A 47,893-nucleotide genomic window follows, 5' to 3' on the forward strand; every position below is an offset into this window, starting at 1 on the left:
TCAGTTTTCAAAGAGCATTTTCACGAGCACTTCAAAAGTGCCGGACTCACAATATACCATGTATGTTTATTTTAAGTCAACAGGTAATTTTGGAGTGTTTCGTTTCGTTTTGTGCCGCCCTTTTTGAAAGGCGGAATACCAATATAGCACGATCTGTTTGCTTTATCAAATGAAATAATTGGAAATAAGATTTGAGTCCTCATCTTCTATCTCTTTCATTACGCTTCAATACCTTTAAATCAGATTAAACTGCCCGCTATCTCAACAATTTACGTTCATTCAAAGCTACTCTTCTACATCTTTTGTCGAGTTTTCCATGCGATCTCTTGAATCTCTCCACCGGTTGTACCTAATTCTCCTCCTGTAACTGCCTTCGCAAACAAGCTGCCCCCCTTTTGGAGTGGATTTTAAAGCTTTATATACATTAACACGTATATACATAATGATTTATATTCAGTCCATGAACACGACACCGATGCAAGTCACATTACTCACGATCGCCGAGCCGAACCGTTTTAACATTATCGAACTTTTAAAACAGGGGCCACACTCTGTCAGTGAAATCGTTCAAGCCCTCAACATCGGCCAACCTCAGGTATCTCGCCATCTGCGCATTTTGAGCGAGGCTGGGCTGGTACGCTCCCGCACCAAGGCGCAGCAGCGAATATATAGCCTCGAAGCCAAACCCTTTCAGGAACTCGACGAATGGTTCGATTCGTTCAGCATTCTTTGGGAAGAACGGCTCGACAATTTCGAGGACTATATGCTCGACTACAAACGAAAGGAGAAGCCATGACAGGTATCAACAGCTTTCGACCGTACCACTTGCGGAACTATCACACCAAGACAATCTGTCTCATCCTACTCCCCCTCTGATCGATAGGTCTTCGATCTACAGTCCCTCATCACTCTTGCTCATCCGCCCAATCCAAAAATCCGGACAACAGGCTCTCTTCTTCCGCTTCATTCCCGCGTAGTTTTGCTTCTAACCGATCCATCCGCTTGTAATACGCCTCTGCGTCGGCCTTGGACCTGTTTCGCAACAGACTCCCGCGCTTTTTCCACTGCTCATACGCTTGCTTCGTATAATACAAAGCCTTCTCCCAATCCTTCAGCTGGTGCTCGTACAGCTTGGCAGCCTCAATATACACCTCTTCCGGGACATATCCGGTGGACTGGATGCACGACTCCCAAACGGTTAGGGCTTGCTGCCAATCCTTTTGCTTTTTGTATAGATGACCGATGGCGAGCTTGGCCCGGTTACTCCACGCATGCTCACTGTCTGCGACGAGACGATAGCCTGCCATAGCGGCTTCCTGATCTCCAAGCGCGTCGTACCATCTGGCAATTTCGTAGCTTTCCTCGAGAGATACCGTTGCACTCCCTTGCCCTACCAATAGCCGCGTCATGTGAATGTACATCGTGATCAGAGACAGGACGTCCGTCTCGTTATGACGCAGCACGCCTTCGATGACATCAGGGTCCTGAGCATGCAAAAAGTCGAAATACCGCACCGGTGCCAAATAGCCGGGCAAATCATCCTCGCGAAAAACATCCAGCTTTTCCTGCTCAATGATACCCAATCGGCACGATTCCAGCTCCGCCTTCCACAGTCTCCTCGCTCCGTGCAAAAGGTCAAAATGACCAAAGGTAGGCAAAGCAGGCACTTGATCACGCACCAGTGTATGCCGCGTCCGAACTTGCGGCCAGTCAAAGGATTTTCCGTTAAAGGTCACCAGATGTGAGGACTTCTGTGCTTGCTCCAAAAACGATTGGTACAAGGTCACCTCTGCATGCGGGCCCGGGAGGAAATGCTGGCGCACCACGACATGCTCTCCCTCTATGCGACTGTATCCCAAAAGAAAAATCGCATTGCCTGCCCCGCCTGACAGCCCTGTCGTCTCCGTATCGAAGAACAGCAAGTCTTCTGGCCTCCTGCCCGCAGCGGATAGAGGATGCTCTCGACCAGCCGCTTCCCACATACGGATCGCCTCACGCAACTCGGAAAAGGCGTAAGCGCCATGCTGCTGATCGATCGGATAGCGAACCTCTCGAATCATGACGTACTCGTCATCCCAGATGTAGGGCGATGCCTGCATTTCCTTCCACTTGTCAGCAAAAGGTATCTGTAACTCGGCGCTGCTATCCGTTGGTACAGCCGCCCTCGGCTCTTCCCCCGGCTCTTTCTGGCGAATGGCCGTTTCCGATTCGACTGCTGGCGCTACCGATTTGTCTGTTTCCAGCGAGAGATGTCCCTTCATCCGTTGCAGCTTGGATTTAAGAGACATAAGTGCTTCCCCCTTGCGCGATACGCAGCAAGGTCATGGCTAGCCCCTTGCTGCCGTCATCTGTCGCTCCCACACAAGACGGACAGCCTGACTCACACGGGCAAGAGACAATCATCCGCTCTGCCTGGGTCAAAATCGTCTCCATTTCCTTATATACTTGCTCACTCAAGCCGATGCCTCCCGGATAACGGTCATACAGAAAAATCGTCGGCTCCTGCGAATGAACGGCCTTACGTTGCGGTATCACGTGCAGGTCCATCGGGTCGCACATGACAAACAGCGGGGCTACGTGCTGCAACACATGCGCCAAACCAACCAAGCCGCGTTCCACATCCTCTGTCCCAATCTCGCCGAGTAGCGCTTCGGAAAAACCGATCCACGCCGCATTTGTATGCAGTTCCTCTTCTGGTAAATGAATCGGTCCCGAACCGATATTTTCATGCGTTTCGAACTTGATTTTCTTAAAGATCGTCGCCATCGCATTCACAGCTACTTCGCCATAAGCCAACGTGCTCTGCGCATGACGACGGGACTGATCCTGCTCCAATACCTTCAGCGAGACTGCCAAGTTTGCATCTGTGTAATAATCGACCTGCACTTCCCGGACATACGCCTTCTTTTCCTCATAGTCCAGCTTTTCCACCTGGAATTGCGTCCCTTGATGCAGGTAGATAGCCTCGTCATGCAAGAGCGTCATGGAGCTGAAGCGGTCCATTTCCCCGATGACACGCTCATTTCCCCGTTCACTGATGTCGATGATCACGACATTTTCCTGCGAGGCTGACCGCAAACTGATGTTGTGGGCCGGGAATGAATCGTTCATCCAGAACCACTTGCCCCGCGAGTAATGAAGCACCTGCTCCTCGGTCAAGAACTCCAGAATTTCCACGATTTCCGCGCGACCGAATGTATCACCCTCACGAAACGGAAGCTCGTATGCCGCACATTTGAGATGATCCACCAAAATGATCAGGTTATCGGGATTGATCCGCGCTGTCTCAGGACTGCGGTCGAAAAAATACTCTGGATTGGCGATCACATACTGATCCAACGGTGTGGAGCTGCCGACCATCACGACGACGGATTCCCCCTGCCTTCTTCCTGCCCGTCCTGCCTGCTGCCATGTACTTGCGACCGAGCCCGGATAGCCAGTAATGACACACGCCTGAAGCTGCCCGATATCTACCCCAAGCTCCAGCGCATTGGTGCTGACCACGCCCATAATGTCACCATTGCGCAAGCCGCGTTCGATCTCTCTGCGCTGGCTCGGCAAATAGCCGCCACGATACCCTTGGATCGTTTTTGGCCCTAGCTTGCGACGAATCAACTCCTGCAAATACGTCAGCAAAATCTCTACACGTACACGGCTTCTCGCAAACAAAATCGTCTGTATGCCATTGATCAAAAATTGCTCGGTAATGTCTCGTGCCTCCAATGTGGCACTACGTCTAATATTGAGCTGCTTATTGACCACAGGCGGATTGTAGAAAAGGAAATGCTTGATGCCAGACGGAGCACCATTGTTGTTGACCAGCACTACCTCTTCTTCTGTCAGAGCTTCTGCCAATTGCTTCGGGTTGGCGATGGTAGCCGACGTACAAATAAATTGCGGGTGACTCCCATAAAAGGCACAAATGCGCTTCAACCGCCGAATGACATTGGCGACATGGCTGCCAAAAACGCCGCGATATGTATGCAGCTCGTCAATCACGATGTATTTGAGATGCTCGAAAAAGGACACCCACTTGGTGTGATGGGGCAAAATAGCCGAATGCAGCATGTCTGGGTTGGTGATAACGATATTTCCTGCCTTCCGTACCATCTGCCGGATATTTGCAGGTGTATCACCATCATATGTTTCGGATTTGATCGAAAGGCCCATTTCCGTAATCAGTTCGTGCAACTCCGACTTTTGATCCTGCGCCAAAGCCTTGGTTGGGAACAAGTAAAGAGCCCGAGCCTGTGTGTCTTCCGATAACGTCTGGAGGATCGGCAAATGATAGCACATGCTTTTGCCAGAAGCCGTGGGCGTAACCGCGACGATGTGTTTACCTTCGCGCACATGGCGAAAAGACGTTTCTTGATGCGTATATAAGGAGGGAATGCCTCTATTCGTCAGGGCATCTCGAATTCGTCCGTCCAGTTCATCTGGAAATGGAACAGACTTTGCTTCCCGAGCAGGAATGACCCTCCAATGCGCAATGTTATCGCGAAATCGTTCCTCTGTTTTTATGTGATCCAATATGGCTGCGATATCTTTTTTCACATTCATTTTCGTCACCTTCTTGCTTCCATTTTACGAATGGACGTTCGGCATGTAAACATGGAATAAAGATCCACTTTGAACAGATACTACTATCAACTCAAGTATGTAGAGGTATGTGCATGAAACAAGGTTCTTTGACTTTTTTTCAAGTTGTCTGTATGTTGATGCTCACCATTGGCCTAATGAACCATGTGATTGTCATCCCCATTTTATTAGATGCCGCAAAACGGGATTCATGGATATCGGTTATTTTGGCAGGTGTCATCTTTCTTGTGTGGACCTGCCTTCTGTATTCGGCAATTGCCAAAACTCGGCAGCAGCATCTTTTTCTTTTGCTGAAAAAAGCATACCATCCTGTAGTTTCCTATATATTGGCAGGCATTGCCTGTGTCTATTTATTCATGATGTGTGCAATTACGATGAGAGATACCGTTACCTGGATACACGTCGCTTTTTCTCCCAAGATGCCCACTTTTTTCATTGCCCTTTTGCTAGCTGGCATTTGCTTGTGCAATGCATACTTGGGCATACGCTCTATCGCAAACACAGCGGTCCTTTTCCTGCCGCTTGTCATCTTTCTCGGTTTCTTCGTCATGTCTTCCAACTACGCGCATAAAAGCTATATCTTGTTGAAACCATTCCTGGAGTTCGGGATGCTTCCAGTGTGGAAAGGCATGGTCTTTGTCGGAGCTGGTTATATTGAACTGATCATCCTTCTGTTTATGCAACAGCATATTCGCTCCAAGTATTCGCTGTTGCCCCTCTTAATTCTTGCCATCGTGTTAATAGGACTGACCTTTGGACCTGTTACGGGGGCAATTGCCGAATTCGGCACTGGCGAGTCGGAGAAGCTGAGATATCCTGCTTACGAAGAATGGCGCTTGGTTAATATTGGCCGCTACATTGAGCATATGGATTTCTTAAGTATTTACCAGTGGTTTTCAGGTGCTTTTATTCGCATGTCTTTGACGATCTTTCTCATCGTAGATATCTTTCGAATGGAAAACAAAGCGAAAAAACTGGTTGTCCTCGTCCTGCTTTATTCCCTATTAATTGCCATTGCCGTTCTACCTTTCAGCGATAACGCGTTTCTGGACATGCTAACCGCCTATATCGTTCCAATTATGTTTTATACGATGTTGTTCTACTCGTTCATTATCATCGTGCTCGTACATTGGTCCAGCCGAAGGAGGGGTATGATCTATGAGGAGAGTCCGAGGGAATGATGTCTTCGTCCCTAACGAACATCCACCGTCCATCCCAAACGATCAGCCTTTAACCGAACAATATATTCGGCAATTATTTGCCTCTTGTGCAGATGTCATCATAGATTCGGTTCGTTTCCCCTCCACAGAAGATCAGCAGAATTCGTCTGACGTTACCATCATTTATTCGGAGGGTCTATGCGATATCAAACAGATCAACCAATATGTGATTCCGAAGCTATCCCACATGTATCAAACGACTTCCCCGCTGAGTGCTCCAGACCTTGAGCAATACAGTGAGTTATTTTTGAAAGTGATTCTCGACGATCGCAATCCGGACCTCCTTGTCAAAAAAGTATTCGGAGGGGAACTCCTCCTCTTCTTTCCTTCATTTAACAAGCTCTATTGGATGGAGCTCTCCAACCCGCCGCAGCGCACTCCGGAAGAGCCGACTACAGAGGTCTCTGTGAAAGGACCGCGAGATGGCTTTACCGAGGAGCCGCACATCAGTATCGGCTTGATCCGGAAAAGATTAAAAACCAATAGGTTAGCGGTAGAAGAGTACAGACTAGGTGAAGAGACACAAACAAGAGTCAATTTGCTGTTCCTCAAAAATAAAATAAACCCGGAAACATTGGATGAAATCAGAACCAAGCTTGAACAACTGCAAGTAACAGCGATTATCAGCAATACGCAGCTCGAAGATATGCTAACAGGCGCCCGCATACCGTTGTTTCCTCTGTTTGAGTATACAGGCAGGCCTGATTTTGCAGTTAACGCGCTGTTGCATGGGAAATTTCTTATTTTTGTGGAAGGCTCCCCGATCGCCACGATCGCTCCTGTGACCTTGACTTTTTTATTTAATACACCGGAAGATATCTACTCGTATTTTTGGTATAGCGCCTTTACTCGTCTAATGAGATTGTTCGGATTTTTAATGGCCTTGTTTCTACCTGGCTTCTGGATTGCCTTGATCACCTATCATCAGGATCAGCTTCCCTACACACTGGTGGCAACACTTGTCCTATCCAGACAGGGCGTCCCTATCCCTGCCCCACTAGAAGCAATCGTGATGCTGCTGTTGTTTGAATTATTTCGTGAAGCCGGCATGCGTCTTCCCATGTCTTTTGGTCAAACTTTATCGGTGGTTGGCGGTCTGATCATCGGTCAAGCCGCCATCAGTGCAGGGTTAACAGCTCCCGGGATTCTCGTAATTGTGGCGATGTCCGTTCTCTCCACCTTTTCGCTGGTCAATCAAGACCTCGTCGGTACGGTTAGCTTGCTCAGACTCATCATCTTGGTCATTTCTGGTATGGCCGGGCTGTTTGGCTTTTTCATCTCAGTTGGGATGATCGTGCTGTACCTAACCAATCTGCGATCATTTGGGGTTTATTATTTGGAGCCGCTCTCTCCCCCTATTTTTCAGGATTTGTGGAAGGTAATCTTTCGGATCCCATGGGGAAAATGGTACAAGGTCCCTCACATGCTACAGAAAAACAGATCAAGCGAGGAGAATCAACAATAGCAATGCAAAAACTTCGCTGCTTTTTCACGACGATTTTGATCTGTGCCATGTTAAGCGGTTGTTGGGGTGCCAGGGAAATTGAGCATTTGATTTACGTCAATTCTATTGGAGTTGACTATGTGAAGGGGAAATTTGTGTTTTATACGCAAATCATTAGCTTCGGTAATATTGCCAAGCAAGAAGCAGGTGGACAACGCCTTCCTCAATCCATTTCCATCGGTAAGGGAGAAGGGAAAACGCTGGATGAAGCGATATTCAATCTGTACCCGACCTCACAACAGCGACTTTCCTGGAGCCATATCAAAGCTATTGTCTTTTCCGAAGCTGCCCTGAAGCAGGATGTCGTCAATCAATTATTGGATGTCGTCGACCGTTACTACGAATTCCGCTATACAATCTGGACATTTGCTACAAAAGAACCCATCGAAGATATTTTTAACGCCAAGCCTATTTTGAATATCTCTGTCCTGTATTCCCAATTGAACGACCCGGAGGATGTATATAGACAAAGCTCGGTCGTTGCTCCTATGTATCTATACAAGTTTATCTGGAAGTGGAAAGAAAGTGGGCAGACCATGCAGTTGCCCGAAATAGGGATCAACAAAGTTCAGTGGACCGAAGATAAAAAAAAGCACCCCAAACTGATCATGAGTGGCGTCTGCTTTTTGCATAACAAGAAATTGAAACAATGCATGCCACGTACTGACATCATGGGTCTGCGCTGGTTGGATAAAGATACGAAACGACCAGGGATTACGGTATATCATGATGGCCACCCCATCGCAACGCTTGTCATGGAAAAGATCAAACCGTCCATCACCCCCAAAGTGGAAAATGACAAAGTAACGTTTCAGCTCAAGGTGAAAACGAAGGCAAACATGCCCCAATTGGTAAAAGCCATTCCTGAAAAGAAACTACGCGAATATGCGGAGAAGAGCATTTCTGAGGAGATCATGCACACGTACCTTTTGGGACAAAAATCACAAATCGATGTTCTTCAATTGTCAGATGCTTTATATCGAGAGAATCCCAAGGCATGGCACAAGCTTACGAAAAATGGGGAGCTGCCTCTTCGTCCCGATACGATTTCCCGTCTGGACGTAGAGCTGGAGCTATTCGGAGGAAACCTCTCGAAGATACGGGAGCATTAAAACGAACCGGGACCAGTCTCTGATGACTGATCCCGGCCTTTTTTGTTTAGGAAAGTTGATTTAAATGATTGTGCGGTGTTTCATTGCGTTGGATTCGCTCTATGTTTTCCACAAAAAATTGGTACCTTTTCTCGTGAAACTTGGTTCCGTCAGGCATGCCTGCTGTATGTGGGGTCAACACGACATTTTTCAAAGCACGCAGCTCACTGTCCACGCTGAGAGGCTCCCGTGTGAACACATCGAGGCACGCTCCGCCAATCACATTGTTTTTCAATGCTTCGATCAAGTCCTCTTCACAAATGATCGGCCCTCTCGCTGTATTGACGAGCAGTGCATCACTTTTCATTTTGGCTAAAAACTGCTTGTCCACTAAATGTCTCGTGGATTCATTCAGAAAAATGTTCAGGGTGATGACGTCAGATTGGGCAATCAACGTGTCCAGATCAACCATTTCGGCATCATCGCTCTGCCTGTTCGGGTTGGTGTCGTACGCCAGCACCTTCATTCGGAAGGCTTTTGCCAGCTCAGCTACACGAGAGCCGATGGCACCAAAGCCGATGGTTCCGATGGTTTTTCCTGCGAGCTCGCCACCGACGTAGACGAGCTTGGTCTCATCCTCCCGATTTTTCATCGCTTGATCGAGATAAGAGATGTTTTTGTAATACCCAAGAATGAGCGCCATAATATGCTCGGCTACTGCGTTTGCATTCACGCCAGCCGCGTTGCTCACCCAAATGTTTTTCTTCGTGCACGCCTCAATATCCACGTTGTCAAAGCCCGCACCTGTCTGGACAAACTTCAAGTTGTGCGCTTTGTTCAGCAACTCTCCGTTTACTTGGATATGCTCGGGAATCAACACATTTGCTTCGCTGATAAATAACTCGATCTGCTCAGGCTCCACAATTTGGATGCGCCAATCCTGCGGAAACGCTTGTGTCACACGTTGCTTGGAATAGTCGGTAAAGTATCCCGTAATCAATACATTCACTTCTGCCACAGCCCCAGTCTTTTCGTTTATGCATTGGCCCATGCTTCGTAAAAAGCACGTTTTACATTGGCGATTACCAGCATAGGCGATTCATCCTCAAAGCGCCCCACCTCAAAGGTCATGACTGGCTTCCTAGTCGGTTTTGGGCTCTTGAAAAAATCAATGTCATGGAGCGTCGTGATGAAAGCCGTCAGCTCATTCACACCAACCTCTGAATCCTTGACGTGAAACGGGAGGTGCTTATCCCCGAAATAGCTGGCTTGCCTGTCTTTCAAGTAACAGTTTCCGAGATGAATGTGCGTTAAATAATCTTTAGCCAACCACAAGGATTTGTGCGGGTCCTCGCCCATAATCGGCAAATGGCTTTGATCCAGCAAGAGACCAAAATTGTCGTACTCACTGCGGATCACGTTTGCTACATGCACCGCCTCATGAGTAGGTCCGAGCAAATAGTTGCGGTCGACATATCGATCCCCGATCTCCAAAGAAATGCACAGCTCGTACGTATCGGCTTTTTCTTTTGCGTACTTGCACAGCTCCATCGCCGAAGCAATAAACGCCTGGATGTTTTTCGACTTGTTTTCCTCGCCTTGAAATTTACCCGTTACGATATGCATGATTTTTGCGTTCATTTCATAGCAGTGATCGATCAGCATCTTGCCTGATTGAATAGACTTGTTGCGAACGACCGGGTCCAAGGAACTGAGATCAATCTGCAATTCTCTGGCTGCATCTCCACCGTTGAAAATAACCTCGACTCCGCTGTACGTCATATACTTTGCCGCTTGTTCCCTCGTCTCTTTGTCCGCGATATAGGACACTTCTACCGCTGTAAAGAATGGATCTTCCAGGATCGTAAGAAGACTCGGAAGCATCTGTTCAGGCCTGCTTTGTGAAAAAGGAAACAGCTTCGGCAAAACGATTCCGATACTCGCCATCTTCTCCACAGGGTAGATCATACGATTTTACCGGACAAAATCAGCTCTGGCAGTTCTTTTACCGTGTCGAGCACATGTGTATGATAGTACTTGCCCCATACCTCGATGGGGGTCGAGCCTTGCATCACGCCGATGACCGCTTTGCAACCTGCGTTGTAGCCTTCAAGCATATCCGCTGGCGTATCGCCGAGCTTGATGACTTGTCTGACGTTTTGTACGTTCAAATATTCCATGGCTTTGAAAATCATGAACGGAGCCGGGCGTCCCTTGCCTTCTGGTACCATATCCAGGTCTACTGCATAATCGATCAAGCCATCCTTTACCCAACCGAGCGACTCCATAATGACGCTGTTGATGTCTTTATGGAAGCCTGTCCCAGTCGCTACTTTAATGCCATTTTCTTGGCACCACTTCAGCGTTTCGGTTGCACCTTCGATTTCGCGGCAATTTTCCTGATAAAACGCAATCATGTATTCGGTATAGCGTTCGTACAGTTTGACAGCGTCCTCGAACGACGAATTGTCGATATCGATTTCAAAGTTTTTGAAGTCGATCCTATTTCCTTTTGTTCTCGCAATCAAATACTGATAGAGATGAATCTTGTTCGTTCCCATATGCGTGCTGATTTCATCGGTTGTCACGTTTAATCCGTATTCCACAGCCGCTTTATGCAGACAATCTCTCACGGCGTTATCATCCTCTACCAACGTTCCTGCCAGATCAAATACAGCCAATGCGATGTCGTTTTTCATTTTTCCATCTCTCCTGTTCGCTATGTTTTATTGATTCAGTGCCTTGTCGAGTTCTTTCTGTGCTTTTTCTTTCGCTACTTTGAGCGCTTCTGCGGCAGGAACGTTTTCGATCAGCACTTTGTCCTTCGCCAACTCAATTTCCGCATAAATTTTGCCGCCTGTCGGGTCTACAAAAGGAGCTATTCCATTCGTTTTCGCCTGTTCCAAAGGTACCGAGAAGTACGGATTTTCTTTCAATTTGTTCTTGTAAATCTCTGTATTCACGGCGCTGTCGCGAATAGGAATATAGCCTGTGTTTACGGCCCAGTACGCTGTTTTTTCTGCTTCCGAGAAGTACTTCACGAATTCCCATGCGCCCTCTTGCTGTTCTTTTGAGGATGCTTTGAACAGGTTGAACATGACGGAAATGGCGACTGGTCTAGGTGGTTGTCCATGGAAGCCTTTTTGCATGCCAGTTGCTACCTTGGTGAAATCCAAATCGCCCCCGTCACCGGAAGAGCCTGTGTAACCTGCAGATTTTCCGTTCATCACGTTGTCGATGGTTTTGTACCACCATTCCCAGCCATTGCCGCCATAGACGGTATCCATGATTTTGTCCTCATGAATGTATTTGCGAATGCTGTCCCACGCATACACCCATTCTTCCGAGTCGATCGTGACAGTCTTGCCGTCTTCGCTCACGATATCGCCGCCAGCTGAACGAGCGTAGTCGATCATATGCTCCGTGTACCACATGATGGACCAGCCGTTGATTCCTTCTTTTTCTTTGATGAGCTTGGCTGCGTCCGCCAATTGCTCGAAGCTCGTGAGTGCATTGTAGTCAATCTTGTATTTGTCAAAAATGTCTTTGCGGTAGTACATCATTTGCGTACTGACATAAGCAGGAACACCCAGCATCGCATCGTTGTACTTCCCTTGTTCTAGCAGCAGAACATCGTCCTTTTTATACTCCGGCTGATTGATCCTTTCATCTAATGGCAGCAATGCATCGCTTTTCGCCAGCTTCATAAATTCCGGATACGCATTGATCGCCAAGGCTGGGGGCTTGCCTGCTGCCAGCGAGGCCTGGAGTGCCTGCAACGTCTCGCTGTAGTCACCTTGGACAATCGGAACGACCTCATATTTTTCATTGCTGCTGTTAAAGTCCTGCACGATTTTTTGCATCGTCTCCCCGAGCTTGCCGCCGAGACCGTAGTAGAACTCCAGCTTGATTTTCTCGTTAGGGCCAGCCGCTGCATTTGTGTTGCTGTCAGACGCGGCATTGTTCGAACAACCGACGGCTCCGGTAAAAATAAGCGCAGAACTCAGGATGGAAAGAATGACGCTCTTGGTGTTTCGCTTCTGATTTTTCACAATGACTCCTCCCAATAAATAGCGGTTTTGGTCTATTTGTTGACATACAGATTAGCCATGGAATGAATGATTCTTTTGCTTGCGATTGCGAGCAGGATCAGCATAGGTGCCAGTGAAATCGCACACGCTGCCATCGCCAGTGGGAAGTCCATCCCGTAGCCCGCCTGACTCATGAACAGCCTCCGCAAACCAATCGTGACAAACATGTTTTCCTCCGACTTGATCAAGAACGAAGGCCACATATAATTGTTGTAGCTGTAAATAAAGGTGATCAACACCAGCGAAGCAATCGCGTTTTTGCAATACGGGATATACACCGTGAAAATGAGTCGTAGATGCCCCGCCCCATCCAGCTTGGCTGCATGCACCACATCCTTTGGCACCTGGGCGAACGATTGCCTCAGAAAAAAAATAGCGAAGATACTAATGAGCTCGCTGATAACATAACCAATGTGCGTATCCAGCAAATTCGCTTTGGACAGCAAAATAAAGGATGGAATGTACGTTACCGCAGATGGAAGCATGTACGTCGCTAAAATAAGCACGAAGCAGTAACGAACCCATCTTTTCTGCGCCGTCGCGAAAACATAAGCCGCAAAAATCGCGGTGAAAATTTGAAAAACGATGATGATCAGGCTGACAGAAATGCTGTTCCACAAATAAAGCAGCATCTTCGTTTCCGTGAATACGCGGATGTAATTCTCAAAATGAAAGGTGGAAGGCAGCAGGCTCCCACTGTACACCTCGCTTTTAGGCTTGATCGAAATCAAGAACATCCAGAGAAACGGAAACACCATCAGTACGCTTAACAAAATTAACATTGCATAATTTATGCCTGTTTTTAATTTTGCCAAGGACACAGCTCCCACCTCATTTGATAAACAGTAGTTTGGACAAGAAGAAATTCAATGCGCTAATCAAGAGACACATGACCAAGAAAATCAACGCCAACGCTGAAGCTGGTCCGGTTTCAAAATATTCAAAAGCGAGTACGTAGAAGTAGTACAAGATGGTCGAAGTCGCTCCTGAAGGTCCACCCTGCGTCAAAATATAAATCTGATCATAGGCTTTGAGAGAATTCAGCGTAAAAAAGACGAACAGAAAAACAAGAATTGGTGAGATCGCAGGCAAGGTGATTCTGAATAATTTTCGTAATCCTCTCCCTCCATCCAAATCATTCGCTTTCTCTACTTCCGGGTCCAATTTCGCGAGAGCAGAGGAAAGTAGCAAGATCCCCAGCCCCATGTACTGCCAGATGGTGACGATAATGACGACAATCATCGCTGTCGTTTGTCCACCCAGCCACTTTACTGGCTCCATACCGAAACCTTTCAGGACATAATTGACAATCCCCGAATCGGTATCGAATATGCTGACCCATACCATGGACACGACCACAGTCGGCGTGATCCACGATGAAAAGGCACTCGCCACAAAGAAATGGCGAAGCTTCTGTATTTTGTTTAACCGGATTGCCACGAACAGCCCGAAAAGAATCGGCGGAACGACTGTAAAAAAGGTAAACACCAAGGTGTTCAGCAGCACCTTCCCGAAGAAAGCATCGCTCATCAAGTTTTGGTAGTTTTCCAGCCCTACGTAGTTGTAGTCAGGTGAAATATAGTTCCAGTCGGTAAAACTGATTTGGAACGTTTTGATCATGGGGTAGATCCAAAAAATAACTAACGGAATCAGTGTCGGCAAAAGTAACCCAAGCGACCATGCGTTATCCTTGATCGTTTTGCTGATTGGTCTGCCCATTTACTCGTACTCCTTGAAGATGTCTTTGATCGGTTGCCCGTCACATGGATGAGCGATTCGGAACAACTGCGCCAGTGTGGGTGCAATGTTTTCGATGTTTGTTTCTTCAATCATTTTGCTTTTCGTAAACGCATCCCCTAAGCACAAGAGAAAACCATTCATTTCATCGACATTGGCGGGATGATACCCGTGCAGGCTTTTCATCTCCTGGTATTTCGGCTGTTCGGGAAACGCGATATCTTCGCCGCATACCGTATGCTTCAAATCGAGGATGCCGAATGGACTGCATGCTGAGGGAGTGTCCCCTGTCAGCTCATAAAAGTGATGCACTTCTGGCATCTGTTCAAAAAACGCCATGATTTCTTTGTTTTGCTGATAATCTAACGAGCTATAAAACAACAACGCCCCGCTGCCGTCCCCGACGAATTTGATTTGTTTGTTTCGAAAATGCTGCTTCCACTGGCTTTTGGCCAAAATCTCATTCGGGTAAAAAAACGAGTGAATATCACTTTGACCATGATCCGAGAAAATGATCAGGTTGAATGGTTTTTGTGTCTTTTTCAACGTTTGCTCGATTTGATCGAGATACGTAAGCAGCTCCTTTAGGCACCGCATTGCCTCAGGCGAGTCTTTCCCATACTGGTGCGACAGCGCATCATAACCGACAAACCTTGCCGAGATAAAATCATAGGCTTCCGTTTTGATCGCCCGCATCGTTTCACGCAGTGCAACATGATCGATTTCCTCTACGGAAACCTTTGACTTCAGCTTTTTTTTGCTGCCCGATTCCGTAATCAAATGGTGAATATACGGATTTCCGGACGTCATGGGCCAATGAATGCAGCAGCTCGTCCCTGCCTGTCTCGCCAACGAATGAAAAATCGTCTGCTTATGAAGTGCTTCATTGCAAAGAATCTCGTGGTCGCCATACAACGCCACTCTTTCCATCGTTTCCGGGCGAGCTACGATATTATCAAAGACACCATGCTTACCCGGGTGGCTCCCAGTCATCGCTGCCGCATGCGCGGTAAATGTGACCGAAGGAAAGGTCGTGATCAGTTTTTGGCAGAAGGAGTAACCATTTTCTATCCACTGCTGCGCGTAAGGTTCAAAGCTTTGATAGCTGATGCCGTCTAACGAGATGAGTACATTCATGGGCGGCACCTCAGATTCTTTTGCGTACGCTTGTCAAATACATGGACATGGTTAGCGCTAATCCCTACGTTTACCTTTTGCCCTTTTGCATACGTCTGGGTAAAGCTTTTTTTCACGATGAAGTTGCTCCCTTTATACGTCAGATGGACCAACACATCCGTTCCGATAATTTCCGTGAGCAGTACCTCCATAGCGAGTGCATCGTCACTTTTTTCGGTGAGAAAGCAATGCTCTGGTCTGACTCCCGCGACAATCTCAGGAGCTTCTTCCATCACGTCGAGCGGAAGATTGGTTTCCAGCAGCACCCCGTCTACCTCCACATAGACCCGGCCATCTCGCTGAATCAAACTCGCTTCCATATAATTGATGGGGGGTGAGCTGATGAAATTGGCAACGAACATATCCACTGGGCAATCGATGATTTCCATCGGCGTTCCGATTTGTCGGAATTTGCCTTCCGCCATAATCGCGATTCGATCCCCTAAGGTAACTGCCTCCACCTGATCATGCGTCACGTAAATGAACGTCGAATCCAAACGCTCATGCAGCTTTTTGATCTCCATTCTCATTTCATTTCGCAGCTTGGCATCCAGATTGGACAACGGCTCGTCCATCAAAAATACTTTTGGCTCCTTCACGATGGCCCGCCCAATTGCGACCCTCTGTTTTTGCCCACCAGACAATTGGCTGGGGAACCGTTTCAACAAATGATCAATTTGCAAAATATCCGCTGCTGCCTTGATGCGCTTCTCTCGCTCTGCTTTTTTGATCTTTTTTATTTTCAGTCCGTATGCCATGTTTTCGTATACGGTCATATGAGGATAAAGGGCATAGTTTTGAAACACCATCGCAACTCCCCGATCCTTTGGCTCCACTTCATTGACACAAACATCGCCAATGTACACATCGCCTTGGGTGATCTCTTCAATCCCGGCAATCATTCTGAGTAGCGTAGATTTTCCACATCCGGACGGTCCCAATAACACCAGGAACTCTTTGTCTTTGATTTCCAGACTGATATCGTCCAGGGTGTTTTTATCGTTGGTATATTGCTTGGACAATGACTTCAGCATAATACTCGACATGTTGAAAACCCCTTCATCATTCAATCTTTATTGGACAATTGTTATTTTTTTCATATTCACACCAACAATCAAATTTTTGTTCAAAAATATTTGTACATTCATCGTAATCCAGCATTGTTAACTGCGTATCAAAGCCCATTGTGTTCTTTGTAAACCAACACACACGACGAAAAAAAGCAATCAGATCAACCTTTCCTTGATCCGATTGCTTTTCTTTATGGGCGTATTTGTATGTGTTTCTTATCTTGTATGAAGAATGGACCATCTTTTTCGTAAAAGAAGTGTAAAAGTCAGTTAATGAAACAAGGATGCAAGATGATGCTCTAGCACTTTCGTAATCCATTCCCCATTGACACGCTGCGGTTCAAGATAGGCATGCAGCGCCAGACCATCGATGACGGCATAGAGCTTTTCTGCTTCCATCTCTTTGTCCAGCTCTTTGCGTAATAGATTTAGTTGATCAGCAGAGTCCAACAGCTTGCGGACGGCGGCATAGATCCCGTCGTGCTGTGCATCAAAGCCATCTTTCTTGTGTCGGAAGTACACGGTAAAAGCAAACCACACTTCCATTTCGACCATCTTTTCTTGATTCGTAGGGAGTAGCTCCAGAAAGATTTTGGTGATTCTCTCTTTTGGCGCCCATTTTTCATTGGCGGAGATTTCAGCAATTCGAGCTGTCGCCCTCTCTTTTACGAGCTGCATGGCATACATCAACAGTTCATCCTGTGTTGCAAAGTAATGTCGCAGAGCACCTAATGAAAGTCCTGCTTCTTTTGCTATGCCCCTTACCGTCGCTCCCTCCATTCCTTGCTCAACTATGACACGCCACGTTGCTTCTGCTATTTGTTCTCTTCTTTTCTCATGATCGATTATTTTTGGCATAGTTGTATTTTAACAAGATTTGCAAGGGACAAGCAACTTTGATAATACGATTGTATTATTTAAAGTTTGATGTTAAAATCCCTTTTATTAGCACAGTTGTATTATAAAAATTTCCGAAAAGGGGACCTATTCTAGTGAACTTTGTTGCATGGATGATTGTCGCATGCGAAATCGCATTTTGGGTGGTCATTGTACTTGGCCTTTTCACAAGGTACGTGCTCAAACAAAAAAAGGCCGGGCTCTTTCTTCTCGCCCTGACGCCTGTTGTTGATGTAGTTTTGCTCGTCGTTACGAGCGTGGATTTGTATCGTGGGGCTACCGCTACGATTCCTCATGCGCTGGCTGCCGTTTATATCGGGGTTTCGCTTGCGTTTGGGAAAAGTATGATTCAATGGGCGGATGAAAAATTTCAGCAGTACGTCACAAAGCAAGGTACGGCGAAGCCCAAGTTATACGGCATGGAGTATGCCAAGAATTACGCCAAAAGCTGGTTTAGACATCTCTTCTCCTATGTAATTGGGGCGGCTCTCTTAGCGGGGACCATCTACTTTATCGATGATGCGGAACGAACTGCTTCTTTATGGCATATTCTCCAGCTTTGGACTGTTGTTCTGGGGATTGATCTATTGATTACAGCCAGCTATTTTCTCTTTCCAAAGAAAGATAAGCGAGACACCGTTTCCAAAAATGATTGGTGAGAGGCTTCCTATTAGCTTTCGTCTTCGCTGTCATCCTCACCAAATGCGAGTTCGATGTAAATAAATTGAATCACTAGCTGACATACTTGATCGTTTTCATCCAACCCAAAATAGACAGGATAGGCACCATCCCCAAATCCCGTCTGAATCATCGGAACGGATAAATCGGTGCCTGGTATCGTCCAGTTTATATAATCTCCAGCGCTTCTTTGGTATTTTGGATGGTCTTTGTAACTTTGTGCAAAAACACCAGCGAAATAATCGTCATAAATATTGCCGTCTGGATTGTCTTTTTTCCAGCTATCATAAAAATCCAGATAAGCATCTCTTGTTTTGACATCTACCACAGTAGCAAGGCCTGCGTCCACATTAAACCCAAAATATTCGCCTTCTGCTAGATTTTCGAAATCCTCGTCTCCAATGAGGGCTTCCGTAAATTTTTGGGGAGCTTTATCTGTGAACTCCACCTTAGCAGCTGCATACCTGTAGTGATCTTCTTCAACAGTTACCACACAAACAGTTAATGGAAAGGTTCCTGTAGGGACTTTTCGAAAATACGGGGCACTATTTCTCTCCAGATACACAAGCGGATCACGAACGATGATGTCTCCAGTAGGAATCGTGATTTCCCCCAAAGAAAGCAAGTTAATTGGTTTCCCACTGATCTGTGTTGATGTGAAATAGGTGTGTAAATCAACTTGGGGCTCTAACATCTGTTTTTTTTGTTCATATCGTGCTAGCCATTGATCGTTTGGAATCTTATTCATCTTTATACACATCCTAAAATTGTCAATTTGTCAATCACTCCTAAAATTATACAAAATCACCCATAGAAAAGGTAGAACGGCTTCGTTGTTTGCATAACGGGCAATCCGATGCATAGGCATGGTTAGTGGATGAAGTAAACAAAACCTATGCCTGTCCAAGGATGAAGGAGGTTGCCCGAATGAATCCGCCAGCCAAGGGGGATCAAATTCCCCAGCCGATGAGAAGTGACGGGACTGGATGGGTCGATCTCGGTCCACGGAATGTCATGCGTGATCGGCAAAATCCGAATATGCTAGTTCCTCCCGTCACAGATGCGGGCTTGCTGCCCAATCTGAAATTTTCCTTCTCAGATGCCTCTATGACATTAAATCATGGCGGCTGGTCCCGTGAAGTCACCATACGCGAGTTGCCAATCGCCACTACACTTGCGGGTGTAAACATGAGCCTGACGCCAGGCGGTGTGCGCGAGCTGCACTGGCATCAGCAGGCGGAGTGGGCCTACATGTTGCTCGGCCGTGCACGAATTACATCTGTTGACCAGCGTGGACGGAATTTTATCGCAGATATCGGCAAAGGCGATCTGTGGTATTTCCCTCCCGGCATCCCCCACTCGATTCAGGGGCTTGAGGAAGGCTGTGAGTTTTTGCTCGTTTTCGACGATGGGCATTTTTCCGATCTGAATACGCTATCGATCTCCGATTGGTTTGCGCATACGCCAACCGATGTGCTATCCGCAAATTTCGGTGTACCAGAATCAGCCTTTGCCGACATTCCTGACAAGCAAGTGTACATTTATCAGAGCGAGGTTCCGGGTTCCATCGAAGCAGATCAAGTGGAATCTCCATACGGAACCGTCCCCCTCCCTTTTTCCCATCGTTTACTCGCCCAACGCCCCCTCATTACACCTGGTGGTAGTGTACGCATCGTCGATTCCCGCAACTTTCCAATCTCCAAGACAATCGCGGCAGCACTCGTAGAGGTACGTCCCGGGGCCATGAGAGAGTTGCATTGGCATCCCAATAACGACGAGTGGCAATATTACATTTCAGGCCAAGCGCGGATGACGGTTTTTATCGGAAACGGAAACGCTCGAACGTTTGACTACCAAGCAGGTGATGTCGGTTACGTTCCTTTTGCGACGGGGCATTATATCCAAAACACCGGGACGGAAACGGTGTGGTTTTTGGAAATGTTCAAGAGCGACCGCTTTGTCGATGTGTCGCTGAATCAATGGATGGCGCTCACCCCGCATGAACTCGTCGCTTCCAACTTGTGTGTAGGTCCTGAACTATTAGATGCGTTGCGTAAGGATAAATGGCCCGTTGTCAAATATCCTGGATATGGCTATGTCCCGTGAATGCAATGGAAGACCAGCCCTAATGGACTGGTCTTCTTTTTACTTCTCTTTTTTAGGGGTCTTGTAGCTTTCGTACGGGTACTCAGGATCGCCAGCGAAAAGTGGGCCTGTGTCCCCGGCACTTGTTACCCGAAATTTTGCGGTCATGCGTAATAACAGCCTGCTTGTCCTCCGTGATTTTCACGTCTAGCTCGAACGTGCTCACGCCTAATTCAAGGTCATGGTAAAACGACGCCAATGTGGACTCTACGGTGAGCCCTACGCCCCATGTAGGCGTCTAGTCATCGTTTACATATGAGAGGCATTCATAACGCCCATCGATTGAATGTGATTCTTGGTTACTTCTGTCCCACACTCATAGAGCGCAGTGTAAATTTGCCGTAGACACTCATCATAAACATCATTCTCGGTATCAAAGTGATAAGGAATCGCTACGACATGACCACGCAAGAATGTACCAAACTCATACTCAGTCCTTTGGTCAAACAAGGTTCTCAGTGAATGCACTTGCAAGTCGGTTGCTTCTATTTCAAACTCATACGTTGCGTCACCTTGGTTTTCCAAAATAGTCCCGGCTTGAACAGAAACGTAGTATCGTTTTTTTTCCATTAAAATATCAGCCTCCAAAAGCTAAGAATATACAAGGATAGAAATTAGCAAAACAGCTAGCAGAACGGCAAAAGCTGCAATATAAACAAGCATCCCGACATTTCCCAAAACTTTATGCTTTACTGTCGTTTGGCTTATGTTGTGGTCCAATTCCTTCGATTCTTGCCTCTTTATAAAACGTATCGTCAATAATAAACCTGCTAAAAAAATAAGAGCAAAAATACCGTAGTAAATCCAGGTATTTTGGAGCATTTCGCTTCCCCGCTTTCGTATATGACTACAATTAGTTTGTGGGAGACGGTACTTTTTATTCACCATTAATTAAATTACCTATCTTCGCCCGCAAAAAAAAATCCCTCTCCGCATTGAGAAGGATTTGCTAAATTTTCACCTGAAACTAAGCAACTGAAAGCAACCATCCGCTCAAAGCGCCTGTAACCACAACCAGCCATGGCGGCAGCTTCCAGTGCTCCAGCATGATAAACAAAATAGCCGCTACCGCAAAATCCAGCGGAGCAAGAATGGTACTCGTCCAAATCGGATCGTACAGGGCTGCCAGTAAAATCCCGACGACTGCTGCATTCACACCTACCAGCATTCCCTGGATTTTCGAATTTCTCCTCAAGGCATTCCAAAACGGCAATGCGCCGATGACGAGTAAAAAGGCTGGTAGAAAAATCGCAATCGTAGCCACTACTGCCCCGACTCCTCCTGCAATCATGGCTCCCAAATAAGCGGCAAACGTAAACAATGGCCCCGGTACTGCTTGTGTAGCCCCGTAGCCGGTAAGAAAAGCTTCTTCCGTCATCCAACCTGTCGAGATCACCTCTCTCTCCAGCAAAGGCAATACAACGTGACCTCCACCAAAAACAAGTGAGCCCGCACGGAAAAAGCTCTCAAACAACGCGAGCAAGGAAAAGCCTGTACTCTCTCGTAGGATAGGCAGCACCAACAAAAGTCCGAAGAAAACGATCCAGCACGTAATGGCTAGTGCGCGACTGATTGGCACACGAAATTCAGGAAGATCCGAAACTTTTTGCTGCCGGAAGATAAGAACCCCTGCTATTCCTGCTAGAATCATAACTGTGACCTGACTCCATGCAGAATGCCACAGCAGTGTGATGGTAGCAGCGATGATCGCAATCGTCACCCGTGTTCGATCCGGGGCAAGCTTTTGTCCCATCCCCCATACGGCATGAGCAACAATCGCGACAGCTACTAATTTTAGACCGTGAATCCAAGAAGCACTATCACTGTCCACTCCTTGTAAAGTGAACGCAAAGATCAGGAGAGCCAATACCGAAGGCAGAGTGAAGCCGATCCATGCAGCAACCCCTCCCCACAATCCAGCTCGCATGATTCCGATTCCGATCCCTACCTGGCTGCTTGCGGGACCAGGGAGAAACTGACAAAGCGCAACCAAATCCGCGTAGCTTTGCTCATCCATCCATTTTCTACGTCGAATGTATTCGTTGTGAAAATAACCGAGATGCGCGATGGGACCACCGAATGAAGTCAATCCCAGCTTGGTCGAAACGAGCAAAACTTCAAGCACAGCTTCCCATCTACTTTTTTTGTGCCCGGTTTCTTCTAGGAGATTATTTTTCACTTAGCTGTACACCTCTCCGATCTCCGCTTCATCATACAAGCTATTTTATCGCTTTTCCTACCCTTTCATTGTAAAAAGATCATAAAGAAGGCCCCGCATCATCGATACGGAGCCTAAACCCTGCTATTCCATTCGAAATACCGGTCCTCTCGTCACGAACGGCAGGTTACTCCCCTTCGGCAGCATGATGGCATGACTACGAGTTACTTTGATCCGATCACATTCCCCATCGGTAATGATCAAAATCGGTCCGTCCTTTGGAAAATCGGTTGCTTTTTCCAGCATGTCAATGCCCGGCTGCAGGATCGTTCCCCCGCGTCCTTTGACTTTGACGCGACCTGCAATGTCCTCGGGAGAAAGGTAGCCCGCATCATGCGCCTGCGCATCGCAAAAGACCACGCGTGCATATGGAACATCTCGTGCTTCACTGTAGCTCGCGATCGCCCCCAATGCTTTGCCGAGCAGCTTGGTATCCATCGAGCCGGATGTATCAATCACGACACCAAACGTGCGTGCCAGCTGATCCGTTTCGCGAAAGCTCCAGGCAGGACGGGCAATGTCAGGTGTAGAGGACTGTCTGCGGCTTGCCCTTGCATACGTGCGACTCTTTTCCAACGGAGGAAAATGCTCGTCAAACCAACGGGCAAGCTGAACATCCCACGGAATAGGCGGTTGCCCCAAGGCGCGAATCTCTTCTACCAAGCCCGCAGGCAAAAGCCCTCTCCCTTTCTCCTGATGGTAGATCAAGCCTTGCGACATCGCATTGCGATAAAAGTCATCCAGCGTCGTTCCCGGACCCTTTTCCCAAAAACGCGGATCGTCGCCATCCAGAATATCGCCCATGCCGATTCCTCGTAAGGTGTAGAGCTTGCGATACGTGCGCATGTCCGTCACGACTCGATCGTAAATCGCCTCTGCCGAGAGTCCCTTCAAGTCTGGGTCGTACAGTCCGCCAATTTGCGGAAAACGTCCCACACCGAGTTCCATCAGCCATTGATTAATCACGTAATCACAGCTGACATTCCAGTAATACGGGTCGCGTCCTTGACAGCGCTCATGGTGGCGAAGCCCTGCGTGCAATAGCTCGTGTGCCATCACGAATTTACATTCCTCTTCATCCAAGCCCGCCGCAGGATTGATGAAGATTTCGTTGGATGTGACATCAATGGCTGCCACCGAGATTTGCAGCCGTTGGCAGATCTGTGAATCCTCGATAATCGTGAAATGACTCGCTAAGGAAGCCAGCAATGGATAATGATTGATGAACCAGCGCTTGGCCTTTTGTGCCTCAGACAGCTGGTTCTCTTCATTCCCGAGAGCATCGGAATAGCCGCCCGCTACGCTGACAGCACTTTGCACCGCTTGCGCCAGCCCGATCCCCAAGAGCCGCTCCCACTTCACATCTCGATTGTAGGTGTACCGGACGTATTTATCTGAGAAAAGCATATCTGCCTGTTTTTCCCCGCCCGTTCCAAACAGCTTCAAATGCTCCGGCACCCCATGCTCCACGAACCGGTCATACAGCTCTTCTTCGCTCTTTCCCGATTTATCCAGCTCAAAGGCCATTTCAGCAGGAGGCTTCCCCAGCTTCATGTCTCTCAAAAAACGCGTAATATAACAATCGCATGCGATGTTCCACAAAATCGGCTGCTCTTTTTCCACAAAATGTCCGAAGCCCAAATGCAGCAGCGCATGTGCGAGAACATAAATCCATTCCCCGACTTCCCCTCTGCGCTTCGGATGCGCGTACAAGCTGCCTTCCCGGGTCACGACTACCCAACCGTTATCTGGACAAATACTTCGCTCGGAACGAATAAAGTGCGCTCGCGAGGACAGTGGACCAAACATCGGGTGATGACTCAAAAAATGTACGGCCTGCTCGTAGTTTTGCGTCGACGGGTCGTTTTTAACTCCTCGGGCCATTGGCTATTTGCCCTTCCTGTCCATGGCCAATCGCGGTAAATCACGAATGACCTCCACAACGAACCAGTCTGGCAATCCGTCGCCATCCTCGTGCCGCGCCACTATCATCTGTGCCATTTCCAGTGAGATGGAAGCGAGCTCCTTCAAGAGAGCTTTCGCTCGGTGCGCAAACCGTTTATGCTGCTCCCCAACAGAGGCTTTATCCGCTGGCAGTTCTTTTTTGATCTGCGAACGGAAAGAATCGGCCAGAAAATACAGGACGTCCCGATCCTCTGGAGCCGTCGGGAAAGAAGCCTCTCCCTCCAAAATACGGTTGAGCTGATATTTGCCTTGAATGTTCTTGTGAAAAGCCCGAAATTGAGCAGCATGCTGGGGCGTCAAGCATCCGTAGGCCAGTACCCCCACCATCTCTGTCGTCAAGTTCTCACCGAATTCGTTCAGGGCATCAGATAGCATGTGCCAGGAACGCGGAGTAGAAAACGGTTCCTCGCTCTTCGGTGGCTGCGACCACAAATAGTCCGGGCGCACCTCTAAAAATTGCAGCACGTAGGAATGGATGCCGTTGCTGTACGCCCACTTCATCCATTGTTCATACGAGACTAGCAATTGGACATGGAACATCCGGTTGATCAGAGCAGACGACATCGGTTTGACAATCGCGCTATCCTGCGCCCTGTTTCCTGCTCCAATCACAATGGACCCTTCTGGCAGATGATAATCCCCGATTCTCCGCTCATGAATCAGACTGTAAAACGCCTTTTGCACTTCTTGTGAGCATGCATTCAATTCGTCAAGAAACAAGCAGTACGGTTCTTCTCGCGCAATTTGCGCAGGTGGGCAAAATCTGCTTTTCCCATCTACGATCTGTGGGACACCAATAATATCTTCAGGTGCCAGCTGACTACCCAATAACGATACGCAAGGCAGGCCCACCTGCTCGGCAAACGCCTCGACGAGAGACGACTTGCCGATTCCCGGTGCGCCCCAAATAAATACTGGACGAGCTACCGCAACGTTTAGCAGCACATCCATCAGTTGATTTTGCGTGACTTGAATTCCTAGATTCATTTTATAACCTCTCTTGTTTGATTGATTTTTGCAGCAATCTACCTCTTTTCGTAATTGATTTCCATTGACTAGAGCGACCGTCACACCACAAATATTTCCTAATATTACAAGAAGATTGAATAAGGAGCAAGAAAGAAAGGCAGCACATGGTAAACCGTACCCGAATAAAAACAAGGAAACCGACCAATCTCCTTATGCACCTTATCGGAATAGGATGAAAGGACGTGAAGAAAGAAGGAGGACGTTTCATTTGTCACAAGCAAATATCCCCAACATTACCCCTCTCATTACCATCACACAAAGCCAAATCGCAAACTTGCTACTCGCATCCATCGCATTGGAAGAGCTTGGGTTAAGCCATATCATTAACGCAGAGGCGGAAAAGTTTCAATATGTCCTTGGTACGCTTCCAGGATTAACAGGTCCCCCTGCAACTATTAGTGATTTGCTGAATGTTAATTCTAGTGTAATAAATACGCTCAGAGAGATAACAAAGAAAGAAATTCTGCTGAACAACAAGCTGAATTCCGTATTAACAGCATCGTTTATTGCTAGTCTCACAGGACCAACGGGAGCCACTGGAGTCACTGGTCTACCTGGAGCCACCGGAGCAGATGGAGGTGGAACAGGAACAACAGGGACTACGGGGGCTACTGGCGCGACTGGGGTAGGAATAACGGGGGCGACAGGAGTCGGCTTGACCGGGGCCACGGGGGTAACAGGTGCTACAGGCGCTACAGGTGCTACAGGCGCTACAGGTGCTACAGGCGCTACAGGTGCTACAGGCGCTACAGGTGCTACAGGAGCCCCGGGTGTAATAGGCGCGACAGGAACTGTTTCCAGTGTTTTCGGCAACTTCTGGCTATCCTCCGCTATCGATATCTCGCCAAATACGATGGTCCCGCTGAATGTGTCGAATGCAGACAATTCACTCGGCTTTTTACTCGCTGGCGGGCAAGTGACCGTACCTGCAAGCGGCATCTATCTCATCAGCTATCGTGTTACTACTGCACAAGCGAGTGAAGTGTCTTTCATTATCAGAAGGAATGGCGCTAATATTACAGCTTCTGCTGGAACTTCAAGCAGTGCGGATAGTGCAGGGGATGGAAATGCATTCAGCATGGTTACCTCTTTCACCCGATTAGTAGCAGGTGACATCGTAGACATATTCCGTACGGGAGGTATCGCAGACCAGTTTTTGCAAAGCTTCGCAGACGGAACGACGACGGTGACTGGCTTCCTCACTTTAGTGAAGATTGCCGATTAATCCAAACATAAATCATTTCGCCACTCGGAGCCGCAGCTACGACTCGATCCTGGCTGTCGTTGCGAGTGAAGCTCTTGCTGCGGACAAGCCTACTTCTCCTCCTTATGTAACATTCCTTTTTTTACCACGTCACATAGGCAAAGGGGGAATATCTAAAGATGAGAAAAATTGTGAAAGTAAGTGGCATCACCCTATTGGTCGCATCATTGATTGGGTGTAGTTCGAATGGCCAATTGGCGACAAGCGGTACGGGTGAGAGCCAGCAACCAGCACCTGCCCAGAAAAGCGAGAATAAAGAAACCCTAAGCTCAAGTCCACGCAGTAGTTCAAGCGCCTTGGCTGATTACGTCATGGAAAAGACATCCGCCCCACCTGCAAACGATATGTACTTCAAAGACTATGGCGCCAATACTTTTGTCTCTACTGCAAAAGATCGCCTGTCTACCTTTGCTGCAGATGTGGATACTGGCTCCTACTCGATCATGCGCAGTTTTGTTCAAGACGGCACACTTCCTCCAGCAGAGGCTGTTCGGGTGGAAGAATTCATCAACTATTTTCCAGCAGCTTATCCGGCTCCCACCAATCAAACATTTGCCGTTCAAGTGGATGGCGGCCCCTCTCCTTTTCAGAAAGGCAACCAATTGGTTCGCGTAGGCATCAAAGGAAAGGAAATTGCAGCCGAAGACAGAAAGCCTGCAAACCTCGTCTTTGTCATTGACGTATCTGGCTCGATGAATAGGGAAAACCGATTGGAGCTGGTAAAAAGAAGTCTGAATGTCCTCGTGGATGAGTTACAACCCACAGATTCTGTAGGAATCATCGTCTATGGATCTGAAGGACGGGTTCTTTTGCCTCCTACCTCTACTGAAAACAAAAACGCGATATTATCTGCAATCGCTGAACTCCAACCCGAAGGCTCCACCAACGCGGAAGAAGGGCTCATGCTCGGCTATAAAATGGCGGCTAACTCCTTCAAGCCCGGCGCTATTAACAGGGTCATTCTTTGCTCCGACGGTGTGGCCAACGTAGGAGAAACAGGAGCCGAGGGCATTTTGCGTTCGATCGAGGACTATGCGCGAAAAGACATTTACTTGAGCACATTTGGCTTTGGCATGGGAAACTATAATGACGTCCTGATGGAGCAGCTTGCGAATAAAGGAGAAGGCAACTACGCCTACATTGATACGTTTTCCGAGGCGCGCCGCATTTTTACGGAATCATTGACGGGCACCCTCCAAACGATCGCTCGTGACGTAAAAATTCAGGTAGAATTCGACCCTAAGAAGGTAGACTCGTATCGCTTGATCGGCTATGAGAACCGCGATGTCCGCGACAAGGATTTTCGTAACGACAAGACAGACGCAGGTGAAATCGGTGCTGGGCACAGCGTGACCGCCCTTTACGAAGTCAAGCTTGCTTCCCCAGCAAAAACAGATCTAGGGACGGTACGGATTCGCTATCACAATATCGTTTCCCAAAAAGTAGAGGAAATTGCCGAGCCCGTTCAAGTGCAAAGCGCGCTGTCACCTGAGCTGACGTTCCTGGCTTCCGTTGCCGAGTACGCAGAAATATTGCGGGATAGCCCCTTTTCCGAAAGAAGCTCACTTCCCGACGTACTCAAGCTAGCCGAATCGACAGCCACCGGTGAGGAACAGCTGGAATTTGTCAGCTTGGTCCGCGATAGCATGTCTATTATCCGGAACTAACTCTTCTTCCTTATGTCCTGGTCCTGGTGCTGTTCCTGTACCTCATCCAAATATAAACCATCATTCCAATCGCCGAACCGATTAGCAAAAATGTGATGCCGTAATGACGTATATAGACGACGACTTTGAGCCACTCTTTCTCAAGCGCCTGTCCCAACAGTAAAAAAGTGACACTCCAAAGAAATGCGCCAGCGTAAGCAAAAATAGCGAATCGTCGAAAACCCATTGCGGAGACTCCTGCCAAATAGGCGGTAACATGACGGACGCCAGGCAAAAAATAGCCGATGAGCAACAGGTATGGACCGTACTTGGCAAATAGCTTTTGGGTTGACTCTATTTTTTTCGGCGTAATATGCATGTACGGTCCAACCTTCATAAGCAACGGCAGCCCCCACTTCCACGCGATGGCATAGCTGATCGAAATCCCTACTGCCGCTCCCAAAAAGGCGCTCAGCACCGTTAACGGCATGTGCAAAACACCGCGGGAAACCGCATAGCCAGCGTACGTCATCAGTACCTCATCGGGTATGGGGAGCCCTACAACACCAAGTGTGAGCGAAAAAAAGATGCCGACATATCCATATTTCATCAAAAAAAGATCCAGATGCTGCTCCACGGCTACCTCCAATAATGTTGTCCTACTTCATTGTATTCTCTCCCTATTCTTTGACATTCTGGCTTTTTTACAAAAAATCAGATCAGGGCATATGGTATCCTAAAAAAAGATCTTATTTCCTTTTTCAGGTGACGTCATGAACTATATCGAACAAATAACATGTGCCCTCTCTTTTATCGAAAAGCAGTTAACGGAAAAAGTCACACTCGATGAAGTGGCATCAGCCGCCGGATATTCCAAGTACCATTTTCAACGCTTGTTTTTTCACGTGACAGGAGAAACTGTCGGCCAGTACATTTCGAAGAGACGCTTAACCGAGGCTGCCAAAGCGCTGTCGCTGGAACAAAAGAGCGTGACGGAGATCGCCTTTACATACGGCTTTGATTCTCACGAAGCCTTTACTCGTGCCTTTACCAAACGCTTTGGTCTGCCTCCTTCTGCGCTTCGTCGATCTGGAAAAATGCCGAGATACATGATGTTGGAGCGCATGGAGTTACCGTATTTGGAAAATATTCAGCGGCAGTCCATTGAGCCCATCTATGTCCCTTCCCACGAAGCACTGCATCTCGTAGGGTACGCTCAAGCTACTTGTTCGTTACAAGATATCATCCATTGCTGGAACCAATTGGGGCAGACAATCGACGTGCAGCCAAATCAAAAGCGTTATGGTGTCTTACGCTACCCCGATGCTTTTGGGCTGGAGCTGAGCTTTTCTTATTTTGCTGCCATGCAAACTCCGGAGCATGATGGCACAGACGGACTGGAATCACTCACACTGCCTCCATCTAGTTATCTTGTGTTCCCTCACAAAGGACCGGTGCAAAATATCAAGCTGACGTATCAATACATTTACGGGAGCTGGATGACACACGCATCCGACCAGCTTTATGCCCGCTACGATTTTGAATATTACGATCATCGCTTTCTCGGATATGACCATCCTGATTCGCTTTGCTTCATTTATATACCCGTTCTGGCCAGAGAATAGTCGGTAGCGGTTCGCATTTTCGATCAAGTTTTCCTCGTTTTCCTGTCGTACGCTGGACGTGTGAAAAGGAGTGAATCGAATGAAAGAACTAATCGATTTGACAGCAACGGAGATGGGCACTTGGATTCGCGAGCGTAAAATAAGCGCCGAGGAAGCTACCCGACATATCTTTAAACGAATCGACTTCCTCAATGGCAAAGTGAACGCTATCGTCGCTTCTGACGAAAAATCTGCGATCGAAGCCGCCAAACAAGCAGACAAAGAAATAGGGGAAGGTATCTATCGCGGACCTCTTCACGGGGTACCAATCACAATCAAAGATTCTTTTGCCACAGCAGGACTCGCCACTACTTCTGGCTTCACACCTCTCAAAGGCTATATTCCGCAACACGACGCGGCAGTCGTCCGCAGACTGAAGCAGGCAGGAGCCATCATCCTGGGCAAAACGAATGTCCCTCCTCTTCTGATGGACATGCAAACAGACAATGATATTTACGGTCGGACGAATAATCCATGGAATCTGGAGAGAACAACAGGCGGAAGCAGCGGAGGATCGGCAGCCGCAGTTGCTGCCGGGCTTTCCTATTTGGATATTGGCAGTGACATTGGCGGTTCGTTGCGTGTTCCTGCTCATTTCTGTGGCGTATTTAGCTTGAAGCCGACAGAAGGAGCCGTTCCGGCCGCAGGACACATGCCAGGCTTTGAAGGAATGTCTGATTATACCTCGTCTCGTCATCTGGCCTGTTATGGCCCTGTAGCCCGTTCGATCGCAGACCTGGAAGTGGCGTTTTCCATCATTAGTGGTGGAAACGGCAACGCTGGCTTGCCTCATGGCCCACAAGTCTTGCCCCCTCCCCTCCAGGAGCAGCCCCTGCACATTCGCTGGATGGAAGAGCTGCCCGGCTACCCAACGAGTCGAGCCATTCGTGATCAGTTGCGTCGCTTCGTCAAAATGCTGGAGCAACAAGGCATGCGCGTAGAACAAGTGACGGCACCACCTTTGGATGTACGCAAGACTTGGGAAACATGGGGGAAAATGATCGACGCGGAGTTAAACTCTACGACGCCTTCACTTCTTCGCGGTTTGGCTCATCTCATGACGATGCCGATTTATCGCCAAATTCCCTCCGCTACCATGCTCATCCCGCTGACGTTCAAAAACTACATGCGTGTCTTAACCATTCGGGAGCAGCTCATTCGCAGCTTTGAGCAATTCATGACTGACTGTGACTTGTTCTTGTGTCCGGTTAGCTGCACGACAGCTTTCCCCCATATGGCAAAATCGAGAATGTGGGGTAACAAGCCTCTTTACACCAAACCGCTGTACGTAGACGAGAACCCGCAAAACTACTGGGCCGCTACGACTTTTTATACGAGTCTGTTTAATGTCACCGGAAGCCCTGTCGTGACGATGCCGATCGGTTTTGATGAGCAAGGTCTTCCTATTGGTATACAGTGTGTGGGCAAGCGATGGCGTGATAGGGAATTGCTACAGGGAGCGTCGAAATTGTATGCGACCTGCCCAGAGTGGCGGGCGCCTGAAATTTCTGTGGAACCGCATTACGAATAAATATTCCAGCCCAACTTGCATAAAGCCCCTTTTCTATGAAGAAAACTACCAGTGCGAACCCCATTTCTGGTAATGAGGAGGGGCTTTATGCTTCCATTATTGAAAAAGCGCCTGATACTGATCGTTTCCCTGCTTTGCATGACGCTTTACCTGTCTGGCCTGTCATTTGCAAAAGAGACCACAACCGCTCCATCTGTTCAACAGTCACCTCTCTTCCAAACGAAGTCATTTCTTCAATCGCAGGAGAGACTCGCCTACTCGCTCGGCATACAAGCATACATCTACGGCTATCCATTAGTGATGTCCGCCAAAACGATGGAAGCCATGGTCAAAAATCGGTCGCCGATTAACCAGTTTTACTATGCGGACACACTCGCTTCCCCAGCTTATCGGGATATCGTGACGCCAAACTCCGATACATTGTATATGAGCGCATGGCTGGATTTGTCAGAGACGCCCGTCCGATTGACTGTCCCCGCCAATCCGCAAAACCGCTACTATACCGTGCAAATGCTGGATGCCTACACGAATACGTTTCGCAATGTCTCCAATCGTTCCACCAAACAGCAGGCCGGACAATATATCATTGCAAGCCCACAATGGAAAGGGCCTACCCCTGCCCATATACCTGTGATCTACGCCCCTACGAATACCGTCTGGCTCATTGGCCGTGTCGAGGTAAAGGGTGAAGCTGATTTGTCGCAGGCTGTCTCGTTTGAAAAACAAATCGCGATTGCCCCTGTCCACCCAAAATTGCAAACGGCACATGTTCCCGAAACGCTTCCCCCTGATGTGTTGTCATCCCTTTCCTTTTTTCAAGTCATGACAAAATGGATCCAGAGCAATCCTCCGCCCGAATGTGATCGTGTCTTGCTCGATCAATTCACACAAGCCGGGCTCGATGTCCAAAAAGGCTTTGATCCTTCCACGCTCGGTCCAGCCAAACTTGCGGGCCTACAGCGTGCCCTACAGGATGCTCTGTCCATCGTGCAAAATGGCTTTCCCGGCTACGCCACCTTCCGTAATGGATGGGGCTCCTTTTCCCCCATCGGCACATATGGAAACCAGTTTCTCGCTCGTTCCTTTATCGCCTATTCCGGTATTGGAGCCAATGTGCCGAGCGAGGAAGCCTACTATCGAGCATTGACAGATGGATCAGGAAAACCTCTTACAGGAGTCAAAAGCTATAGGCTGCATTTTACAAAGGAACAGCTTCCCAAGACGTCTGCATTCTGGTCGATTAACGTCTATGACAACCAGCTGTTTTTAGCCAAAACAGCGGCCGATCGCGCATCCGTTCGCAGCAATACAGGAACGCTTGCGTACAATCCGGATGGCTCCCTCGATCTGTATTTGCAACAGCAACCGCCCAAAGGCAAGGAAGGCAACTGGCTCCCGCTCCCTGAAGGCGAGTTCAATCTCGTTTTGCGAGTATTTGCACCGGAGCCTGCAACGCTGGACAAACAGCACGCTTGGCCCGCTGTCATGGAAAGCAATCCACTCCCATAACACAACGAAAAAGGCACCGCCCCATCGTGAGCGGTGCCTTCTGTATTAAGTCTGTTACTTCTTCAAATCTTCAATGGAGTTGATCTCCATGTAAGCTGGAACGGCCAATCCGAGCTTGGTTCCTTGCAGGTTCGGACCGAGGTCCTCCACGTCTTTCCCCAGCTTTTCCATGTAGTCTGCGTGCGTGGTTGGCAGCCACGCTGCTACCATCCCATCCACATCGCCGTTCGATACACCGACCCACATTGGGCCAGCTTCTACTTGGCTCAGCTCTACTTTATATTTCAGCTTTTGCTCTAGTACAGTCTTCACCACATTCGTGCTAGCGATCTCAGAATCCCACGCGACGTAGGCGAGCGTCAATTTTTTGCCTTCAGCAGGCTGAATGCCTTCTACCCACTTGTTGACGGTAGCCTCATTGTTTTTCACCCATTCGGCTGCTGCCTCTTCCGGCTTTTTGCCGCCCGCGATATCGAGCATCACTTTTTCCATGTCAGCAGGTGTCCACGTAAACTTGTCGAGGAACGCATACGCACTTGGGTGCTCCTCCTTCAGTCCTTTTCGCACGATGGTATGAATCTGTTCATCCTTTCCGAAAGTTCCTTTCGGGTCTTCGAGGTATTTCATCTCGAACTTGGAGAACATCCAGTGCGGTGTCCAGCCTGTCACGATAATCGGCTTTTTGTCTTTGTAGGCTTGTGTCAGTGCTGCCGTCATCGCTGCACTAGAGCCCTCTACCAGTTCCCAATCTTTCAGATCGTAGTCTTTCATGGCCTTTTCGGTCGCTTTCATCAGACCAGCGCCAGGATCGATTCCGATAATTTTATGATCCACTTGTGCTCCAACGCTATTCGGTGCAGACGTACCCGTATTGCCCTCGGCAGGCTGATTTCCCTGCGGTGTTCCCGCGTTTGAACATCCTACCATCACCATGCTGAGTCCAAGTGCGACTGCCAGCCCTTTCAAGGTGCCTTTTTTCATTTTCATGAAAACCCCTCCTACGCGTTTTTTCTCTTTCCAACACTTTGTGTGAGACGATCCAGTAGAATCGCCAAAATAACGATGGCCAGTCCCGCCTCAAAACCTTCACCGATCTTGATCTGTGTTACAGCACGATACACGTCAGCCCCCAAGCCTTTCGCCCCAATCATCGAGGCAATTACGACCATGGACAGCGCGAGCATAATGCTCTGGTTAATCCCGGCCATCATTGTCGTCTTGGCAATCGGCAGCTGTACCTTCGTCAGTTTTTGCCAGTAGGTAGAACCGAACGCTTCAGAAGCCTCGATCAGATCGGCAGGAACTTGACGAATTCCCAGGTTGGTCAGACGGATCGTCGGTGGCATCGCAAAAATGACAGAAGCGATAACCCCCGGTACTTTACCGAGTCCGAAGAAAAAGATGGCGGGAATCAAGTACACAAACGCTGGCATTGTCTGCATGAAATCAAGCAGCGGTGTAACGACCTTTTGCACAGAATCATTCTTCGCGCACCAGACACCGACGGGAATCCCGATAATCACCGAGATCAACCCTGCCGTCAATACCAGTGCAAGTGTTTCCATTGAATGCTCCCAATAACCCAGATTCTGAATCAGAAGAAGTCCAATGAAGGTAAAAAGAGCAATTGCCACTTTGCCAGCGCGATACGCCAGCAGCGTAAACAAGATGATCAGGGCCCAAAAAGGGATTCCTGTTAGAATCCACGAAAACAAGTCAACGGTTCCACCGATTCCAGCTGATATGAAGTCGAACAAGAAGCCCAAATTCTCTTCCAGTCCATCTACAATCGTTTCTACCCAACTGTCGAGCGGCAGCTTCGGAAAAAGTTGGTTTTGACTCATGATGGATTCACCTGCCCCTCTTCATTCGTTGGCTCTGGAACTTGTTGATTAACTTTTCCTGCCAACCCACCCAAGACGGCTCCTTTAACAATCACGCCCAGGAGACGGTTTTGTTCTCCTATAACCGCCACGGGAATATCCGAAAACGCAACAAGGTCAAACATCTCATTGAGTAGCGTCTGCGGTCCGACAGTCGGTACCTCGGTTCGCAGCACGGATTCTAGCGAATGTCCTGCTTCCTTGGCTCCGTTTACTGCGTCTGCCGTCAGCACTCCTAACAATGTTTTTCGTTTATCCACCACGTACAGACTGGATACGCCGCGGTCTCGCATCAGTTGCAATGCGACGCGAGGTCCTTTGTCCAGTGTGATCGTTTCCGCACGCTTCATGACATTTTCAGCGGACAACACCTTGGAACGATCCACATCCTCTACAAATCGCTCTACGTATTCATTTGCCGGATTGGTCATGATTTCTTCCGGCGAGCCGATCTGCACGATCGCACCGTCTTTCATCAGCGCGATTCGATCCCCGATCTTCAATGCTTCGTCCAGATCATGCGTAATGAAAATAATGGTCTTCTGCATGGTGCTTTGCAGTTCCAACAGTTCATCCTGCATGTCCTTGCGAATCAACGGGTCCAAGGCACTGAAGGCCTCATCCATCAACAGCACATCGGGTTCATTCGCGAGTGCCCGAGCCAGCCCCACACGTTGCTGCATCCCGCCACTCAACTGATCCGGGTAGCTTGCTTCCCAACCACCGAGTCCGACGAGTTCGAGTGACTTTTTCGCTTTGGCCTCTCTCTCAGCTTTTGGCATCCCTTGAATCTCCAGACCGTACTCCGCATTTTCAAGCACCGTCCTGTGAGGGAACAAGGCAAACTTTTGAAATACCATACCCAGCTTCTTTCTTCTTACTTCCTGTAACTGCTCCGTGTTCATACTGACGATATCCGTACCGTCAATCAGGATTCTGCCTTCTGTCGGCTCAATCAACCGGTTCAACAATCGAACCAAGGTCGACTTCCCGCTTCCCGAAAGCCCCATGATGACGAATATCTCGCCTGCATGCACCTCAAAACTCGCTTGATTCACCCCAAGGGTAAGACCCGTTTCCTTCAGGATTTCTTGCTTGGTCTTCCCCTGCTTCACCTGGGACAATGCGCGTTGGGGTTGGCGTCCAAAGATTTTGGTCAAATTCTCTACTTTGATCTTGGGCATATGGTCACCTCCAACTTTTACGCCCGGCATCCGGACTGTTCTTTACCCTTACAATTGTAACCAGCCAATTTTTTTACCTCAAACTGGATGAGGCAGGATAATCGGGCATTTTCAGCGTTCAGAAAAAACTTTACGTACTTTACTTCCTGTATTCTCAGTTTATCACGTATATACTGTACAATATCTCCATTTACTTTTTGCTTTTGGAGACGTACAATTCTAGTCAGGTTACTATGACTAGAGGAGCTGCTTTTTTCAAAATGGATACCAATCAAGAAAAAATCCTCGAAAAAGCTCAGGAACGCGTGATTGAAACGCTAGCTCGCAACATGGATCTGTATGGAATTACCATGTCAACGGGACTGCTGTATGGCACATTGCTCTTTCAGGACAAGTCAATGACACTCGATGAGATGGGCGAAGCACTGGGCATGAGCAAAACCAGCATGAGCACTGGCGTCCGCACATTGATGGAATTAAATATGGTAGAAAAGATATGGAAAAAAGGGACACGGAAGGATCATTACGAGGTCAATCTGGATTGGTACCAGAACTTCATCGACCTCTTTTCCGTGAAGTGGCGACACGCCTGTGAACATAATGTACACGCCTTGAAAAAGTCGCTCCTTGAGCTTCGTGCTCTCCAGCAATCCGAAGAGCTTACGGAAGAATTCAGGGAACGTGTTGACCTTAGTATCAAGCGCATTGAAAATGGGTTGGAATATTATCTGTGGCTATCCCGTTTGATCGACTCCCTCGAATCACATGATATCTTTCAGTTTGTACCGAAAAAGGAAAATGAATCATAAGAAGTTCGTAATCGAAAAAGACTCGTTCCTTACCTGCCGATATGTAAGGAATGAGTCTTTTTTGTGGTACAATTATCCAGAGCAGTTTTCATGCTCTTCTATGATGAAAGGAGTGGTCAGTTATGAAAAAAGACATGAATCGACGTTCTTATAAAGCTGTGCGTGTACCAAACAACCAAAAAGGGGAACACCAACACTAACCCCCTTTCACCTAGGAGGAATTGGATTGATTCGAAAAACAGCTCTACTGATTATTGATGCGCAAGTGGGAATTATAGAGGGACAATTTGGTCCTGTTTATCAGCCGGCTACACTTGTCCAAACATTGAAAAAAGTACGGGAAGACGCCTACAGCAAGGATATTCCTGTTCTGTACGTTCAGGATGATGATGTCGGAGAAGTCGGTTCAGACGACAATGCCATCCACCCTGAGATCGCACCTCTGCCATCAGAAACGGTGATTCGAAAACTAGCGACAGACTCGTTTCACGGAACAGATCTGCACGAAAAACTACAAGCACTCGGGATTAACCACCTTGTCATCACGGGGTGCAAAACCGAATATTGTATCGACAGTGCCTGCCGCAAAGCGACGACACTCGGCTATGATGTGACGCTCGTCAAAGACGGACACTCTACGTCGGACAACGAAGTGCTGTCTGCGGAACAGATCATCGCCCATCACAATACATGCCTGCATGGATTGGGAAATATTGAGCCATTTATTTTGGTACGGGAATCAACGGAGGATGTCTTCGCCCCTACCCATGATTCTTACCGATAAAACGTTTTGCTGAACTTCTCGAAACCGTCCTTTCAGGCGGTTTCTTGTTTTGTCCTGCTAGGATTGAACTTTGCTATTATAGAAGAAACGAATCTGCCTATCGAAGGAGAAACCATGTCGACTACTATCGCTATACCAAGATTGGGCGTAGGAGCTGTCATCTTAAATGACAAGAATGAGATTTTACTGGTTTTACGAAACAGAGATCCAGAGAAGAATACGTGGAGCATTCCCGGGGGAAAAGTTGATCCCTATGAACAACTAGAGACGAGTGTCATCCGTGAAATCAAAGAAGAAGTTAATCTCGATGTCGAGGTAAAAGCCCTCTTGTGCACTGCAGAAACCATCCTTCCGGAAAATGGCGAGCATTGGGTTTCGGTCATTTACGAAGTCACGATCTTGAGTGGAGAAGCGCGTAATTTAGAGGAAGACGGGGCTATTGGAGACATGCGCTGGTTTTCGCTCGATGCACTTCCTTCGAATCTAGCTTGCTTCGCCGTACCAGCTATCGAGCATTTGCAGAACCGGAACCGATCATGAAAAGAAAAACGGACAGATGCCCATGTGGCCTGTCCATTTTTTCTGAAAAAGGTTACTTCCCTTTTTGGAAAATCTCTTGCACTCTCCCCACTTGTCCATCCGTCAAACGAACCTTGATTCCATGTGGATGTGTACTGGAGTTCGTCAGGATATCCTTTACAATCCCACGAGTGCGCTTGCCAGTGCGTTGGTCCTGTTTCAATACAATATCGACTTCGAGTCCTGCTACGATGTTTTTTCGGTTTTTTCCGTTCATTTTCCCTTCTCCTTTTTTCGTTCTGTGTCCCACCTATGATATAATCGACAAACAAATCCATCTCACCGGAGGAATCCATGCTTACTTTTGAAGAAAAACTAGCGATTATTGAATCTTTTCCACAACTGACTCGGAATGACGTCTCCCTGAAACGGGTTAATTTTCATTATGAGGAAAGCCTTCATGACAAAAAGACCGTGGTCTATCATCTGCATCCGAACGGCAACGGGTTTGTGTTCGTCGGCTTTGTGAAGAGCTACCAAAAGCAAAAAGACGATAAGGGCTTCATCAACATCCGTGATTTCTCGGCGGAAGAACTGCGCACGGTTATAGAAGCGTCGATCCACTCTCTCTCCCAAAAACGTGAGGAAACACCTAAAAACACCGCAGCAGCTGAGCAACTCGAGCAAACGTGGATCGACAAACAAAACCGCACGCTCTTGTTACAACAGGAAGACGCCCTGTGGAACGTATACCACGGAATGAACCTGGAAGCTTCCTTTGAATCGTACGTGGAAGCAGAGCAATATCTGATTGAAGAAGGATTTTCCCTGCAACAATAAGCCCTTCCTTCTCCCTGCTACTTGTACCATACCAAATTGTAGATGTTTTGATCAAACTGGCGCAAGCGACCGACTGCTTGCGCCATCCCAACACAGGGGGACGGTACGACATGATCAAGTACAGAGATACGCTTCTTACGAATATCCATAAACAGATTGAGACGTGGTACGACCAGGAGGTTCCCGTCTCTCATGATGATCTGTATCGCTTTCTCCATTCGTTAAAGGGGACAGCCGGGACGATTGGATTGATCGACTTGTCTGATCTGTCTCAGCTTCTCTTGGAACAAATGGACGACATGCCTGCCAAGAACTGGCCAACGAGTGAATGGCGAGCGTTTTTGCAAGAGCTGATCACCTTATGCTGCGAGAAGCGACCCAAACAGGAAGTTTTTATCGAGAACCCCGCTCTTCACCGGGAATCCCCTTGTGAGCAACAGCCTTTAGTCCTCATCCTGGATGATGACATCACTCTGCTCATGTATCTAAAAGAATATTTAGAAAAACGCAATTGGTCTGTCATCGCTACAGTCTATCCTCATAAGGCTCTCGACTATTTTCACGACATGAACCCTGACTGCTTCATTCTGGATTTGAACATCCCGGAAACAGACGGGTTCCAAGTGATGCAAACGATCAGTGAAAAAATAAAGAAGCAGTACGTACCTACCACCATCATCAGCATCGATTGCGAACGGGAGACCCGTCTGAATGCCTATCGTTTGGGCGCAGATGACGTCATGTGCAAACCGCTTGATATGGAAGAGCTGGTCATACGCCTCGGTCGCCAGCTTCGCCGCAAGCGCTGGATGAACAGCATCTTGTTTTTGGACGAGCTCACGGGTGTCAACAATCGCAATTCTTTTGTTGATACGTACCAACGGCTTCTTTCTGATGCCCAGCGAACCACCACCCCCTTCTCACTGGCATTTTTAGATATCGATTTTTTCAAAGGGGTCAATGATACGTATGGTCATCTGATTGGCGACGAGGTGCTGACTCGTTTTGCTGCTTTCATCGGACAGAGCGTCGAAAAACATGATGTATTATTCCGGTACGGCGGAGAGGAATTTATCCTGCTGATGCCGCGTACGACTGTACAGACAGGAAAGATGCGCCTGGAGCAGATACTCTCTGCTTTTTGTTCGCTCACGTTCGAAGCTCCTGAAGGAACGTTTTCTTTGAGCTTTTCCGGTGGAATCGTACAAGTAGAAGATCCTCATAAACCGCATACGTATTGGGTAGAAGCTGCGGACACTGCTTTGTACGCTGCCAAAAATGCAGGGCGGCGCCGGATTGAAACCGCTCAAATCACAAAAACGCATGACTCCCCTAAGGTAAAACTGAAGGTCGCCATTATTGATGACGATCCGATGATTCGCGTGATGCTTGCCGATTCCATCAAAACCAGTTTTGACGGTTGGATACACGTCGACATCCAGACTTACGAAGAAGGAGCAGCTTTCTTTGACTCCACCTGGCATCAGGGACACGAACCCTATCTCGTTATTTTAGACGGGATGATGCCACAGATGGATGGCCTCGAGGTTCTCCAGAAGATCCGGAATTTGCCGAATGCCAAGAAATATACGGTGATTATGCTAACAGGTCGTACAGAAGAGCAAGACATTGTCCGTGCCCTTCAGCTCGGTGCTGACGACTATATGACCAAGCCATTCCGTACACGCGAACTGGAGGCTCGCATCAAGCGACTGGTTAAGCGAATGTTGTAAGGAGGTAGAAAGATGGCAACGATTATGCTGGCCGAAGACGAAGCCGTGTTGCGCATGTTGATTGGCGACACGCTCGAGGATGAGGGACACGAGCTTGATATCGCTTGCGATGGAGAGGAAGCCCTGCAAAAAATCGGTCAAAATGAGTACGACTTGATTATTTTAGATTATATGATGCCCAAGCTGACAGGCTTTGAAGTATTACAGCAGCTCAAGCAGATGGACGACAAAAAGGCAGTGAAGGTCCTGATCCTCTCGGCAAAAAGTCAACATGCCGAACAGGAAAAAATGCGTGCAGCTGGTGCTGATGACTTCATGCCGAAGCCCTTTAGCCCGATGGATCTTGTCCGGAAAGTGGAGGAAATGCTCACATGACGGGGTTCTGGGCGTTTATCAGAAAAAGCATCACACGTCGCTTCATGGCGATGATGCTTCTTTTTCTGTCACTGCTGATTGCCGGCGCTGGCATCGTTCAAGATTTGAATAGCAACGCATTAACCCATTATCAGGCGGAGATATACAATACCAAGGAAAAACAAAATTTGGTTGCAGACATCGCTGAGCACACGAACCAGATCTTTTTTCGCGCAAGGGGTTATTACGCTTTCTTGAGCCCATCTGAGTACAATGAGCTATTTCTTGAGAAAAAGAAGCTGGAACAAGCGCTGGATAAATTTAAGAAGCTTCCGCTCAATGATGAGGAGCAAGCACTTGTCGCTTCGATCGAATCTTTCTTCACGAACTTTTTCGCCAATGTGTTTCCTACTTTTTCGAGTTATGCAAAGAACGGAGACTTTGAATCCCTGCGAAAAGCTTCGGCCAGTGGCGTGAATCAGGAAGTGAACAACCTGCTTAAATACGCCGGGCGGTATCAGGAAGAGCACGATCAGCTTTTATATACGAAAAACCAACTACTGTTCGAAGAGTTGTCACAGCTAAGCACCTGGTTTCTCGTGTACTCGCTGATGGTGCTGGTGATCATGGTAGTAGTCACCATTCAAACTACGCGGGATATCGGCAGGCCGTTGGTTCGTCTATCCCAAAATGCTGAACAGTTCGCTAATGGCGGTACACCTCTTTTGCAGGATTTGAACAGAATTGACGAAATCGGTAGACTCTCCCGCTCCCTCGACTATTTGATCAGGCAAATTCAAGCCAAAGAAGAAGTGCTCATGGCGCAAAACGAAGAGCTGCAAGCCCAGCAGGATGAACTGATGATGCAGCAAGAAGAGTTGCAAGAAGCATTGGGCAAGATGGAGGAAAACGAACGGTACTTGGAAAAGAAAAACCGTTTCATCCTCTCTTTGTCGAATACGCTGGATAAAAGCGAGCTACTGTCCAGTATCATTCGCAATATAACTGAAGTCATGGATGCCGATAAAGGTGTTATCGTCATGTTGAATACTGACAGGGACGCAGCTAGCTTTGGCGTTTCGCAGAATGGTCTGGAGCAATTGCGCAATGGATTGGATGATGGTCCGTTCGTACGAATCAGGGAAACGGGCCTGCCATATGTCCTGATGCGTGAAAGCACTGACGCTGAGCGCGGCTACACGGAGGAAATGTCACAAACATTTGAGCTTTACCTCCCAGTGCTAGATGCCCAGCAGACAATCGTTGCATGTATCATCTGCTCCCGTATCGGTCGAAAATTCACGAATCAGGAGCTACAAGTCATCATCGGCATCGCCAAGCAGATTTCCTTGGCACTCGACAAGCTCGCGATGTATGAGGAGACAGAGCGGCAGCGTAAAATGACGCAGGATATGCTCGATTCTGTTCAAGAAGGCATTCAGCTTATTGATCTGAGTGGAGAAACACTTCAGGTGAACTGGAATTTTTGTGAGCTCTTGTGTTACGACCATCAGCTCGCTTCGCAAGGATTTGACTTGGAACAGTTCCTTTCCCATCTACAGAGTCGAACCTCTGAGCCTGATCGGCTGATTCAGTATGTCAGATCTGTCGTTTTAGACGAAGGTGCTATTCCTTCAGGCAGTATTGTGTTTCAGATGACCGGACCGCAAGTACGCTATATTCAGCTCTATGCAGAGCCACTGTACCGGAACCAAGAGAAATGGAGTACCTTGCTCGTTTACCGTGACTTCACCAAGGAATACGAGATCGACCAAATGAAATCGGAATTCGTCAGTACGGTCAGCCATGAGCTGCGTACCCCTCTCGCCAGTGTGCTCGGCTTTGCGGAGCTGCTGTTAACGAAAGAACTCAAGCCCGAACGTCAACAGCGGTACATAGCGACCATTTATCAAGAAGCGACCCGCCTGACTGCGCTAATCAACGATTTCTTGGATTTGCAGCGCATGGAATCCGGCAGACAGACGTATGAGCTAGAGAACGTTGCGATTGATCAAGTGATTCGAGATATTTTCGGACTTTATCGAGTCCAGTCCCCTCTCCATCGATTCGAACTCGATTTGCAAACGGAGCAAACCGTTGTTTATGGAGACCAAGCCAAGCTGCGTCAAATATTTATGAATCTGATCAGTAATGCCGTCAAATACTCCCCGCAGGGCGGCCATGTCCGGGTGAGCTGTCGACAAGATGGGAATCGCTTGCTCGTAGTGGTCCAGGATGAAGGGCTAGGTATTCCTTCCGAAGCTATCCCTCACCTGTTTACCAAATTTTACCGTGTAGATAACTCGGATCGCCGCGAGATCGGCGGTACAGGACTGGGTCTCGCTATTGTTCGGGAGATCGTCCATATGCACCATGGTGAAGTTGCCGTTACGTCCGAATCGGGCAAGGGTAGTACATTTACAGTTACCCTTCCGCTGGCTGAGCACGATTTGTCCCCCAGCTATCTAGCAGGGACGGAGGAGGTAGTCTCTCCAACTAGTCAATGCAATGGAAGCGTTGTGATCATCGAAGACGATTTGAACTTAACCGAGCTGTTGCGTGATGAGTTGACGAGCTCTGGATTCCGTGTCAATTCCTTCTCTACGGCGACTGAAGCAGTAGCAGCAATCGAGGAGCTGCGACCGGATGCTGTCGTACTTGACCTTATCTTGAAGGACGGCGAGAGTGGTTGGAAGGTCATTGAGGAAATACGCAAAAACCCGGATTTACGGACCATTCCGATCGTGATCTCCAGTGCTTTTGAGGAAAAGAAAAAGGCATTTGATCTGGGGGCAACCGGCTATCTGATCAAGCCTTATCATCCAGATACCTTGTCTAAAGCGATTTTGCTGGCCATCACGAATCAAGAAGCAACGGGACAAATCTTCATTCCCGATGAACAGTAAAGTTGTCAATGGACAAAAGAGGTTGCGGCTATGCAAGTGCGGCCTCTTTATTTTTACCTTCTACCAAAGAAAATCTTGGTATATTCATGCGCTTTCCATCACACATTAATAGAGGTTACTTTGTGCACTTTTGCCCTGCAAAGGAGGAGTTCATGTGTATTTCTCAAAAAAAGCAATCGTTCCAATCGAAGAAGAGGAAACAGATGTATGGACGTGCAGTAACGAGGGCTGTACGTGCTGGATGAGAGATAACTTTTCCTTTGATAAGAGCCCGAGCTGCCCCTTTTGCCATTCTAGTATGGTAAAAGATACGCGCATGCTGCCAGTCCTAACCAATCACAGCAGCAGGCGGAACACTTGAGTCGTTCTTTTCTTTTTTCTTGCGGGTACTCTTCCTCTTCTCTACAATAAATTCATGACGTACGAATGTTAGAGGAGTATGCCCATGAACCGAAAAGAGATGGAAGATCAAGTGATTCAAGCCTATCAGCGCGACGAGGGCATGATGATTCTCGTTTTTGCCCAATGGTGTGTGAATCACGGTCTAGATGCACGCGAATTATACCGCCGCGCTTATCCCGCTCAAGGGGAAAATACGTTACTCGCTCAAATGCTGGACAATACCGTACCCAAAGAAGAAGCAGAGGACATTCCTGATGCGACTCTCCTTGGTGTATTGTCGCTGTTTGGCAATGACGATTTGGCCTTTGTGGTCAGTGAGACCATCGAAGAAATGAACAAGAATCCGAAATAATGTATGAAAGCCATACTCGTGCGAAAGCTACGCGCGCGGGTGTGGCTTTCTTTCTTTTTTCCCTTTCCAAAAACTCCCCTCCCCTGTCCAAATACGAATCAAAGAAAACTTTATTATCATAAAAAACATTCACAGTTTATTGTTTGAGCGACAACGTCAGCCGACAAACGATGAAATGGAGAATATCGAAATGTATACAGATTCAAAAATCTTGAAATCTCTGTTTTACATCCAGCTCTTCTCAAGTTTTCTTGTTGTAGTCGGTCATTTCACGGCTTCTGCCCTTTCTTTCACAGATCCGTTTTGGATCGTGGCCCTCAATCAGATCAGTCGCTACGGCACTGTCCTGTTGACGATCGCCACCGGTTATTTGACTGCTTATTCTTTAGAAGCCAAGAGCCCTACTGCTCGCGAGTTTTTTTCAGGGAAACTTCTGTATATTTTTGTTCCCTATTTAGTATCTGGTGTCCTGTACCATTACTTGTTGAAAAAAGGGATGCCCCATACTGCCCAGGACTTTACGAACATTGTTTTAGGCAAAACGGGTGACCATCTGTACTTTGTGTTTATGATTTGCCAGTATTATATTTTTGCTTATCTGTTTCGCCGTGTGATCACCAAGCGCAACATTTTGTATGTCATTTGGATTTTGCTCGGTATTCAGTACGTGTACATCAACTTTATCCATCAGGGCTGGTTCGGGCTTACCACGCGTCATATGCTCCCGAGCTGGATTTTTACCCTGTACATGGGGCACGTGTTGTATTGGTACCGTGAATCGATCCTTTCCTTTTTGCGAAACAACCGCTCCATCTTGACGCTGATGACGGGTGTTTCCACTGCGGCTGCGATGTTTTTTGTTGTCTCAAACAAGCTGTATGTGGCTGTCCATTTGACTTTTGTCTTCGCCACGCTTCTTTCGTTTCTCGTGCTCATGGTCTTCTTTCTGGAACGCGTCGATCGTTTGCACATCAAGTTTCGAAAAGGGCTGACGTATTTTATTTTCTTGTTCCACTCTGCTTTTTTGATCATGTTCAAAGATTATCTGTTTGAAAAATACGGCGAGGTCGCTTGGCTGTTTGAAAACACGTGGTACTCGCTGCTGTACTTGCTCGTCATTATCGGGTGCAGTTGTTTGTTGGCGCTCATGCTGGTCTGGCTGGTAAACAAACTGGAGCGTATCTCCAAAACCATACGACAAACACACAGGCAGCTTCACGCTAGCAAATAAACAGCTTTTTCACAAAAAAATGACCTATTCATGCTGCACGTCTGTTAATGATCGTGCCTTCATGGATAAGTCGCTTTTTTTGTGGCATTAGATGTGCTGGCTCATCGACATCAAGCCACTTGTACATGTGTCGCAGGGCTTGAACTGCATAGAAAAATTCGTCTGCTGATCAGTAGACTCGCACGTAATCGTTCCTCCGTGCCGCTCAATGATTTCTTTGCAGACGTATAAGCCAATTCCAGTACCGAGCTCCTTCGTTGTGAAAAACGGTTCAAAAATAACCGAGAGCAGGTCAGGTGGAATTGGTGATCCATTGTTGGAAACGGTAATCAAGGACCTGTCAGGCGTTTGGGACACCTCAATGACAATCTCCTTATCACCTGTTTTTTTATGTAACGCATCCAGCGCATTGGAAATGATGTTGATAAACACTTGCTTCATCTCATCCTTGTAGCCTTTTAGTTGAAAGGTGGGATCGATACTGCATTTGATATCCACATTCACGTCAACGATATTCGGATAGAGGAAGGAAAGAATCTCATCGAACAACTCCCAAACGCTAAAAACCTCCATTTGCTTATAGACCGCTCCTTTTTTCGAGACCAGCAAAAACTGCGAAACCCGATAGTTCAATTGCCGCAGCTCATTTTCAATAATCTCTACGTAAGGGAGATTCGGATAATCTTCTTTCAACAAACGAGAGAATCCCATAATGGAAGTAAGCGGATTTCGGAATTCATGGACGAAGCTGGACGCCATTTGCCCCAGGATCGTGAGCCTGTCTTTGTGAGAACGCTCGATAAATAGCTTCTTCTCTTCCAAATCGTTGTCTTTGATGTCGGTGTATTTGAAAACAGCGTGAACCAAAAAAACATCAAAGCATTCGTTTATTTTCAATAAGGCAGGCATTAAAGCGGCAGGCGTAAACGGACCTTTTTGGAGAAGATCGATAACCATTTCTCGGCCCATGCACACGTTGGAAACGAAATCGCCAATGTTGGTCTCTGCCCGGTTTCGTTCATATGCGACCTTGTAAGCCAATTCTTTAATATCCTCAAGAGTGATTTCCGAACGAAAATATTCAATAACCATACGATACAGTGCTCGCCCATTCAGATGGATCAATCCCTTGTATTGATCACTGTCCGAAACGGCAATTCTTCGCTTGAATTCTTTCACGATCGTTGCCTCGTGCTCGCCCAAATATACTGCCAAGTCATCCATCGGCATCTATCCCCACTCCGAATAATAGGCAAATCCCCTTCCAACCTATTATACTATTATTGTTGTTAATTAACTAAATATTTTTACTATTTTAATGAAAAAGAAATAACAAAGGGAAAGGAGCTACTTGTCATCGTAGCTCCTTTTGTATATTACGTATTACTTATTTTTATAATCGTCAAGGTCGCTCCAGCCCCTGTCAGAAGGGTAGCTGTGCCCAATAATCCAAACAGTTGCAGCGTGATTGTGGCTCCAGCGGTGAGAGGGGCGATGACGGTATTATTGAACGAAGAAAGTGATAAAGCTGGTGCGATGATAGTTGGCGTGTATGGCGTCCCATTTATCAAGATCCTCGAGCTAACCAGTAAGGAAGCTGTTGTATTAATGGAATACGAAATTAAATAGTTGCCTGCAGACGGAACTGTAAATACCGTATTAGCGCCATTCACCGTAATGCCACCTGCTAACACCTGGTTGTTCGGTAGAGGGATATTCGTTCCTCCTAGAACTACTGCTATGAGAGCTCCTGTGGTATTGGCCCCGAAGGCGTTGATGTTGGTGAAGACTGTACCTGTCGCTCCGGTGGGGCCGGTCTCTCCGGTGGCACCAGTGGCTCCGGTCGTTCCAGTCGTTCCAGT

At 47.7% G+C, this 47,893-nt stretch carries 45 protein-coding genes; 21 read left to right on the forward strand and 24 right to left on the reverse strand.

Annotated features, from left to right (window positions below; translation table 11 throughout):
• Positions 1–460: 460 nt before the first annotated feature.
• Positions 461–796 (forward strand): ArsR/SmtB family transcription factor, encoded by a 336-nt coding sequence (locus C7R92_RS16220; RefSeq protein WP_017251841.1) that lies wholly within the window; start codon positions 461–463, stop codon positions 794–796.
• A 109-nt stretch (positions 797–905) separates the two neighbouring features.
• Here the strand turns inward: C7R92_RS16220 and C7R92_RS16225 are convergent, their stop codons facing one another.
• Complete coding sequence (locus C7R92_RS16225; protein ID WP_069852879.1) at positions 906–2,288, reverse strand: ribonuclease H-like domain-containing protein; 1,383 nt, start codon at positions 2,286–2,288, stop codon at positions 906–908.
• Positions 2,278–4,560 carry a DEAD/DEAH box helicase gene (locus C7R92_RS16230; RefSeq protein WP_106834960.1) on the reverse strand — a complete coding sequence of 761 codons (2,283 nt, stop codon included), beginning with the start codon at positions 4,558–4,560 and terminating at the stop codon, positions 2,278–2,280. Before C7R92_RS16230 ends, C7R92_RS16225 begins: the two co-directional genes overlap by 11 nt.
• 113 nt (positions 4,561–4,673) lie before the next feature.
• Between C7R92_RS16230 and C7R92_RS16235 the strand changes: the two genes are divergently transcribed.
• The 3 genes from C7R92_RS16235 to C7R92_RS16245 are packed head-to-tail and all read left to right on the forward strand — an operon-like array spanning position 4,674 to position 8,435.
• Complete coding sequence (locus C7R92_RS16235; protein ID WP_106834961.1) at positions 4,674–5,780, forward strand: endospore germination permease; 1,107 nt, start codon at positions 4,674–4,676, stop codon at positions 5,778–5,780.
• The gene (locus C7R92_RS16240; protein ID WP_106834962.1) at positions 5,758–7,284 is read left to right on the forward strand and encodes a spore germination protein; all 1,527 of its coding nucleotides are present in this window, start codon (positions 5,758–5,760) and stop codon (positions 7,282–7,284) included. The genes C7R92_RS16235 and C7R92_RS16240 overlap by 23 nt, the downstream gene beginning before the upstream one ends.
• Positions 7,285–7,286: 2 nt before the next feature.
• The gene (locus C7R92_RS16245; RefSeq protein ID WP_069852889.1) at positions 7,287–8,435 is read left to right on the forward strand and encodes a Ger(x)C family spore germination protein; all 1,149 of its coding nucleotides are present in this window, start codon (positions 7,287–7,289) and stop codon (positions 8,433–8,435) included.
• Positions 8,436–8,481: 46 nt separating this feature from the next.
• Here the strand turns inward: C7R92_RS16245 and C7R92_RS16250 are convergent, their stop codons facing one another.
• The 9 genes from C7R92_RS16250 to C7R92_RS16290 all read right to left on the reverse strand — a co-directional run bounded on the left by C7R92_RS16250 (position 8,482) and on the right by C7R92_RS16290 (position 17,346).
• Positions 8,482–9,432, reverse strand: a complete 951-nt coding sequence (locus tag C7R92_RS16250) for an NAD(P)-dependent oxidoreductase (RefSeq protein ID WP_244195758.1) — start codon at positions 9,430–9,432, stop codon at positions 8,482–8,484.
• A 17-nt stretch (positions 9,433–9,449) separates the two neighbouring features.
• Entirely contained in the window at positions 9,450–10,361 is a 912-nt protein-coding gene (locus C7R92_RS16255; protein ID WP_244195759.1) for a sugar phosphate isomerase/epimerase family protein, read from the reverse strand.
• A 17-nt stretch (positions 10,362–10,378) separates the two neighbouring features.
• On the reverse strand, positions 10,379–11,113 hold the full coding sequence (locus tag C7R92_RS16260; RefSeq protein WP_106834965.1) for an HAD hydrolase-like protein: 735 nt from the start codon (positions 11,111–11,113) through the stop codon (positions 10,379–10,381).
• Between the two features lie 27 nt (positions 11,114–11,140).
• Positions 11,141–12,466 (reverse strand): ABC transporter substrate-binding protein, encoded by a 1,326-nt coding sequence (locus C7R92_RS16265; RefSeq protein WP_106834966.1) that lies wholly within the window; start codon positions 12,464–12,466, stop codon positions 11,141–11,143.
• Positions 12,467–12,498: 32 nt separating this feature from the next.
• Positions 12,499–13,326 (reverse strand): carbohydrate ABC transporter permease, encoded by an 828-nt coding sequence (locus C7R92_RS16270; RefSeq protein WP_106834967.1) that lies wholly within the window; start codon positions 13,324–13,326, stop codon positions 12,499–12,501.
• Between the two features lie 10 nt (positions 13,327–13,336).
• Positions 13,337–14,224 (reverse strand): carbohydrate ABC transporter permease, encoded by an 888-nt coding sequence (locus tag C7R92_RS16275; protein WP_106834968.1) that lies wholly within the window; start codon positions 14,222–14,224, stop codon positions 13,337–13,339.
• Positions 14,225–15,379 (reverse strand): alkaline phosphatase family protein, encoded by a 1,155-nt coding sequence (locus C7R92_RS16280; RefSeq protein ID WP_106834969.1) that lies wholly within the window; start codon positions 15,377–15,379, stop codon positions 14,225–14,227.
• Positions 15,376–16,464 (reverse strand): ABC transporter ATP-binding protein, encoded by a 1,089-nt coding sequence (locus tag C7R92_RS16285; protein WP_106834970.1) that lies wholly within the window; start codon positions 16,462–16,464, stop codon positions 15,376–15,378. The genes C7R92_RS16280 and C7R92_RS16285 overlap by 4 nt, the downstream gene beginning before the upstream one ends.
• Before the next feature lie 294 nt (positions 16,465–16,758).
• Positions 16,759–17,346 carry a TetR/AcrR family transcriptional regulator gene (locus C7R92_RS16290; protein ID WP_106834971.1) on the reverse strand — a complete coding sequence of 196 codons (588 nt, stop codon included), beginning with the start codon at positions 17,344–17,346 and terminating at the stop codon, positions 16,759–16,761.
• Positions 17,347–17,480: 134 nt separating this feature from the next.
• On the opposite strand from C7R92_RS16290, the gene C7R92_RS16295 reads away from it, so the two are divergent.
• Positions 17,481–18,044, forward strand: coding sequence for a YEATS domain-containing protein (locus tag C7R92_RS16295; RefSeq protein WP_069852909.1), 564 nt, complete (start codon positions 17,481–17,483; stop codon positions 18,042–18,044).
• Positions 18,045–18,055: 11 nt separating this feature from the next.
• Here the strand turns inward: C7R92_RS16295 and C7R92_RS16300 are convergent, their stop codons facing one another.
• Positions 18,056–18,811, reverse strand: a complete 756-nt coding sequence (locus C7R92_RS16300) for a DUF4241 domain-containing protein (protein WP_106834972.1) — start codon at positions 18,809–18,811, stop codon at positions 18,056–18,058.
• A 179-nt stretch (positions 18,812–18,990) separates the two neighbouring features.
• On the opposite strand from C7R92_RS16300, the gene C7R92_RS16305 reads away from it, so the two are divergent.
• On the forward strand, positions 18,991–20,169 hold the full coding sequence (locus tag C7R92_RS16305) for an oxalate decarboxylase family bicupin (RefSeq protein ID WP_017251860.1): 1,179 nt from the start codon (positions 18,991–18,993) through the stop codon (positions 20,167–20,169).
• A gap of 82 nt (positions 20,170–20,251) precedes the next feature.
• Here the strand turns inward: C7R92_RS16305 and C7R92_RS33410 are convergent, their stop codons facing one another.
• The 5 genes from C7R92_RS33410 to C7R92_RS16335 form a co-directional block, all read right to left on the reverse strand.
• Positions 20,252–20,374 (reverse strand): hypothetical protein, encoded by a 123-nt coding sequence (locus C7R92_RS33410; RefSeq protein ID WP_244195761.1) that lies wholly within the window; start codon positions 20,372–20,374, stop codon positions 20,252–20,254.
• Between the two features lie 83 nt (positions 20,375–20,457).
• Entirely contained in the window at positions 20,458–20,778 is a 321-nt protein-coding gene (locus C7R92_RS16315; protein WP_106834973.1) for a hypothetical protein, read from the reverse strand.
• A gap of 397 nt (positions 20,779–21,175) precedes the next feature.
• The gene (locus tag C7R92_RS16325) at positions 21,176–22,387 is read right to left on the reverse strand and encodes a chromate transporter (RefSeq protein WP_106834975.1); all 1,212 of its coding nucleotides are present in this window, start codon (positions 22,385–22,387) and stop codon (positions 21,176–21,178) included.
• A 123-nt stretch (positions 22,388–22,510) separates the two neighbouring features.
• Entirely contained in the window at positions 22,511–24,310 is a 1,800-nt protein-coding gene (locus tag C7R92_RS16330; protein WP_106834976.1) for a vWA domain-containing protein, read from the reverse strand.
• Positions 24,311–24,313: 3 nt separating this feature from the next.
• Positions 24,314–25,378 carry an AAA family ATPase gene (locus tag C7R92_RS16335; protein ID WP_017251865.1) on the reverse strand — a complete coding sequence of 355 codons (1,065 nt, stop codon included), beginning with the start codon at positions 25,376–25,378 and terminating at the stop codon, positions 24,314–24,316.
• Positions 25,379–25,628: 250 nt separating this feature from the next.
• Between C7R92_RS16335 and C7R92_RS16340 the strand changes: the two genes are divergently transcribed.
• Positions 25,629–26,645 carry an alpha-helical endospore appendage domain-containing protein gene (locus C7R92_RS16340; RefSeq protein ID WP_106834977.1) on the forward strand — a complete coding sequence of 339 codons (1,017 nt, stop codon included), beginning with the start codon at positions 25,629–25,631 and terminating at the stop codon, positions 26,643–26,645.
• Positions 26,646–26,803: 158 nt separating this feature from the next.
• A complete protein-coding gene (locus C7R92_RS16345; protein ID WP_106834978.1) occupies positions 26,804–28,351 on the forward strand; it encodes a vWA domain-containing protein in 1,548 nt (515 codons plus the stop codon).
• Positions 28,352–28,361: 10 nt separating this feature from the next.
• Here the strand turns inward: C7R92_RS16345 and C7R92_RS16350 are convergent, their stop codons facing one another.
• On the reverse strand, positions 28,362–28,979 hold the full coding sequence (locus C7R92_RS16350) for a DedA family protein (RefSeq protein ID WP_106834979.1): 618 nt from the start codon (positions 28,977–28,979) through the stop codon (positions 28,362–28,364).
• 124 nt (positions 28,980–29,103) lie between these two features.
• Between C7R92_RS16350 and C7R92_RS16355 the strand changes: the two genes are divergently transcribed.
• From C7R92_RS16355 to C7R92_RS16365, 3 genes are all read left to right on the forward strand, one after another.
• Positions 29,104–29,955 carry a helix-turn-helix domain-containing protein gene (locus tag C7R92_RS16355; protein WP_106834980.1) on the forward strand — a complete coding sequence of 284 codons (852 nt, stop codon included), beginning with the start codon at positions 29,104–29,106 and terminating at the stop codon, positions 29,953–29,955.
• A gap of 79 nt (positions 29,956–30,034) precedes the next feature.
• Positions 30,035–31,525: an amidase gene (locus C7R92_RS16360; protein WP_106834981.1), complete on the forward strand. Its 1,491-nt coding sequence runs from the start codon at positions 30,035–30,037 to the stop codon at positions 31,523–31,525.
• Positions 31,526–31,612: 87 nt separating this feature from the next.
• On the forward strand, positions 31,613–33,034 hold the full coding sequence (locus C7R92_RS16365; protein WP_106834982.1) for a DUF1254 domain-containing protein: 1,422 nt from the start codon (positions 31,613–31,615) through the stop codon (positions 33,032–33,034).
• Between the two features lie 54 nt (positions 33,035–33,088).
• Here C7R92_RS16365 and C7R92_RS16370 read toward each other — a convergent pair whose 3' ends face one another.
• The 3 genes from C7R92_RS16370 to C7R92_RS16380 are packed head-to-tail and all read right to left on the reverse strand — an operon-like array spanning position 33,089 to position 36,101.
• Positions 33,089–34,015, reverse strand: a complete 927-nt coding sequence (locus tag C7R92_RS16370) for a glycine betaine ABC transporter substrate-binding protein (RefSeq protein ID WP_106834996.1) — start codon at positions 34,013–34,015, stop codon at positions 33,089–33,091.
• Between the two features lie 17 nt (positions 34,016–34,032).
• Positions 34,033–34,878 carry an ABC transporter permease gene (locus tag C7R92_RS16375; protein ID WP_017251873.1) on the reverse strand — a complete coding sequence of 282 codons (846 nt, stop codon included), beginning with the start codon at positions 34,876–34,878 and terminating at the stop codon, positions 34,033–34,035.
• Positions 34,875–36,101, reverse strand: coding sequence for a quaternary amine ABC transporter ATP-binding protein (locus tag C7R92_RS16380; protein WP_106834983.1), 1,227 nt, complete (start codon positions 36,099–36,101; stop codon positions 34,875–34,877). The genes C7R92_RS16375 and C7R92_RS16380 overlap by 4 nt, the downstream gene beginning before the upstream one ends.
• Before the next feature lie 260 nt (positions 36,102–36,361).
• Here C7R92_RS16380 and C7R92_RS16390 point away from each other — a divergent pair, with 260 nt between their 5' ends.
• From C7R92_RS16390 to C7R92_RS16400, 3 genes are all read left to right on the forward strand, one after another.
• Entirely contained in the window at positions 36,362–36,910 is a 549-nt protein-coding gene (locus C7R92_RS16390) for a GbsR/MarR family transcriptional regulator (protein ID WP_106834985.1), read from the forward strand.
• 226 nt (positions 36,911–37,136) lie between these two features.
• Positions 37,137–37,694: a cysteine hydrolase family protein gene (locus C7R92_RS16395; protein WP_069852944.1), complete on the forward strand. Its 558-nt coding sequence runs from the start codon at positions 37,137–37,139 to the stop codon at positions 37,692–37,694.
• A gap of 114 nt (positions 37,695–37,808) precedes the next feature.
• Complete coding sequence (locus tag C7R92_RS16400; RefSeq protein WP_106834986.1) at positions 37,809–38,234, forward strand: NUDIX hydrolase; 426 nt, start codon at positions 37,809–37,811, stop codon at positions 38,232–38,234.
• Positions 38,235–38,286: 52 nt separating this feature from the next.
• On the opposite strand, the gene C7R92_RS16405 is transcribed toward C7R92_RS16400, so the two are convergent.
• Positions 38,287–38,490, reverse strand: coding sequence for a YwbE family protein (locus C7R92_RS16405; RefSeq protein WP_106834987.1), 204 nt, complete (start codon positions 38,488–38,490; stop codon positions 38,287–38,289).
• A gap of 77 nt (positions 38,491–38,567) precedes the next feature.
• On the opposite strand from C7R92_RS16405, the gene C7R92_RS16410 reads away from it, so the two are divergent.
• The 7 genes from C7R92_RS16410 (at position 38,568) to C7R92_RS16440 (ending at position 46,031) form a co-directional block, all read left to right on the forward strand.
• Positions 38,568–39,053 (forward strand): hypothetical protein, encoded by a 486-nt coding sequence (locus C7R92_RS16410; protein WP_106834988.1) that lies wholly within the window; start codon positions 38,568–38,570, stop codon positions 39,051–39,053.
• Between the two features lie 110 nt (positions 39,054–39,163).
• Entirely contained in the window at positions 39,164–40,786 is a 1,623-nt protein-coding gene (locus tag C7R92_RS16415) for a GGDEF domain-containing response regulator (RefSeq protein ID WP_106834989.1), read from the forward strand.
• Between the two features lie 12 nt (positions 40,787–40,798).
• On the forward strand, positions 40,799–41,161 hold the full coding sequence (locus tag C7R92_RS16420) for a response regulator transcription factor (protein WP_106834990.1): 363 nt from the start codon (positions 40,799–40,801) through the stop codon (positions 41,159–41,161).
• Positions 41,158–44,046, forward strand: coding sequence for an ATP-binding protein (locus C7R92_RS16425; protein ID WP_106834991.1), 2,889 nt, complete (start codon positions 41,158–41,160; stop codon positions 44,044–44,046). Before C7R92_RS16420 ends, C7R92_RS16425 begins: the two co-directional genes overlap by 4 nt.
• 154 nt (positions 44,047–44,200) lie before the next feature.
• Positions 44,201–44,407, forward strand: coding sequence for a cold-shock protein (locus C7R92_RS16430; protein WP_106834992.1), 207 nt, complete (start codon positions 44,201–44,203; stop codon positions 44,405–44,407).
• A gap of 84 nt (positions 44,408–44,491) precedes the next feature.
• On the forward strand, positions 44,492–44,800 hold the full coding sequence (locus C7R92_RS16435; RefSeq protein ID WP_106834993.1) for a hypothetical protein: 309 nt from the start codon (positions 44,492–44,494) through the stop codon (positions 44,798–44,800).
• Positions 44,801–44,990: 190 nt separating this feature from the next.
• On the forward strand, positions 44,991–46,031 hold the full coding sequence (locus tag C7R92_RS16440; protein WP_069852956.1) for an acyltransferase family protein: 1,041 nt from the start codon (positions 44,991–44,993) through the stop codon (positions 46,029–46,031).
• An 87-nt stretch (positions 46,032–46,118) separates the two neighbouring features.
• Here the strand turns inward: C7R92_RS16440 and C7R92_RS16445 are convergent, their stop codons facing one another.
• A complete protein-coding gene (locus tag C7R92_RS16445; protein WP_106834994.1) occupies positions 46,119–47,261 on the reverse strand; it encodes a sensor histidine kinase in 1,143 nt (380 codons plus the stop codon).
• 146 nt (positions 47,262–47,407) lie between these two features.
• Positions 47,408–47,893: BclA C-terminal domain-containing protein (locus tag C7R92_RS32050; RefSeq protein ID WP_425266660.1), on the reverse strand; the 486-nt coding region annotated here is incomplete at its 5' end.

Source organism: Brevibacillus porteri (assembly GCF_003013475.1).
Classification (GTDB): Bacteria; Bacillota; Bacilli; order Brevibacillales; family Brevibacillaceae; genus Brevibacillus; species Brevibacillus porteri.

Excerpts from the sequence above, each read along its gene's own strand:
- C7R92_RS16375 (WP_017251873.1), bottom strand. The coding sequence starts at position 34,878 with ATGAGTCAAAACCAACTTTTTCCGAAGCTGCCGCTCGACAGTTGGGTA.
- C7R92_RS16420 (WP_106834990.1), top strand. The coding sequence starts at position 40,799 with ATGGCAACGATTATGCTGGCCGAAGACGAAGCCGTGTTGCGCATGTTG.
- C7R92_RS16315 (WP_106834973.1), bottom strand. The coding sequence starts at position 20,778 with ATGGAAAAAAAACGATACTACGTTTCTGTTCAAGCCGGGACTATTTTG.
- C7R92_RS16355 (WP_106834980.1), top strand. The coding sequence starts at position 29,104 with ATGAACTATATCGAACAAATAACATGTGCCCTCTCTTTTATCGAAAAG.
- C7R92_RS16405 (WP_106834987.1), bottom strand. The coding sequence starts at position 38,490 with ATGAACGGAAAAAACCGAAAAAACATCGTAGCAGGACTCGAAGTCGAT.
- C7R92_RS16425 (WP_106834991.1), top strand. The coding sequence starts at position 41,158 with ATGACGGGGTTCTGGGCGTTTATCAGAAAAAGCATCACACGTCGCTTC.
- C7R92_RS16230 (WP_106834960.1), bottom strand. The coding sequence starts at position 4,560 with ATGAATGTGAAAAAAGATATCGCAGCCATATTGGATCACATAAAAACA.
- C7R92_RS16255 (WP_244195759.1), bottom strand. The coding sequence starts at position 10,361 with ATGGCGAGTATCGGAATCGTTTTGCCGAAGCTGTTTCCTTTTTCACAA.
- C7R92_RS16445 (WP_106834994.1), bottom strand. The coding sequence starts at position 47,261 with ATGCCGATGGATGACTTGGCAGTATATTTGGGCGAGCACGAGGCAACG.
- C7R92_RS16435 (WP_106834993.1), top strand. The coding sequence starts at position 44,492 with ATGAACCGAAAAGAGATGGAAGATCAAGTGATTCAAGCCTATCAGCGC.
- C7R92_RS16290 (WP_106834971.1), bottom strand. The coding sequence starts at position 17,346 with ATGCCAAAAATAATCGATCATGAGAAAAGAAGAGAACAAATAGCAGAA.
- C7R92_RS16415 (WP_106834989.1), top strand. The coding sequence starts at position 39,164 with ATGATCAAGTACAGAGATACGCTTCTTACGAATATCCATAAACAGATT.
- C7R92_RS16370 (WP_106834996.1), bottom strand. The coding sequence starts at position 34,015 with ATGAAAAAAGGCACCTTGAAAGGGCTGGCAGTCGCACTTGGACTCAGC.
- C7R92_RS16235 (WP_106834961.1), top strand. The coding sequence starts at position 4,674 with ATGAAACAAGGTTCTTTGACTTTTTTTCAAGTTGTCTGTATGTTGATG.
- C7R92_RS16285 (WP_106834970.1), bottom strand. The coding sequence starts at position 16,464 with ATGTCGAGTATTATGCTGAAGTCATTGTCCAAGCAATATACCAACGAT.
- C7R92_RS16225 (WP_069852879.1), bottom strand. The coding sequence starts at position 2,288 with ATGTCTCTTAAATCCAAGCTGCAACGGATGAAGGGACATCTCTCGCTG.
- C7R92_RS16345 (WP_106834978.1), top strand. The coding sequence starts at position 26,804 with ATGAGAAAAATTGTGAAAGTAAGTGGCATCACCCTATTGGTCGCATCA.
- C7R92_RS16240 (WP_106834962.1), top strand. The coding sequence starts at position 5,758 with ATGAGGAGAGTCCGAGGGAATGATGTCTTCGTCCCTAACGAACATCCA.
- C7R92_RS16365 (WP_106834982.1), top strand. The coding sequence starts at position 31,613 with ATGCTTCCATTATTGAAAAAGCGCCTGATACTGATCGTTTCCCTGCTT.
- C7R92_RS16245 (WP_069852889.1), top strand. The coding sequence starts at position 7,287 with ATGCAAAAACTTCGCTGCTTTTTCACGACGATTTTGATCTGTGCCATG.
- C7R92_RS16410 (WP_106834988.1), top strand. The coding sequence starts at position 38,568 with ATGCTTACTTTTGAAGAAAAACTAGCGATTATTGAATCTTTTCCACAA.
- C7R92_RS16390 (WP_106834985.1), top strand. The coding sequence starts at position 36,362 with ATGGATACCAATCAAGAAAAAATCCTCGAAAAAGCTCAGGAACGCGTG.
- C7R92_RS16335 (WP_017251865.1), bottom strand. The coding sequence starts at position 25,378 with ATGAATCTAGGAATTCAAGTCACGCAAAATCAACTGATGGATGTGCTG.
- C7R92_RS16280 (WP_106834969.1), bottom strand. The coding sequence starts at position 15,379 with ATGAATGTACTCATCTCGTTAGACGGCATCAGCTATCAAAGCTTTGAA.
- C7R92_RS16220 (WP_017251841.1), top strand. The coding sequence starts at position 461 with ATGAACACGACACCGATGCAAGTCACATTACTCACGATCGCCGAGCCG.
- C7R92_RS16305 (WP_017251860.1), top strand. The coding sequence starts at position 18,991 with ATGAATCCGCCAGCCAAGGGGGATCAAATTCCCCAGCCGATGAGAAGT.
- C7R92_RS16300 (WP_106834972.1), bottom strand. The coding sequence starts at position 18,811 with ATGAATAAGATTCCAAACGATCAATGGCTAGCACGATATGAACAAAAA.
- C7R92_RS16260 (WP_106834965.1), bottom strand. The coding sequence starts at position 11,113 with ATGAAAAACGACATCGCATTGGCTGTATTTGATCTGGCAGGAACGTTG.
- C7R92_RS16330 (WP_106834976.1), bottom strand. The coding sequence starts at position 24,310 with ATGGCCCGAGGAGTTAAAAACGACCCGTCGACGCAAAACTACGAGCAG.
- C7R92_RS16400 (WP_106834986.1), top strand. The coding sequence starts at position 37,809 with ATGTCGACTACTATCGCTATACCAAGATTGGGCGTAGGAGCTGTCATC.
- C7R92_RS16360 (WP_106834981.1), top strand. The coding sequence starts at position 30,035 with ATGAAAGAACTAATCGATTTGACAGCAACGGAGATGGGCACTTGGATT.
- C7R92_RS16380 (WP_106834983.1), bottom strand. The coding sequence starts at position 36,101 with ATGCCCAAGATCAAAGTAGAGAATTTGACCAAAATCTTTGGACGCCAA.
- C7R92_RS16275 (WP_106834968.1), bottom strand. The coding sequence starts at position 14,224 with ATGGGCAGACCAATCAGCAAAACGATCAAGGATAACGCATGGTCGCTT.
- C7R92_RS16440 (WP_069852956.1), top strand. The coding sequence starts at position 44,991 with ATGTATACAGATTCAAAAATCTTGAAATCTCTGTTTTACATCCAGCTC.